At 66.6% G+C, this 57,671-nt stretch carries 44 protein-coding genes (2 of these 44 cut by a window edge); 11 read left to right on the plus strand and 33 right to left on the minus strand.

Going from position 1 to position 57,671, the window contains the following annotated elements:
* Positions 1 to 642, plus strand: partial view of an ABC transporter ATP-binding protein gene (locus BM372_RS00275; protein ID WP_090952791.1) — the final stretch only. The gene continues 1,194 nt to the left of window position 1, outside the view; the window shows 642 of its 1,836 coding nt (coding positions 1,195-1,836); its start codon lies beyond the left edge, outside the window; its stop codon occupies positions 640 to 642.
* Positions 643 to 688: 46 nt separating this feature from the next.
* On the opposite strand, the gene BM372_RS00280 is transcribed toward BM372_RS00275, so the two are convergent.
* Positions 689 to 1,687: a glycosyltransferase gene (locus tag BM372_RS00280; RefSeq protein WP_090950342.1), complete on the minus strand. Its 999-nt coding sequence runs from the start codon at positions 1,685 to 1,687 to the stop codon at positions 689 to 691.
* 132 nt (positions 1,688 to 1,819) lie between these two features.
* Between BM372_RS00280 and BM372_RS00285 the strand changes: the two genes are divergently transcribed.
* From BM372_RS00285 to wecB, 3 genes are all read left to right on the plus strand, one after another.
* Positions 1,820 to 2,977 (plus strand): glycosyltransferase, encoded by a 1,158-nt coding sequence (locus tag BM372_RS00285; RefSeq protein WP_090950345.1) that lies wholly within the window; start codon positions 1,820 to 1,822, stop codon positions 2,975 to 2,977.
* Positions 2,978 to 3,133: 156 nt separating this feature from the next.
* Positions 3,134 to 5,140, plus strand: coding sequence for a DUF6541 family protein (locus BM372_RS00290; protein ID WP_090950348.1), 2,007 nt, complete (start codon positions 3,134 to 3,136; stop codon positions 5,138 to 5,140).
* An 80-nt stretch (positions 5,141 to 5,220) separates the two neighbouring features.
* The gene (gene wecB, locus BM372_RS00295) at positions 5,221 to 6,297 is read left to right on the plus strand and encodes a non-hydrolyzing UDP-N-acetylglucosamine 2-epimerase (protein ID WP_090950350.1); all 1,077 of its coding nucleotides are present in this window, start codon (positions 5,221 to 5,223) and stop codon (positions 6,295 to 6,297) included.
* A gap of 65 nt (positions 6,298 to 6,362) precedes the next feature.
* Here the strand turns inward: wecB and BM372_RS00300 are convergent, their stop codons facing one another.
* The 11 genes from BM372_RS00300 to glf all read right to left on the minus strand — a co-directional run bounded on the left by BM372_RS00300 (position 6,363) and on the right by glf (position 18,642).
* The gene (locus tag BM372_RS00300; protein WP_143111402.1) at positions 6,363 to 7,463 is read right to left on the minus strand and encodes a glycosyltransferase; all 1,101 of its coding nucleotides are present in this window, start codon (positions 7,461 to 7,463) and stop codon (positions 6,363 to 6,365) included.
* Entirely contained in the window at positions 7,456 to 8,577 is a 1,122-nt protein-coding gene (locus BM372_RS00305) for a glycosyltransferase family 4 protein (protein WP_090950355.1), read from the minus strand. Before BM372_RS00305 ends, BM372_RS00300 begins: the two co-directional genes overlap by 8 nt.
* Positions 8,574 to 9,737: a glycosyltransferase family 4 protein gene (locus tag BM372_RS00310; RefSeq protein WP_090950359.1), complete on the minus strand. Its 1,164-nt coding sequence runs from the start codon at positions 9,735 to 9,737 to the stop codon at positions 8,574 to 8,576. The genes BM372_RS00305 and BM372_RS00310 overlap by 4 nt, the downstream gene beginning before the upstream one ends.
* On the minus strand, positions 9,734 to 10,729 hold the full coding sequence (locus BM372_RS00315) for a Gfo/Idh/MocA family protein (protein ID WP_090950362.1): 996 nt from the start codon (positions 10,727 to 10,729) through the stop codon (positions 9,734 to 9,736). Before BM372_RS00315 ends, BM372_RS00310 begins: the two co-directional genes overlap by 4 nt.
* A gap of 1 nt (position 10,730) precedes the next feature.
* Positions 10,731 to 11,822 carry a DegT/DnrJ/EryC1/StrS family aminotransferase gene (locus BM372_RS00320; protein WP_090950365.1) on the minus strand — a complete coding sequence of 364 codons (1,092 nt, stop codon included), beginning with the start codon at positions 11,820 to 11,822 and terminating at the stop codon, positions 10,731 to 10,733.
* Positions 11,819 to 12,415 (minus strand): acyltransferase, encoded by a 597-nt coding sequence (locus BM372_RS00325; protein WP_090950368.1) that lies wholly within the window; start codon positions 12,413 to 12,415, stop codon positions 11,819 to 11,821. The genes BM372_RS00320 and BM372_RS00325 overlap by 4 nt, the downstream gene beginning before the upstream one ends.
* A gap of 46 nt (positions 12,416 to 12,461) precedes the next feature.
* Positions 12,462 to 13,751 (minus strand): nucleotide sugar dehydrogenase, encoded by a 1,290-nt coding sequence (locus tag BM372_RS00330; RefSeq protein WP_090950371.1) that lies wholly within the window; start codon positions 13,749 to 13,751, stop codon positions 12,462 to 12,464.
* Between the two features lie 100 nt (positions 13,752 to 13,851).
* On the minus strand, positions 13,852 to 14,577 hold the full coding sequence (locus tag BM372_RS00335; protein WP_090950372.1) for an ABC transporter ATP-binding protein: 726 nt from the start codon (positions 14,575 to 14,577) through the stop codon (positions 13,852 to 13,854).
* Positions 14,578 to 15,459 carry an ABC transporter permease gene (locus BM372_RS00340; RefSeq protein ID WP_090950375.1) on the minus strand — a complete coding sequence of 294 codons (882 nt, stop codon included), beginning with the start codon at positions 15,457 to 15,459 and terminating at the stop codon, positions 14,578 to 14,580.
* 1 nt (position 15,460) lies between these two features.
* Positions 15,461 to 17,458, minus strand: a complete 1,998-nt coding sequence (locus BM372_RS00345) for a glycosyltransferase (RefSeq protein ID WP_090950377.1) — start codon at positions 17,456 to 17,458, stop codon at positions 15,461 to 15,463.
* Complete coding sequence (glf, locus tag BM372_RS00350) at positions 17,455 to 18,642, minus strand: UDP-galactopyranose mutase (protein ID WP_090950380.1); 1,188 nt, start codon at positions 18,640 to 18,642, stop codon at positions 17,455 to 17,457. Before glf ends, BM372_RS00345 begins: the two co-directional genes overlap by 4 nt.
* A gap of 258 nt (positions 18,643 to 18,900) precedes the next feature.
* Here glf and BM372_RS00355 point away from each other — a divergent pair, with 258 nt between their 5' ends.
* The gene (locus BM372_RS00355) at positions 18,901 to 23,118 is read left to right on the plus strand and encodes an FtsK/SpoIIIE domain-containing protein (RefSeq protein ID WP_143111403.1); all 4,218 of its coding nucleotides are present in this window, start codon (positions 18,901 to 18,903) and stop codon (positions 23,116 to 23,118) included.
* 61 nt (positions 23,119 to 23,179) lie between these two features.
* On the opposite strand, the gene BM372_RS00360 is transcribed toward BM372_RS00355, so the two are convergent.
* Positions 23,180 to 23,761: a hypothetical protein gene (locus tag BM372_RS00360; protein ID WP_371261680.1), complete on the minus strand. Its 582-nt coding sequence runs from the start codon at positions 23,759 to 23,761 to the stop codon at positions 23,180 to 23,182.
* Positions 23,762 to 24,003: 242 nt separating this feature from the next.
* Between BM372_RS00360 and BM372_RS00365 the strand changes: the two genes are divergently transcribed.
* Complete coding sequence (locus BM372_RS00365; RefSeq protein WP_003804966.1) at positions 24,004 to 24,252, plus strand: WhiB family transcriptional regulator; 249 nt, start codon at positions 24,004 to 24,006, stop codon at positions 24,250 to 24,252.
* Positions 24,253 to 24,340: 88 nt separating this feature from the next.
* Here the strand turns inward: BM372_RS00365 and BM372_RS00370 are convergent, their stop codons facing one another.
* Genes BM372_RS00370 through BM372_RS00385 form a run of 4 tightly spaced genes read right to left on the minus strand, consistent with a single transcriptional unit; the run spans position 24,341 to position 32,762 of the window.
* Positions 24,341 to 25,810 (minus strand): sensor histidine kinase, encoded by a 1,470-nt coding sequence (locus BM372_RS00370; RefSeq protein ID WP_090950384.1) that lies wholly within the window; start codon positions 25,808 to 25,810, stop codon positions 24,341 to 24,343.
* A gap of 35 nt (positions 25,811 to 25,845) precedes the next feature.
* The gene (locus BM372_RS00375) at positions 25,846 to 30,723 is read right to left on the minus strand and encodes an NAD-glutamate dehydrogenase (protein ID WP_090950387.1); all 4,878 of its coding nucleotides are present in this window, start codon (positions 30,721 to 30,723) and stop codon (positions 25,846 to 25,848) included.
* A gap of 57 nt (positions 30,724 to 30,780) precedes the next feature.
* Positions 30,781 to 32,121, minus strand: a complete 1,341-nt coding sequence (locus BM372_RS00380) for a CpaE/TadZ family protein (RefSeq protein ID WP_090950389.1) — start codon at positions 32,119 to 32,121, stop codon at positions 30,781 to 30,783.
* Positions 32,118 to 32,762, minus strand: a complete 645-nt coding sequence (locus BM372_RS00385; RefSeq protein ID WP_090950392.1) for a CpaB family protein — start codon at positions 32,760 to 32,762, stop codon at positions 32,118 to 32,120. Before BM372_RS00385 ends, BM372_RS00380 begins: the two co-directional genes overlap by 4 nt.
* A gap of 149 nt (positions 32,763 to 32,911) precedes the next feature.
* On the opposite strand from BM372_RS00385, the gene BM372_RS00390 reads away from it, so the two are divergent.
* The gene (locus tag BM372_RS00390; protein WP_090950396.1) at positions 32,912 to 33,133 is read left to right on the plus strand and encodes a helix-turn-helix domain-containing protein; all 222 of its coding nucleotides are present in this window, start codon (positions 32,912 to 32,914) and stop codon (positions 33,131 to 33,133) included.
* A 29-nt stretch (positions 33,134 to 33,162) separates the two neighbouring features.
* Here BM372_RS00390 and BM372_RS00395 read toward each other — a convergent pair whose 3' ends face one another.
* Entirely contained in the window at positions 33,163 to 33,732 is a 570-nt protein-coding gene (locus BM372_RS00395; RefSeq protein WP_090950399.1) for a hypothetical protein, read from the minus strand.
* Between the two features lie 197 nt (positions 33,733 to 33,929).
* Here BM372_RS00395 and BM372_RS00400 point away from each other — a divergent pair, with 197 nt between their 5' ends.
* The gene (locus BM372_RS00400; protein ID WP_177235841.1) at positions 33,930 to 34,736 is read left to right on the plus strand and encodes a LysM peptidoglycan-binding domain-containing protein; all 807 of its coding nucleotides are present in this window, start codon (positions 33,930 to 33,932) and stop codon (positions 34,734 to 34,736) included.
* 89 nt (positions 34,737 to 34,825) lie between these two features.
* Positions 34,826 to 35,305, plus strand: a complete 480-nt coding sequence (locus tag BM372_RS00405) for an Rv3235 family protein (protein WP_090950404.1) — start codon at positions 34,826 to 34,828, stop codon at positions 35,303 to 35,305.
* Positions 35,306 to 35,422: 117 nt separating this feature from the next.
* On the opposite strand, the gene secA is transcribed toward BM372_RS00405, so the two are convergent.
* From secA to mtrA, 7 genes are all read right to left on the minus strand, one after another.
* Entirely contained in the window at positions 35,423 to 38,161 is a 2,739-nt protein-coding gene (gene secA / locus BM372_RS00410; RefSeq protein ID WP_090950407.1) for a preprotein translocase subunit SecA, read from the minus strand.
* Between the two features lie 103 nt (positions 38,162 to 38,264).
* Entirely contained in the window at positions 38,265 to 39,482 is a 1,218-nt protein-coding gene (locus tag BM372_RS00415; protein ID WP_090950411.1) for a winged helix-turn-helix domain-containing protein, read from the minus strand.
* Positions 39,483 to 39,514: 32 nt separating this feature from the next.
* Positions 39,515 to 40,240, minus strand: coding sequence for a ribosome hibernation-promoting factor, HPF/YfiA family (gene hpf / locus BM372_RS00420; protein WP_090950414.1), 726 nt, complete (start codon positions 40,238 to 40,240; stop codon positions 39,515 to 39,517).
* A 143-nt stretch (positions 40,241 to 40,383) separates the two neighbouring features.
* Positions 40,384 to 41,349, minus strand: coding sequence for a ComF family protein (locus tag BM372_RS00425; protein ID WP_090950415.1), 966 nt, complete (start codon positions 41,347 to 41,349; stop codon positions 40,384 to 40,386).
* 71 nt (positions 41,350 to 41,420) lie between these two features.
* Positions 41,421 to 43,139, minus strand: coding sequence for an LpqB family beta-propeller domain-containing protein (locus BM372_RS00430; protein WP_090950417.1), 1,719 nt, complete (start codon positions 43,137 to 43,139; stop codon positions 41,421 to 41,423).
* A complete protein-coding gene (gene mtrB / locus BM372_RS00435; protein ID WP_090952795.1) occupies positions 43,136 to 44,974 on the minus strand; it encodes an MtrAB system histidine kinase MtrB in 1,839 nt (612 codons plus the stop codon). Before mtrB ends, BM372_RS00430 begins: the two co-directional genes overlap by 4 nt.
* A 187-nt stretch (positions 44,975 to 45,161) precedes the next feature.
* A complete protein-coding gene (mtrA, locus tag BM372_RS00440; RefSeq protein ID WP_090950419.1) occupies positions 45,162 to 45,836 on the minus strand; it encodes an MtrAB system response regulator MtrA in 675 nt (224 codons plus the stop codon).
* A 180-nt stretch (positions 45,837 to 46,016) separates the two neighbouring features.
* Between mtrA and BM372_RS00445 the strand changes: the two genes are divergently transcribed.
* The gene (locus BM372_RS00445) at positions 46,017 to 46,724 is read left to right on the plus strand and encodes a DUF4166 domain-containing protein (protein ID WP_090950422.1); all 708 of its coding nucleotides are present in this window, start codon (positions 46,017 to 46,019) and stop codon (positions 46,722 to 46,724) included.
* 22 nt (positions 46,725 to 46,746) lie between these two features.
* Here BM372_RS00445 and BM372_RS00450 read toward each other — a convergent pair whose 3' ends face one another.
* The 8 genes from BM372_RS00450 to BM372_RS00485 all read right to left on the minus strand — a co-directional run bounded on the left by BM372_RS00450 (position 46,747) and on the right by BM372_RS00485 (position 56,734).
* Positions 46,747 to 47,790 (minus strand): uroporphyrinogen decarboxylase/cobalamine-independent methonine synthase family protein, encoded by a 1,044-nt coding sequence (locus BM372_RS00450; RefSeq protein WP_090950425.1) that lies wholly within the window; start codon positions 47,788 to 47,790, stop codon positions 46,747 to 46,749.
* 2 nt (positions 47,791 to 47,792) lie between these two features.
* The gene (locus tag BM372_RS00455) at positions 47,793 to 48,209 is read right to left on the minus strand and encodes a chorismate mutase (RefSeq protein WP_090950427.1); all 417 of its coding nucleotides are present in this window, start codon (positions 48,207 to 48,209) and stop codon (positions 47,793 to 47,795) included.
* A 117-nt stretch (positions 48,210 to 48,326) separates the two neighbouring features.
* Positions 48,327 to 50,027 carry an ABC transporter ATP-binding protein gene (locus tag BM372_RS00460; protein ID WP_090950430.1) on the minus strand — a complete coding sequence of 567 codons (1,701 nt, stop codon included), beginning with the start codon at positions 50,025 to 50,027 and terminating at the stop codon, positions 48,327 to 48,329.
* Complete coding sequence (locus BM372_RS00465; RefSeq protein ID WP_090950433.1) at positions 50,024 to 51,052, minus strand: ABC transporter permease; 1,029 nt, start codon at positions 51,050 to 51,052, stop codon at positions 50,024 to 50,026. Before BM372_RS00465 ends, BM372_RS00460 begins: the two co-directional genes overlap by 4 nt.
* A gap of 2 nt (positions 51,053 to 51,054) precedes the next feature.
* A complete protein-coding gene (locus BM372_RS00470) occupies positions 51,055 to 52,146 on the minus strand; it encodes an ABC transporter permease (RefSeq protein ID WP_090950436.1) in 1,092 nt (363 codons plus the stop codon).
* A gap of 135 nt (positions 52,147 to 52,281) precedes the next feature.
* Positions 52,282 to 53,910 carry an ABC transporter substrate-binding protein gene (locus BM372_RS00475; protein ID WP_090950439.1) on the minus strand — a complete coding sequence of 543 codons (1,629 nt, stop codon included), beginning with the start codon at positions 53,908 to 53,910 and terminating at the stop codon, positions 52,282 to 52,284.
* A 296-nt stretch (positions 53,911 to 54,206) separates the two neighbouring features.
* Entirely contained in the window at positions 54,207 to 55,319 is a 1,113-nt protein-coding gene (mnmA, locus tag BM372_RS00480) for a tRNA 2-thiouridine(34) synthase MnmA (protein ID WP_090950442.1), read from the minus strand.
* Positions 55,320 to 55,504: 185 nt separating this feature from the next.
* Positions 55,505 to 56,734, minus strand: a complete 1,230-nt coding sequence (locus BM372_RS00485; RefSeq protein WP_090950445.1) for a cysteine desulfurase family protein — start codon at positions 56,732 to 56,734, stop codon at positions 55,505 to 55,507.
* Between the two features lie 83 nt (positions 56,735 to 56,817).
* Between BM372_RS00485 and BM372_RS00490 the strand changes: the two genes are divergently transcribed.
* Positions 56,818 to 57,671 carry the 5' portion of a DMT family transporter gene (locus BM372_RS00490; RefSeq protein WP_090950448.1) on the plus strand. The gene runs 55 nt beyond the window's last position, so only the first 854 of its 909 coding nucleotides appear in the window; the start codon lies at positions 56,818 to 56,820; the stop codon falls past the right edge of the window.

Raw genomic sequence — 57,671 nt, forward strand, 5'->3', positions numbered from 1 at the left:
ATCTTCCTGGGCTTGTTGACCCCGTCGAAAGGCACCATGACCCTGGACGGCGTGCCGCTCGAGGACGTGCTGTCCGATTGGCGCAAGCGCGTGGGCTATGTGCCCCAGGACGTGGCAATCTTCGACGGCACAGTCGCCCAGAATGTGGCCCTGAGCTGGGGCGGCGACATTGACGAGGACAAAGTTCGAACGGCGCTGGAACGCTCCCAGCTCCTCGACACCATCAATACCCGCGCCGGCGGAATCCATGGCCGGGTCGGCGAACGGGGCCTGGCCCTCTCAGGCGGACAACGCCAGCGTCTGGGCATTGCACGTGCCTTGTACATGGACCCCTTGGTCCTGGTGCTCGACGAGGCCACCAGTGCGCTGGACACGTCCACGGAAGCCGCAGTCGCCAATGCCATCAGCGAGCTGCACGGCGAGATCACCGTAATCTCCGTGGCTCACCGTCTCTCCACGATCCGGCATAACGACCAGATCTGTTTCATGAAGGAGGGCACCATCGTTTCGCAGGGAATTTTCGACGAGGTCGTTCGCGACAATCCGGATTTCGCCCAGCAGGCTGCCCTCGCGGGCCTCTACCACCCGGACGGCGCCCCAGCCGCAGGAGAGGTGGCGCGCCCGGAGGCACGCGCGCTGTAAGCAATCGCCGGCGCCGCCGGCCCGTCACGGGCTGGCGGCCAGTTCCCTAGCGGCCGGCGATTCCCCGGTAGAGATCCGCCAGACGGTCCACGTATGCTGCCGCGTCGTATCTGGGCAGCGCCCACGTTGACCCGCCCAATGCGCACGCAGCAGCCTGCGGGTCCTTAAGCGCTTCGAGGACCTGTTCCACGACTTGGTCCTCCGTTCCCTCCAAGACCGGGGGCGTCGAGCCGTCGTCCGGCCGCGCCAGCCGCGTCCCCAGGGCGGCCAGCGGCACGCCCATGCACAGGGCTTCGAACTCGCTGGTGGCAAAATTGTTGGTGGCCTGGCCGACGCCGACATGGGCCCCGGACATGACGCGGTGGTATTCCTCCTGCGACATGCGGTCCAACAGCGTCACACCGGCCTCCGCCGCCCGCCCGGCCCCCGGCCCCCAGTTCAGTCCGAGAATCCGCACTTCGGGACCGACTGCGCGTCGGAGCCGGCGAGCCAGGCTCAACTGCCGCTCCACCCCCTTGTCTTCGTCCCAGCGCGAGACAAAGAGGATGGTCGGCCGGGCGTCCGGCCGCCAGTCAGGGAGGCTGGCAGCGTCAACTAGGGCGGGCAGGAATTCGGCGTCCGGCCGTGCCGCCAGGGCGTTTTCAGCGGTGTCGTTGTTCGCGAAGAAGACGTGCGCGGCGCCGTCGATGGCACGCTGGATCTCATCGTGGAAGGCAGGATCTCTCCACTGTTTGCGGATGTCGGTACCGTGCAAGGTCAGGGCGTAGGGACGGCTCGGCATACCACGTTCGCGCAGCAGCCGCGCGCTGGTGGCGTAGTGGACATGGACGACGTCCGCCTTCCACAGCTTCGCGGACCTGCGGGCGACATACGGAACGAAGCGCGCCCGGGCCAGGACCGGATTGGCCGGTGCAGGAGTCAGGGGGCGCACCAGTTCGGGCGGCAGGTAGTCCCACTTCTTGCCTGCCCGGCTGGCGGCCCGGACCATGGTTCGGGCCACGAAAGCGCAATCGTTGAATTGCAGTACATGAGGATCGGCCTTCATCCCTGCCGCCTTGCCTCGGCGGCTGCGGGGGACGTTCCCCGGGCGGCGCGGACGGAATCCCGAGTTTCGTTTGGCACCCAGTAAGGTTATCGCGGGACTCCCCAAATAACCTCGTTCAGGAGTGCTTAGTCCATGCGCCAAAGCATCGAAGTCGTCATACCGGTCCATGATCCCGCACGGCCGGTAGCGCGCGGGATAGCATCCGCCCTAGACCAGCGCTCCGCGCTGGCCGTCCGCGGCGTCGACCTGCACGTGACTGTGGTGCTGCACAACCTTGCAGCGGACAGCCTGCCTCAGCCCGGATCCGCGGCTGAACTTCCGGCTAGCGGCGACGGCGTCACGTATCTCACCCACGCCGACGGCGTGGCGTCACCGGCCGGCCCCCGCAACTACGCCCTGAGCCGCAGCGATGCGACCTACCTGAGCTTCCTTGATTCAGACGATTACCTGGAACCTGGTTCGCTGCTGTCCTGGTGGCAAGTGGCCGAAAAGCGCTCTGCCGCCGCGGTGATCGCACCGTTACGGACACCCTCGGGCCACATCCTCGGGTCCCCGCGAATTCGACCGTCCAAGCCCCGGGTCCTCCACCCGCTCCGGGACGGGCTGGCATACCGCAGCGTGCCCTACGGCCTGTTACGCCGGGAGAGTTTGCTCGCCCTGGGTTTTGGCTACACCGAGGGCATCCTGACCGGCGAAGACATTGAACCCACGTTGCGGCTCTGGTTCCGCTCCGGAGCCATTTGCTATCCGTACGGCGCGCCCGCGTATCGCCAGACGGACGACTCAGGGCCAGACCGCGTAACGAGCTCTATCCGGCCGCTAAGACAGGAGTTCGCGTGGCTGGAACACCTGCTTGACACGGACTGGCTGCGGCGGGCATCGACGTCGGAAAGGCGCGCCATCGCGCACAAGGTCCTGCGGGTGCACGGCGTCGGGGCCCTGCTCAGACGCGCCGACGCCCCCGACTCCCCCGGCCGGCCACCATTGTGGGATCCCGAGGAGAGCCGGTATTGGCGCGAAGTGGCCGACAGGGTCCTGTCCCTCGCCGGCGGTTCCATTCCAAGTATCAGCAGGCGCGACCGGGCACTCATCGGGGCCGCGGGCTCGGCCGGCGAGCTTCAGCAACTGCGCACCCTGGCGGCCGATTACCGAGGCTCCGGACGGATGGGGGCATTGCTCACTCCACGGCTGCGGGACTCACTGTCCCGCGACTCGACGCTTCGCCACTACCTCACCGAGAGAGTGCGGGCCACGACCGGCGTTTTCACAGCACCGCCCGCCGCACCCTAAAAGAGAACCGGCGACAAAAAGAGCTCCGGCGACAAGGAACCCCGCGATAAGGGAACCCGCGCCACCGTCCCTCCGCCGCCGCAGGCTTCCGCGCGCAAGGGTACCCGCCCGGCTTGCTAGACTCGAGTCGGTAATTTCGGACGGGCAGGAGCATTAATGAACTGGGGGCAGGCGTTTCCCGCTATCGCCGTGGCCGCACTCTTGATGTTCCTTCCCGGATTAGTGCTGGCCAGGGCATTGGGCGCCAAGGGCTTCGCCTCCGCGGCAATGTCCCCTTTGGCATCCTGCGGCCTCATCGGGCTCGCGGGCGTGGTGGGAGGACTGCTCCGGCTGGGCTGGGGACTTTTCAGCTATCTGCTCGTGACAGCTGTCTGCACCGGCTTGGCTTTCCTGCTCCGGAGATTTTTAAGAGGACGGGTTGCCCCCGTCGCGCCGGCCTCGGCGGCGCCTGCCGTCCAGTGGGCGGCCATCCTGGGCGGCATGGTGGCAGGTTCGGTCCTGATACTCACGCGCCTCCTCCCGGCCATCGGCAAGCCGGGAAACTTCGGCCAAGTGTACGACAACATTTTTCACCTCAATGCGATCCGGTACATCCTCGAGACCGGCAACGCCTCGTCACTGACGTTAGGCCGGATGCTCAGCCCGGATGCCGGGATCGCGATCTATCCGTCCGTGTGGCATTCCCTGGCGGCCCTCGTTGCCCAGTTGACCAGCAGCGACGTCTTTGTCAGCGAGAACGCCGTGATCGTAGCTGTGAGCGCCCTCCTGTGGCCCTTCGCCTGCATCATGTTGGTCCGGGGCATCACCGGTCCCCGCGTCTTGCCGCTGGTGGTTGCCGGCGCCCTGAGCGGCGGCTTCTGGATGTTCCCCTTCCAATTGCTCCAGTGGGGCCCGCTCTACCCCAACACCCTTGCCTACAGCTTGCTGCCGCTGGCGCTGCTCGTCCTTGTGGGGTTGTTCAGGGCCGGGCGCGAACGATTCCTGGACGACGTCAGCCTCTGGTCCTTCCTGCTCATTGCAGTTGCGGCGTTGTTCCTTTCGCAGCCCAACGGTGTCACGGCACTCTTGGCCTTCTCCGTCCCCCTCATCGCAGCCGCGTGGTTCTCGCAGCTGCGGGTCCGCGTCCGCACCAAAGCCGGCTTCCGGCCAATCGCGCTCGTAGTCCTGTGGGGTTTTGCCTCGGCCGCGGCCTTCCTCCTCGTCTGGCAGGCCCTGCTCCTGAACTTTGACAGCTGGAAACCCAGCCGGACCCTGGACCAGGCTGTGGGTGACGTCGCGACCGGCACGCTGCTTGGCGGCGGAGAGACGATGGTCGCCTCGGTGGCAGCCCTGTTGGGCATAATCACGATCATCTGGCGGCGCAGGGGTGGCTGGATTATTGCCTGCGGACTCATTGCCGCTGCCCTCTACGTCGTCGCCGTCGTCATGTATCAGGGTCGCTTCCGGCACTTTACGATCGGCTCCTGGTACCAGGACCCCTACCGGCTCGCGGCCTTGGTGCCGTTGTTCATGATTGTTCTTGGCAGCGTGGGTGCTGACGGCCTAGTGACCGCGGTCAGGGGATGGCTTCGGCGCATCGCTTCGAAACGCTCCACGGGCCGGCGGCTCGGGCTCCCTGAATTCAGGGGATCCGGGAGCCTGTACGCCATCGCAGCAGCCGCGATCCTGGCGCTCGCTCTCTCCACCCTGGTGAGTAGCGTCCATAGCCCCGGACTGGACGCAATATCTACCAAGATCAAGAACTCCTATTCCTATTACCCGGGCTGGGCGGTATCCAGTGATGAATTCGCCCTGATGTCCCGGCTCGATGCGACCGTTCCGAAAGACGCCGTTATCGGCGTCAACCCGTTCAACGGCGGAACGCTGGCCTACGCCATTTCTGGTCGCCACGTCACCCAGTACCATCTTTCGCCGGGGCCCGACGAAGATCTTCGCAAGATTGCAATGGACGTAACGACGTCGCAGACCGGGGCTGAAACCTGTCGACTCGCGGAGCAAGAACACGTGCACTATATTCTCGACTTCGGCCGCTTCTACATCCTCAACTTCGTGGAGGCCCAGGCCTATCCAGCGTTCGACAACGTGGCAGCCACGCCGGGCGCAAAGGTCGAACTCGTGGACCATCAGGGCGCGGCCAAACTGTACAAAATCACGGCGTGCTGACCATGCTGCGTCCGGTTTGGACCCGTGCGCAGGATCACAGCCCGCCATGGCCGGGCACCGCAATCGCCTAAGCTGGGGGCATGCGTATTCTCAGCGTCGTCGGCGCAAGACCACAATTTGTAAAGCTCGCACCGATCGCGTCAGCCCTCTCCGGCCGGGCAGAGCACTTGATTGCCCACACCGGCCAGCACTATGACGAACTCATGAGTGATGTTTTTTTCCGTGACCTGGGGATCCCGGCGCCCGATTTCAACCTGGGTGTGGGGTCCGGCAAGCACGGCGCACAAACAGGGGCCATGCTCGGCGGCCTGGAAGAGATCCTCGAAGAGGCCAAACCGGACTGCGTTCTGGTGTATGGCGACACCAATTCCACCCTCGCCGCGGCGATAGCCGCGGTCAAGATGCACATACCGCTGGCCCACCTGGAGGCCGGGCTGCGTTCTTTCAATCGGCGCATGCCTGAAGAACATAACCGTGTCCTCACTGACCACGCGGCGGACCTGTTGCTGGCCCCCACCCAGGTGGCCGTTGACCACTTGGCCAACGAGGGCCTCGCCACCAAAACGGTCCTCGTCGGCGACGTCATGACCGACGTCCTGTTCCAGGTCCGCGCCCTGCTGGAAAGAAGGAAGGAGCCGCTCCCCCTCGACGTGGCCCCGCAGGGATACTACGTCAGCACCATCCACCGTCCGGACAATACGGACTCGCCGGCCCGCCTCAAATCCATCCTTGCCTCCTTGGCCTCCCTGGACCGCCCGGTCCTCCTGCTGGCCCACCCGCGCCTGGTCAGTTTCGCCCAACGTCACGGACTGGCCCTCGAGCAGGGAAGCATCCGGGTCTGCCCGCCGCTGGCCTATCCGCAGCTGGTCAACGCCGTGGTCAACAGTGCAGGTGTCATCACCGACTCGGGAGGCCTGCAGAAGGAAGCCTTCCTGCTGCGGGTCCCGTGCACGACGATCCGTCCCGAGACGGAGTGGGTTGAGACCCTCGAAGCGCGGTGGAACGTCCTGGTGAGCGAAGACCTCTCCGTCCTTGCCGACACGGTGAAGCGGCCCGCTCCCGAGCCTACGGACGCGGCTCCGTACGGCGACGGACACGCCGCCGAGAAGATCGTGGACACGCTCCTGAACTTCAACGCGGAGTTCGGCAGGCAGTAGGAGGCGCAGGCGCCTCCGCGGGGCGGGAACGGCCGGACAAACAAGTCCGTTCCCGCCCCGCTGCGTTAGAGCAACGCGGAGGCCGCCATGAACCGCAGCGGCGCTTCCGGGTGCAGCTGGGCTGCCAGGCTCGAGGCAATCAGGGTTTGCGGCCGTCCGAACTTGCGGCGCGCTGCTGCTGCCGCCAGCATCTCAGCCGACGGGCTAAGGGTGAGAATGCTGCGCAGCAGCCGGGCGTCGGCCCGGGACAGGGGCCGCTCCGCCCCCGGCGCCGCGGCCAGAAGTGCACGGACCACGCGGGCGAGTTCTTCGCGCTCCGCCTCCGTCCAGCCGCCTTGGTCCGCGCGGGGCAGGATCACGCCAAATACGTGAACCCGGAGCAACTTGGTCACCAGGGCCTGGCGCTGGGCCTGCGGAAGCGCAACGAACCAAGGGTCGGCGACGAGTTCCAGGGCGAAGGCGAACAACTCGCCAATTTCCCGTCGCTGACCTGTGACGCGGTCCTCCGCGTCGGCCCCAACGACGTATTTCCCTGTCCCCCGGGCGTAGTCGATCCGCCCGCCGCCGAACCATAGTTTGGCCGAGAATATCTGGTCCTCCCCCGTCCGCAGATCGCCGCTGAATTCGAGGCCGAGCCGTTGGATTTCGCTGCGTCGCAGGAGGCCCAGGGGCGCGGTCCGGTAGCTCAGGCGGTCCTTGACCGCATCAAGGTTGAACCGCCTGCCAACCCGGACCGGCGGTGTCCGCACCAGCGCTCCGCCGGCATGGCGTTGTGGGGCGATGACCATCGCGGAAGAGTGGCTGCGAGCGAGCTCCAGCCACTGGCGAAGGGCGCCGGGCTCAAGATAATCGTCGCTGCCAAGAATGCACACGAATTCGGCCGTAGCCTGCTGCAGCCCATAGTTGAAGGGGCCGGCAGGGCTGGGAATCCCGTCGCGGAGTTCCAGGAACCTGGTGGCTGCAGCCAGCTCAGGTGGAACGTTCCTCGAAATCTCGTCCCTGGAGATGTTGTGGCACACGACGGTGACCCGGACTCCTTCTGGAGCGTTCAGCGCCAGGCCGGCCGACGCAATGGAAGCGAGCGCCCTTGCTGCCGGTCGGGTGCTGCTGTGCACGGCGATGACGACGTCTACCGCAGGGACCACATCGGTTGGACCATTATCCACGCCGGCTCCGTTCTGTTTGTCCTGTGGTGGCGACTACCCGGCCGTAGACGTCCTCGAAGAGCCGGCCGACGCTGGTTCGGCTGAACCTGGCCCGGATGGGCTCGGCAATGGTGGAGGGTTCGACCCCCGCAAAGGTTCCCCGGGCCGCCACGATCGCGGCGGCCAGGGACTCCGGCGAGGCGTTGTCCACCAGGACGCCGTTCGCGGCGGTCACGTAGTCGGTGAATCCCCCCACTCGCGGAACGACGACGGCCCGTCCGGCGGAGAGGGCCTCGGCCGCGGACGTGAAGAAGTTCTCGTGCGCCGTGGGGAGGAAGAACAGATGGGCCTGTTCGAAATACGCGAAGACGTCGGCCGGTGGGACCGTGCCGACCAGTGTGACGTTCCCGCCGAGCTTCAACCCGTCGATTAGTTCTTCGGCCTCGCCGCGAAGGGGTCCGTCCCCCACCCAGCTGAGGTGCACGTCGTGGCCTGATTCCTTGAGCGCTGCTATGGTCCGAATGGCCAGCAGCGGCCGCTTTCCCGGAACCAGCCCGCCAACAGCGGCCAGGCGCAGCTGTTCACCTGCGGGCAGCGGCTGCAGGGGACGGTCGTTGGCGACTACACAGGGAACCAGCACCGCAGCCTGCGGCCGTGCGAAGGCCTGCAATTTCTCCACGAGTTCAGAGGTCACTCCCGTCACGGCGTGCGGAAGACGAAGAACCCAGCGCAACCAGGCGAAATGTGGCCACATCCCCGCGACGTTCCGCGGGTTCGTGACACCGCTCCAGTGCTCTGAGTGAACCCACGGCGTCCGTCGCAAGACCGCTGGCAGGGCCGCCACAAGTGCCGAGGAAAAGGCCATCGTGTGCAGCACATCCGCCGTCGAGCTTTCCCGCAGCAGCAGGCGGAGCAGGGCCAGTGCCGTCCACGGCCGGCGCGGGTCGAGGGAGACCCGCTGGACGGGCAGGCCGGCATATGATTCCGCGGCCGGGGGTTGCCGGCTGCCCAGCCTCACATGCAGCACGCGCACGTCGTGCCGGAGTTGGATGGCCTTCGCGTGCTCCAGATTGAAGGGGGCCTGGGCCGGCGACCCCGGGCTCGGGAACCACGTGGTGACCACCAGGATTCTCATCGGGACGTCCTCGCCACCGTGGCAACGATCGCCGCCGCTGCCTGGCCCGCCGCCGCGAGGGAAGCATGGTCCGCCACCCACTGCGAGCGGACGCCACGGCCGGAGTCCTCGCCTTCGAGCGCGGCGATCATTGCAGCCGCCACGGCATGGGGGTCATGGTCCACCGCGTCGCCGAGTCCGTTGTCGGCCACCACTGCTGCCCCCTCGCCGGCACCGGCAAATATCACCCGGGTCCCGCATCCTGCGGCCGCATAGATTTTGGTCGGCTTGGCGAAGTCATAGCCCTGGTCTGGCTTGATGCTGACGAGTGCTGCCGCGGCTCCCCGCAGCCAGGCCGCAGCCTGCCGGGGCGGAACGACTCCGCCGAAAACAACGCTCCCGGGAGCGATCTGGGCCGCCAGCGCGCGGAGGGCCGGCTCGTCGGTGCCCTGCCCGAAAAAGCGGATCTCCGCGTCCGGACATTTCCGCTGCACGATCGGCAGTGCGCGGACAAAAACGTCGGCTCCCTGCCATTCCGAAATGGTTCCGGTGTAGGCGAAATAGGGCCGCTCACTGACCGCGGCCTCGCCTTGGGGGTTGAAGACCGAGGTGTCGACCCCGTTGGCCACCACCCGGAGCCGGTCCGCCGGCACGTCGAACTTCGAGACTTGCTCGGCCACGGCATCAGAAATGGCGATGACGCAGGCGGCACGTCGCAACACGAACCCTTCCACGCGCCGCATTATGGCAATGACGACGCCGGGCACGTCGGTTGCCGACAGTGCTTCACTCCACACGTCCGCTGCGTAGTACACGAAAGGCCGGCGACGCAGCCAGCTGCTGAGGGCCACCACCAGTCCGGTGGTGGGCGGCGGCTCGGAGACAACAACATCCGCGCCCTGAACCAGCAGGCGGAAGAAGGCCGGTATGTCGAAGCTCAGGTACTGCAGATAGCCGCGGACGTTGCCGCCCGGGTCCCGTAAGACGGGCCAGCGGCTGATTCTGAACGGGACGCTGCCGGCCGAGGCTCCGCCGGGGGCGCGGGTGGTCACGACCTGAACCTCCGCGCCCGCGGCCACCAGGCCGTCTACAAGAGCCTGGAGACGAAAGGCAGCGGCTCCCACTTCGGGCGTGAAAAGCCGGGTGGCGACCGCGACCCTCAATCCGGGACGGGCCCTCACGAGGCGACGACTTTGACCATCTGCCCGGTGCGCGCGGACTCCAGCACGGCCTCGGCAACGGCGAGCGTGTCCAGGCCCTCGCGCATGGTCACGACGTCGTTGCGCAGCCCCAGGACGGCGTCGCGGAAGGCTTCGTGCTCGGTACGCAGCGGTTCTGGTTTGGCGATTGCAAGCCGGGTCATGTTGCCCTCGGAGACCCCCCGGAAAGCTGCCATGGACTCCCACTCCGTGGCGACGGTGCCGTTTTCGAAGAACGTCAGGTCCGCCGTGACCGTGTCGGCCACGAAAGCGCCCTTTTCGCCGGTGACGATTGTCAGGCGTTCCTTCATCGGGGAGAGCCAGTTCACCAGGTGATTCGTGATGACGCCGCTTTCCAGCTGCCCCGTCGCCGCCACCATGTCTTCGTGTGGACGGCCGCTGCGCGTGGTGACATGGGCGAAGATCGACTCGAAGCGGCTCCGGGCGAGCCAGGCGGTGAGGTCGATGTCGTGCGTGCCCAGGTCCTTCACGACGCCGACGTCGGCGATGCGCGACGGGAAGGGACCCTGCCGGCGGGTGGCAATCTGGTAAACCTCGCCGAGTTCGCCCGCTTCAATCCTCTTCCGCAGGGACTGCAGGGCCGGATTGAAGCGCTCGATGTGACCCACCGCGCCTACGAGGTTCCTGGCCTCGAAAGCATCCACGAGGCGTTGGCCGGCCGCGGCGCTTTCGGCAATCGGCTTCTCCACGAGGGTGTGGACGCCGGCCTCGGCCAGTGCCAGGCCGACTTCCTCGTGCATCCCCGTGGGGACGGCGGCGACCGCCATGTCCAGGCCCTGGGCAATGAGTTCCTCCACCGAGGACAGCACGTCCAGGCCGCCGGCCACGCCGTGCGGGTCGCCATAGGCGTCCGCCACAGCCACCAGGTCGACGCCGGGCAGCTCGCGAAGGACCCTGGCATGGTGCCGGCCCATCATCCCCAGCCCGATCAGGCCTACGCGCAGATTCGCCATCTCAGGCACCGGCCTTTGCGACGGCGTTGACGGCAGTGACGATCCGGTCGAGGTCGTCCTGGCTCAGGGACGGGTGAACCGGCAGGGAGAGCACTTCCTTGGCGGCCGTCTCCGTGTTGGGCAGGTCTTCTGTCCGGTTGAAGGACGGCAGCCGGTGGTTCGGGACCGGATAGTACACGCCGGTTCCGATGTTGTACTCGTCCCGCAGCGCCTTGGCCATCCCGTCGCGGTCCTCGGTCACCCGGATGGTGTACTGGTGGTAGACGTGTCCCGCCCCCTCCTTGACTGCCGGGATCCCGACGTTCTCCAGGTTGGCGTCGAGGAATGCCGCATTCTGCTGCCGCTGCGCGGTCCAGCCGAGCACCTTGGTGAGCTGGACGCGGCCGATGGCGGCGTGCAGGTCGGTCATGCGGGCGTTGAAGCCGACGATCTCGTTCTCGTACTGCTTCTGCATGCCCTGGTTGCGCAGCAGCCGGAGCTTGTGCTCGACGGCGGGGTCCGACGTCGTGACCATGCCGCCCTCGCCGGAGGTCATGTTCTTCGTCGGGTACAGGCTGAACATGGCGAAGGTGCCGAAGCTGCCCACCTTCTTACCGTTGAAGCTTGCTCCGTGGGCCTGGGCTGCGTCCTCGTAAAGATCGATGCCCCGCTCCGCGGCAAGCCTGCCGAGGCCCTCGACGTCGAAGGGGTGGCCGTATAGGTGGACCGGCATGATGCCCTTGGTCTTCTCCGTGATCAGCGAAGCGACGTGGTCCGTGTCCAGGGTGTAGTGGTCCAGTTCGATGTCAGCGAAGACCGGGGTCGCGCCGGTCAGTGCAACGGCGTTGCCGGTGGCGGCGAAGGTGAAGGACGGCACGATCACTTCGTCGCCGGGGCCAACGCCGGCGGCGAGGAGACCGAGGTGGAGACCGGAGGTGCCGGAGTTCACGGCGACGGCCGCGCGGCCGTCGACGAGCACGGACGAGAACTCCGTTTCAAATTCCGCTACCTGCTTGCCTTGGGCCAGCATCCCGGAGGCGAGCACGGCGTCAACGGCCGCCCGCTCTTCATCGCCGATGATCGGCCTGGCTGCGGGGATAAAGTCCGGGCTCATGCGTTGTCCTCTGCCTCTTTCAGGAAATTTTCTTCTTCAACATATTTGGCACCCGTCTCGGGGCACACCCAAAACCCCTCCGCCTCACGCAGCGGGAAGCCAGCCTTGCCGACCCAGCCGAGCCGTTTGGCCGGCACGCCGGCCATCAAGGCGAAGGCGGGTACATCCTTCGTGACCACGGCGCCCGCGGCGATGGTGGCCCAGCGACCGATCGTCACCGGCGCCACGCAGACGGCTCGAGCACCGATTGACGCTCCATCCTCGATGGTGACGCCCACCGGGGTCCAGTCGTGCGCACTCTTCAAGGATCCGTCGGGACTGACGGAGCGGGGGTAAGTGTCGTTCGTGAGGACCACTGCGGGTCCGATGAAGACGCCATTTCCCAGCTTGGCCGGCTCGTAGACCAGCGCGTAATTCTGGATCTTGGTGTTGTCGCCGATGTGGACACCGGTGCCTACGTAGGCGCCGCGGCCGACGATGCAGTTTTCTCCCAGGGTGGCGTCCTCACGCACCTGGGCCAGGTGCCAGATCTTGGTACCGGCGCCCAGCACTGCGCGGTCCGAAACATCAGCGCTCGGGGCAATGTTATTCATCGTGGATCTCCTGTCAAAGGGAAGAAGTGCGGCGCGCCTGCCGAGGTCATGCCTTGCCGATGACCCGGTACTGGACGCCGTCCCACGCCTCAGGGCTGCTTACCCTGCGGCCGTCGATGAACACCCGGACGCCCGGGAGGTCCTGCGGTCCCAGCGTGCGGTACTCAGCATGGTCTGCCTGGACCACGGCCGCGTCCGCGGGCTCCCCCAGGTGGTAGGGCTGGAAGCCCAGCTTCTGGAGTTCCTCGTCGGTGTACAGCGGGTCATGGACCAGCGCGGCCGCGCCGCGCAGTTCGAGTGCCTTGACGGCGTCGAAGACACCGGAAAAGGCCGTTTCCTTGACGCCGCCGCGGTACGCAGCGCCGAGAACCACCACACGGGCGTCTGTCAGGTCGCCATAGGCTCCCTCGAGCAGGCCGATGGTGTAGGCGGGCATGTCGGCGTTGGCCGCGCGGGCCGCGCGCACCACCGTGGCCTCCGGATCGTTCCAGAGGTACAGCCGCGGATAAACGGGGATGCAATGTCCGCCGACGGCGATTCCCGGTGTGTGGATGTGGCTGTAGGGCTGGGAGTTGGCGGCCTCGATGACCTGGTAGATGTCGATGCCCGCAGTGGCGGCATAGCGGGCAAACTGATTGGCGAGCCCAATGTTCACGTCGCGGTAGGTGGTCTCCGCCAGTTTCGCCATCTCCGATGCCTCCGCGGATCCCAGGTCCCAGACGCCATTCGGGCGGACCAGATCAGTCCGCTCGTCGAAGTCCAGCACGGCCTGATAAAACTCGACTGCTTGGGCTGCCCCTTCTTCCGAAAGGCCGCCTACCAGCTTCGGGTATTTGCGCAGGTCCTCGAACACCCGGCCGGTGAGCACGCGCTCGGGAGAGAACACAAGGTGGAAGTCCTTGCCCTCTACCAGGCCCGAGGCGGCTTCCAGGGCCGGTTTCCACCGGGTCCGGGTGGTGCCGACGGGAAGGGTGGTCTCGTAGGACACCAGGGTGCCAGGGGTCAGGTGCTTCGCCAGTTCGGCGGTCGCCGCGTCCATCCAGCCGAAATCAGGATTCGCCTCGGCGTCCACAAACAGCGGCACGACGAGAACTACAGCGTCCGCTTCGGGGACCGCGTCCGCGTATTCGGTCGTCGCCCGGAGCTTCCCTGCCGGCACCAGCTCGGAAAGTTTTTCCTGCAGCCTGGCTTCGCCGGGGAAGGGTTCAATTCCGGCGTTGATGAGGTCGACAACCTGCCGGTTAACGTCGACGCCGACGACCTCATGGCCCTTGGACGCGAACTGGACGGCCAAGGGCAGGCCGATCTTACCCAACGCAATTACAGCAATCTTCACGATTTTCGTGCCTTTTCTCTCATGCCTGATGGCGGGGCCGAAGGACCAGTATCCACACTAGCGGCTGCCGCACCGCGAGGGCCGCGGCGGGGTCTGCCGACTAGTTGCGGAGCCTGCTTACCGCCTCGCTGATCGGCCCGTCAAACAATACATTTCCGTGCTCAAGCAGGACACCGCGGGCACAGATCCGGGAGACCAGGTCCAGATCGTGGCTGACGACCACGAGGGTCTTGCCACGCTCTGCCAGTTCCTGAATCTTAGCTATGCACTTGCGCTGGAACGGCTCATCTCCGACGGCGAGAATTTCGTCGATCAGAAACACCTCGGGGTCGGTGTGTACTGCTACGGAGAAAGCCAGGCGCAGGTACATGCCGGATGAATAGAACTTGACCTCGGTGTCGATGAATTCGCCGATCTCGGAGAATTCCACGATCGCGTCGAACCGCTCATTGATCTGCTTCTCCGTCATCCCCAGGATCGCTCCATTGAGGTACACGTTGTCGCGGCCGGACAGGTCAGGATGAAAGCCCGCCCCGACTTCGATCAGGCCTGCCACGCGGCCGCGGGTGTACACACTTCCCGAATCGGGAAGCATGACGCCGGAGATGTGCTTGAGCAGGGTGGACTTGCCGGATCCGTTGAGGCCCAGCAGGGCCACGGTCTCCCCCGTCTCGACCATCAGGGAGACGTCCTTCAGGGCATGGAACTTCTTGGAAAGATCTCCCTTGCGGCCCTTGACCAGCCACACAACCGCCTCCTTGATGGAACGGGTGTGCCGGAGCACGAACTCCTTGCTGATGCTGGAAACTTCGATCGCGTTCGCCATTTACAGCTCCTGGGCGAAGCGGCCCTCAAGCCGCCGGAAAGTTAGTTGCCCCAATGCCAGGACCACGAGGGAAATGGCGAGTCCGATCGGCAGCCACAGGCTGAACAGGTTCGGCGGCATCGCGGCAGAGCCGTCAGTTGTGGGGTACCAGAAGGCGTAATGGAACAACTCGACGCCCACCGTGATGGGGTTGGCCTGGTAAACGGCGAAGAATGCCGGGCCCAGCTTTGACTCCACCATCGTCCACGAGTACATGACGGGCGAGGCCCAGGTCGCCACCATCAGCAGCATGTCCACGAGATTTTCCGAATCACGGAAATATACGTTGGCGGCACCGAACAACAGCCCGAGTCCGGTGGCCAGGAAACCCACGATGGCGAATCCGCCGACCGCGGCCAACAGCTGGAACACGTCCGGATGCCACCCCGCGAAGAGGCAACCGATCACGAGGACAACGAGCTGGGGGAAGAAATGGACCGCCGACACCCAGACCGACGCCACCGGAAACAGCTCCCGGGGAAGATAGATCTTCTTGATCAGGTTGCCGTTATTGACGATTGACCGTGCGGCGTTCCCGAGGGCTTCGGAGAAGAAGTTGATCAGCACGATTCCGGAGAAGAGATACACGGCATAGTTCGAGAGGCCGTCCGGGTTTTTTGCGCTGCGTTCGAGGCCGAGAAAGACTCCCAGGGCCACGTAGAACACGACAAACTGCACACCGGGCTTCACATAGGACCAGAGCAGGCCCAGCACGGATCCTCGGTAGCGGACTTTCAGCTCCTTGCGGACCAGCAGTTTCAGCAGAAAACTGGACTGGCGGAGATCCCGAAATCCACCACCGAGGCCCGGGCGGGTCAATTCCCCGGAAATCGTGGTTGTCACGCTACTTCACTTCGCTCTGGGTGTGCTCTTCGAAAATCTTCTTCCAGGAATCCAGGGACGTGAGCTCCGGCAGCGCCGCCTTGTACTGCTTGCTCAGCGACTTCCAGTCCTTGAGCAGGGCGGCGTGCAGCCGGCTGCTCTCGGTGAGCATTTCCCGCACGCGCTTGGGGTCCCGCCGGTACCACGAGGCACCCGTACCTTCGGCGTTGGAGACGATGGCGCTGTCGAACTGCGCGATCCTCCACCAGCGGTTGTCCTGATGCGCAATGTTGGTCTGCGGACGTTCCGCACTCGTCTTGGTGACCGGGCGGAAGAGCTGGCGTGCAACCGTCTTGGCGGCCCAGGGCAGGAGGGTGACCTTGGACGGCTGCGACACGCCGTGGCCGTGGCGCGGCGGCTTGGCCATCTTCGGCGTCGGGAATTCGTCGGCATTGGCCCGGAAAATGGAGTCAGAGTAGCCGGACATCATCTTCCGGATCTCGGGCAGTTTCGTGGGAAGCAGCTCCGCCAAACCGGACGGGCCCTTGAGGACATCCTCGAGCGCCCAGCCGCGGCCGTGCGCGGTCGCGTACTGCATTGACACAAGGTGCTTGATGTCCGCATACTGCGATTCGCGCACCACGCGGCCGCCGAATTCGTAGGGGCTGTGGAGCAGGGCCGCCGTGATCCGGTTGCGGGCGTGGAAGTAAGCCTGCCAGCCGACCAGGTCGTCCTTGTCGATCCAGGACACATGCCACACGGCCGAACCCGGCAAGGAGACTGTCGGGAAGCCGTGCGCCTTGGCGCGCAGCCCGTACTCCGAGTCGTCCCACTTGATGAAGAGTGGCAGCGAAAGGCCGATCTCCCGGATAACCGCGGTCGGGATCAGGCACATCCACCAGCCGTTGTAGTCCACGTCGCAGCGGCGGTGCAGCCAGGAGGTCTGGCGCAGGTTGGAGGACAGGAAATCGTGCCCCAGGACCATATCCTCGCTGGGCAAGGACGGCTGGAAGCGGTAAGGGTTGACCACCTCGCCGAACGTGTGCAGGACCGTCCGGTTGTAGAGATCGAACATGTGGCCGCCGACAATCGTAGGCGACTTGCAGCGGTCCGCGAAGGTGAGCAGGCGGATGATGCTCTCCGGCTCAACCACGATGTCGTCGTCCATCAGCAGGACGTAGTCACTGCCGTTTTCGACGGCCTCGAACATGCCCCGGGCAAAGCCGCCGGATCCGCCGAGGTTTGACTGGTTGATGATGCGCAGCTTGCCGCCAAGCGAATCCCGGACGTCAGAGAAACCGTCTGCGTCCTCGACCTTTTGGGTGCCCTGGTCGACCAGCAGGATTTCCTGGACATGCTTCAGGGCATCGGGGTTCTCGGCAAGCAGCCGGAGGTTGTTCAGGCAGAAGTCGGTCTTGTTCAGTGTCGTGATCTGCAAAGTGACTGAACCGGGGGTGCTGTCAACAGCGACGCCCTGCCACTCGGCGTCGACCATCACCAGCGGTTCGGAGCCTGCCACAAGGTCAAACCAGTACCAGCCGCCGTCGCCGAAGGGAGCCAGGGACAGCTCAAAGGTGTTCTCCGCCGTACCCTCCACACGCCGCGTGTCGACGCGCTGCAGGGACCCGCGGGCGTTCGACTTATAGACGATGACGGATCCTGCGCCCTCGGTGCGCACCTGCAGCCGGACAGAGTCCACAGTCGTCCACCGGCGCCAGTAACTGGCCGGGAAGGCGTTGAAATAGCTGCCGAATGAAACGCGTTCCCCGGACCTGACCTTGGTGGAGCTTCGGGACAGGAAGTCCTCAACGTGGGCTTCCTTGGTGGTGCTGCTGAAGGTCTGCGGCTTGGCCCTTTTTCCGTCGCGGTCACCGACCGTGGGCAGCTGGATGCCGGTCGCGGTGCCCATGTCCATATACAGGGGAACCGTGTCCATCTGGCTGGCACTGGGCAGGATGACCCGCTGCAGGGTGTCCCACTGCTGGGCGGACTCTACCTGGGTGTCTGTTGCAACGCTCATGCGTCCACTCCTCCGCTTTCAATCGTGGCGCCAGCCTCGAAATGCGGGCGGATCTTGTTCTCGAACATGGTCAGGGCCGAGCCGATCGCCATGTGCATGTCCAGGTATTTGTAGGTGCCCAGGCGTCCGCCAAAGAGGACGTCCTTCTCGGCTGCCGCGAGGTCCCGGTACTTGAGCAGGCGTTCGCGGTCAGTGGGCGTGTTGATCGGGTAGTAGGGTTCGTCACCCTTCTCGGCGGCACGGGAAAACTCGCGCATGATGACGGTCTTCTCCGTCTGGTAGTCGCGCTCCGGGTGGAAATGGCGGGGCTCGATAATGCGGGTGTACGCGACGTCCTCGTCGTTGTAGTTCACCACGGACGTGCCCTGGAAGTCTCCGACGTCGAGCACCTCTTCTTCGAAGTCGATGGTGCGCCAGGACAGATCGCCTTCGGCGTAGTCGAAGTAGCGGTCAACGGGTCCGGTGTAAACGACCGGGATGCTGCCGACGACCTTGCCCTTGCTGTACTCGTGGGAGTCATCGAAGAAGTCCGTGTTGAGCCGGACCTCAATGTTGGGGTGTTCGGCCATCTTTTCAATCCACGCCGTGTAGCCGTTGGTCGGCAGGCCCTCGTACTTGTCGTTGAAGTACCGGTTGTCGTAGTTGTAGCGCACTGGAAGCCGGGAAATGATGCCAGCGGGCAGGTCCTTCGGATCCGTCTGCCACTGCTTGCCGGTGTAGTGCTTGATGAACGCCTCGTAGAGCGGCCGGCCGATCAGCTGGATGCCCTTGTCGTTCAGGTTCTGCGGATCGGTGCCCGCGAGTTCGCCGGCTTGTTCCTTGATCAGTTCCTGTGCCTGCCCGGGGGTGAGGTTGGCCCGGAAGAACTGGTTGATCGTGGCCAGGTTGATGGGCAGAGAGTAGACCTCGCCCTTGTGCACGCCGTAGACCTTGTGGACGTAGTTCGTGAAGGTCGTGAATCGGTTCACGTACTCCCAAACACGGTCGTTTGACGTGTGGAAGAGGTGGGCACCGTAGCGGTGCACCTCGATGCCCGTCTGCTCTTCCTTTTCACTGTAGGCGTTGCCGCCGATGTGGTGGCGGCGGTCGATGACGACCACCTTCAAGCCCAGCTCAGTGGCGGCCTGTTCTGCGATGGTCAGGCCGAAAAAGCCCGACCCTACGATGACGAGGTCAGCGGTCACAAACTCTCCTGGTTCGAATGCGGGCAGCCCAATGTGGTGCATTGTCTGCTGGTCTAGCCTACCTGAGACGGGACGGGTACAAGCGAATCGCGGTCCGCCCCACCATCGGACGCCATGGCAATTACCGACCCGGGGACTGCGCATGCCGGGGGCGGCCACGTCGCTCCGACGCGCTTTCCACATGGCACAATTTCCCGGCCCAACCGGGCCGACGCATCCCTAACGTGGAACCCGGGCACACGGGAAAGGACGCCCCCGATGATCTTCCACTGCACCCTCGTCGCTGGCCCTCTAGGGCAGGGCACCCTAGGGCCAGGTTCGACGCCGGGCGGCCGGCTCATCGAGCTGGCCACCGAGGTGCCGGACGCGTGCCCGGGAGCAGACCTGGAAGCCGCCATCGCCCGGTGCTACGGGACGGGCCACCTGTTCGTCCGGGGCGCCCGGGTCGCCGCCATGACGGTCGGCGCCGCTCCCCTGGTCCACGGCGCTGTGCTCGTTGAGAATTCTGTGCTTGGTGACGGTTCTGCGCTTGGTAGCGCTTCCGGGGTAACTTCGCGGTCCGGGCCCGGCAGCGCGGAGACTGCCACGTTGTTGTTGGCCGTTCACGGCGGCCCGGGCGCGGGAACCCTCGTCGCGTTGCGGCGGGGCCGGTTCCGGATCGGGCGCGGCGGAGCCGGGATCGTGATCCCGGATCCCGCACTCTCCCGTGAGCATGCGCAACTGGACGTATCGGACGCGGACGTCACGATCGCGGACCTCGGCAGTGCGAACGGAACCAGCGTCGACGCCCGGATGGTACGCACGGTCCCGGTGACCACGGCGTCATGGATCCGTTGCGGGGACTCCACCATGTCACTCCGGCTCGGCACGCCGGCCATGCCGGATGTTGCCGAGCCGGTGACAGCGCGGGCAGGTTCCAGCGTCGCCGAGCCGCTGGTTGTCCGCAGCACCGCCGCCCCAAGCCACCGGGCCGCCGTGGCCGTGGCCGCGGTGTTGCCGATCCTGGTCGGCGTCGGCCTCGCGCTCCTCACCGGCACGTGGATGTTCCTGGCCTTCACCGCCGTTTCGGCCGTGTCCGTGCTCGTGCCGCTCTTGACTGGCCGCCGTCAGCGCCGCGAGCTTGCCGCCGCCATCGCGGGGGCTGCCCTGCAGGACCTGGAACGACGCCGGCAGGCCGCTCCCTCGGCCGCGGACCTGGTGCTCAGCCTCGCAGCCGGCTCGCCCGCGCCAGAGGCTACAGGTCATGGGGAGCCGCGGGAAATCTGGCTCCGGCTCGGGCTGGCGGACCAGCGGGCCAATATCCGGCTGGACCCGCCCGACCCCGGCTTCCTGCCTCCCCCGCTCGGCCAGGTCCCGGTGACCTTGGATCCGGCGTCGGCGGTGGTGACCGTCCACGGCCCCGCATCCGCGGCAGTCGGTCTGGTTCGCTCCTTCATCCTGCAACTGGCCGCCTTTCCGCTCACCGGCAGCACCGGCCTGCTGGTGCACGGCCCGGTGGACACCGTGCCGCTGGCCGCGCGTTTCCTGCCCGGCGTGACGCTCTCCGCCGATGAGGCCACCACGGCAGGGCTGTTGGCCGCGGGGCCCGGCGGAACAGCCGACTGCGGGATCCTCATCCTGTGGGCCGCTCCCGAGCGGTCGGGGGCGGCCGCCGGAGCGGAAGCCGCGGCTGCCGTGCCGGCCCTGCGGTCCCTGGCCACAGCCCACGGGTGGCGGGTCATTGAATGCTCCCCTGAGCCGCACCCCCGGCCTCCGCAAACTCACCCGGGCATTGTCCTTGGCAGGCGCGCAGCCCTCGTCAGAGCCGGGGCGCCGCCCCTGGAGTTTGTCCCGGACCTGGTCCCGCCGGCGGTCTTTGACCGCTTCTGCCGCGGATTCCAGGGCGGCGGGCGCACCCTGGCGGTTCCCCGGCCGGCCATCCCGCGCCGCTGCAGCCTGGCCGATGTCCTGCCCCTCGGGCCCCTGGACATCTCCCGGCGCTGGTCCCGGTCCGGTCCCGCGGCCGGATTGGGTGTGGCGGTTGGGGCGGGCAGTTCGGGTTCCGTGTATCTCGATCTGCGGGCGGACGGTCCGCACTTCCTGGTTGCCGGGACCACGGGTTCCGGCAAATCGGAGTTCCTGCGGACTCTCGCCGGCGGTCTCGCGGCCAGCCATCCTCCGGACCGCGTCAACCTGCTTTTCATAGATTTCAAGGGCGGCTCGGGCCTGGGCCCGCTGACCGGTCTCCCGCACTGCGTGGGGATGCTCACGGATCTGGGCGCAGCGGAAGTGGACCGCACCCTCGTTTCGTTGCGAGCGGAAGTGCGGCGGCGGGAGGAGTTGCTGGCCCGGGCGGGTGTCCCGGACCTCGCGGGCTACGAAGCGTCCCCGGCCCCGGGCCCGCCGGTGCCGTATCTGGTCATTGTCATTGACGAGTTCAGGATCCTGGTGGACGAAGCTCCGGCCGCGCTCGCCGAGCTCATGAGGATTGCCGCCATCGGCCGGTCGCTGGGCATCCATCTCATCATGGCTACCCAGCGCCCGCAGGGAGCCGTGAACGCCGACATCCGGGCCAACGTCACCACCTGCATCGCCCTCCGCGTCCAGACCGGCCCCGAATCAGTGGACATCATGGGCTCCGGGCTGGCGGCGGCCATCCCTATCGCACGCCCGGGGCGCGCGTTTCTAGTCCGCGGCAGCCAGGCCCCGGAGGAATTCCAGACGGCCACGCTCGCTCCCGGGACCACCATGTGGACGACGGGTGCCGTCACCGTGCGCACCGTCGCGGACGCCCTGACCCGGCCGAACGCCGCAGCCGGCGCCGGGGCGGCCGGTGCCACGACCGGTGACTCCCCCGGTGGCCAGGATCACGCCTGCAGCGCCGCGCCCGCTCGGGCACAGGGACCGGGGTCACTCATCGACGTCGTTGCCGGCCTGTGGCACAAAAGCGGCGGCCGGCCTCTCCGCCGCCCGGTCGCGGACCCCCTGCCGGCGCTATTGCAGCCATTGGACCCCGCGCCCCACGACCCGGACACTGCCCCAGACACTGACCCGGGCACTGACCCCGGCCTGGTCCGGCTGGGGCGGGTGGACCTGCCCGAACTCCAACGCGTCACCGAACTTGTCTGGAACTCCGCCGCGCACGGGCATCTGGGCCTGATCGGCACCGGCGCCGGCGGCCGCGACACGGCCGTGGCGCTCACCGTCAATCAACTCCTGACCGGCCGGGTGGAGTCGCACCTGTACATTCTCGACGCCACCGGCACCTTCGGCACGGCCTCGGCGGCGTCCCGGGTCGGAGCGGTGGTTGGCCTGCATGAGCTCCGCCGTGCAGCCAGGGTCCTGCAACGGGTCGCCGAAGAAGTCACCGCGCGGCTCGGCGTGCCTGCGTCCACGCCGCGTCCGCCGCTGGTGCTGGTACTCAGCGGCTGGGGTGCCTGGGTTTCGGGGTTCCGCTCCGGGCCGCTGGCATGGGCTGAAGACCTCGTCCATGACATCGTGAGGGACGGCCCCAGGGCCGGGATAACAGTCCTCGTCGCCGGCGAACGCGAGCTTGTGACTGCACGGTTCTTCGCCGCCGTGCCCAACCGGATCTACTTTCCCGCGGGCTCTACCGAAGAGGGACGCCTGGCGTGGCCACGGCTTCCAACCTTGGAGCCCACCCCCGGCCGCGTTGCCGTGTTTGGCCCCCTTGTGCCGGCTTCCTTGGCGACCGGCCATGCGGCCCAGCTGTTCGAGCCGCAGTTCACGACAGGGCGCTGCCCGGCGGATGGACCCGTCTCGACGGCGCCCTTTCGAGTTGACGCACTGCCGGCCGTGGTGACCGTGGGCGAGGTCCTGGCCCGGTGCGGCGTCCGTGGGCGGGACCGGGGACAGGGCCAGGGGAAGTCGCCGCCCGATGCCCAGATCACTCGCCTCCCGGGCGAAACGGGTACCCCGGTCCCGGCTGCGGCGCTGCTCATCGGAGTCGCGGGAGATGAGCTCGCGCCGCAGAGACTGCTTCTGCCGGCCGGCGGCGTTCTGGCGGTCCTCGGTGGCCCGGGGTCTGGGAAGAGCACACTGCTCGCGGCACTGCCGGCAATGAATACGGCCGAAACGTGGCTGGCGCCGCCGGCGGGGGCAGATCCCGTCAGGTACTGGTCAGGGGCCCACGCCAGCGCGCTGGCAGGAACGCTGGAACGGGCGGCGATAGCGCTGGCAGACGACTGCGATCTGCTCCCGCACGAGGCCAACAGCAGCCTGGCCGTCCTCAACAGCCTGGGCTGGCGGGTGATCGTGGCGGCGGGTTTCGGGCCTGCCTTTGGGGAACGGGTGGCCCTCGCTTCCACTGCGCGCAGCCAGGGACGGGCGGTCCTGATTCGTCCGCGGGGACTTCTCGATGGCGAGTTGTTCGGCGTCCGGTTCGAACCGGAACAGAATCCTCCGGCGGGACGCGCCGTCGTGCTTTTCGACGGCCGCGCCACGCCCGTCCAGCTGGCTGCGCTTCCGGACGGGTAGCGGCAGGACGGCCAACGACAAGACAGGCAGTGCCTGTCTGGGATTCGACTGAAGTGCGGTATTACAGTGCGGGCGGGGAGCCGGCGGCGCGCGACGCGAAAGCTATGACCCTCTTGTCGAAGAGCAACACGATGGTGGTCACAGCCGGGACCAGCATGGCCAGTCCCGCCAGCGGAAAGCCGCCGGTCAGGGTGGGAAAGCCAATGGTCAGCACGAACAGCTGGGCCACCAGAGCGCCGGCCCTCGGCCAGCGAAAACCGCGCATCAGGAAGCGTGCCACCGCGAAAAGCCAAACGGAGAACGCCAGCAGCAGCCCCAGCGTGAAGACGGCACCCCAGAAAGAGAGCACGGGCGCTCCGGTCAGGAGCTGCGTGCCGTACCAGCCGGCCGCAACCAGCAAGGCCGCCGCCTCGAGGGCGACGACGACAGCGATCACCACGATCGCCTTGGGCCGCCCGGTTGCGGCAGGGTCTCCCGCCGTGCTCCGGAGGGGACCACCCGCGGGATGTCCGCCGGAGTTTCCGCCGGCGTTGCCGTCCGCATTTCCGCCGGCGTTGCCGTCCGCATTTCCGCCGGCGTTGGCGTCCGCATTGTCGTCGGCATTTGCAGGAAGATCTTCAGGGTTTACAGGGGGCCTTGACACACTGGCACACTACCGGACATAGTCGTCTAGGTGTGAGGACGCCGCCACTGAATGTGATGCATCGCTCACGGCCTCAAGCCATTTTGGCCTCTATTACCCCTTGTTTACACAGCGTTAACATGACACGCTTAATCCAGATGACCGAGGGGCCCCGAGTGGGGCCTTTTCTTATGGAGCCTCTAGTGAATAATTTCACAAAGGCATTTTAACGAGATTTCCCAGGAATGGAGTGACTGATCAGCATGGATTGGCGTAACCGCGCAGCCTGCCTTGACAAGGACCCGGAGCTGTTCTTCCCCGTCGGCAACACCGGCCCTGCCCTCCTGCAAATCGAGGAAGCGAAAAGCGTCTGCCGGCGCTGCCCCGTTGTCGACACCTGCCTGCAATGGGCGCTGGAGTCCGGTCAGGACGCCGGCGTCTGGGGCGGCATGAGCGAGGACGAGCGCCGCGCCCTCAAGCGCCGTGCGGCACGGGCCCGGCGCGCTTCTTAGTTGCGTTGCCGGAGCACCGGCAGCTCCTGCTAGAGCCTTGCGGCAGTGGCCGCGGACCGAGAGGTCCGCGGCCACTGCCCTTTAACGGCTACTGCGTCGCAAGGTTCAAGACAATCTGGACCGCGGTTCCCCCGCCGGTGCGGGCCTGCCACTGGATGGTGCCGGCCAGTTCGCTGGTGACCAGTGTCCGGACGATCTGCAGGCCAAGGCCCTCGGTGTACGGCTTGTCCGGAAGCCCGACGCCGTCGTCCTCCACAGTCACTGTCAGGAGTTCATGCCCGTCCTCGGTCTCGGAGCGGTCGGCAATCAGCCAGACAGTGCCGGTGCGTCCCTCCAGCCCGTGCTCGACGGCGTTGGTGACCAGCTCATTGATGACGAGGGCCAGCGGGGTGGCGAAATCACTCGGCAGGTCGCCAAAGAGGCCCGAGCGCTGTGTCTTCACCTGCTGGGAGGGCGAGGCGACCTCGGCCGAGAGGCGGAACTGGCGGCCGATAAGTTCGTCAAAATCAACGCTCTGGGTCAGGCCCTGGGACAGCGTCTCATGCACCAAGGCAATGGTCGCCACCCGCCGCATGGCCTGCTCGAGCCCCTGCTTGGCCTCGTCGCTGACCATTCGCCGGGACTGCATCCGCAAGAGGGCCGCGACGGTTTGCAGATTGTTCTTCACCCGGTGATGGATTTCCCGGATGGTGGCGTCCTTGGTGACCAGTTCCATCTCCCGGCGACGCAGTTCCGAGACGTCGCGGCACAGGACCAGGGCGCCGAACCGCTGCTGCTCGTCGCGCAGCGGGATGGCACGCAGCGAAAGGCTCACGCCGCGTGACTCGATTTCGCTGCGCCACGGCATGCGCCCCGTGACGACGAGCGGCAGTGTTTCATCGACCAGGCGCCGGTCCTTCAGGAGCCCGGCGGTCACCTCGGCAAGTGAGCGGCCCTCGAGGGACTCTCCGTCGCCGAGGCGACGGAATGCGGAAACGCCGTTGGGGCTGGCGTACTGCACTATCCCCTCAGCGTCGAGCCTGATCAGACCGTCGCCCACGCGCGGGGCGCCGCGGCGTGAGCCCGTGGGCGAGGCAAAGTCCGGCCACAAGCCCAGGGTCCCCATGCGGAGCAGATCGTAGGCGCACTGCCGGTAGGTGAGTTCGAGCCGGGACGGCATCCGCGAGCTGGAGAGATCCATGTGGGACGTCACGATGGCCAGCGTGCGGCCGTTGCGCACCATGGGGACGGCTTCCACCCGCAGCGCCATGTCGCTGCTCCAGTTGGTCTCGTTGGAGCGCTCGATCACGCGGCTTTCCCACGCCTTGTCGACCAGCGGCTGCAGGTCCGACCTGATCCCCTCCCCCACGAAGTCGGTGTGGAACACCGTGTGCGTGGTGGAGGGGCGGACGTGGGCGAGTGCCACGTAGCCGAACTCAGGATGCGGGAACCACAGGGCGAGGTCGGCGAACGCGAGGTCGGCGACCATCTGCCAGTCGCCGACCAAGAGGTGCAGCCACTCGGCATCCCCCGGGCCAAAATCAGCATGCTCCCTGATAGGGTCCGTAAAGATTGCCACTACACCTCCATTTGCGACACCGGGACAGCACAGCCCTAGCGTCGGACGATTGACCTCAAGAGCCTCAATGCTACCGACAGCGAGGCCATGTCATCTGCTTCAAGCGCATTGACCTCGTCGAACATGGACTCCGCCCGGCCAAGCTGCTCCGCGTTCTGGCTCTCCCAGGCCGCCAGCCGTTCCTCGGCGGGAGTCCCGGCCGGGGTGCTGCCCAGCACCGCCGTCGTCATGTCCGAGACGGTCGAATAGAGGTCGTCACGCAGGGCCGCGCGGGCGAGGGCCTGCCACCGGTCCTTCCTCGGCAGCTTCGTGATGCGTTCTAGGAGGGAATCGACATGGAAGCGATTGAAGACCGCGTAGTACACGTGGGCGATCTCGGCCACGGGTTCCGGGCTCGCATGGACGATCTTGGCGATATCCAGCAGGACGAAGCTTTCGAACAGTTCCGCCCAGCGGTGCGCGAGGTCTTCCGGCAGCTCCCACCCGCGTGCCTTCTCCAGCCATGCGACCACCCGGGCACGGTCCTCGCCGCGCAGGTAGTCCAGCAGCCGGGCCCGCATGGGATCCATGAGCGGCTTGAATTCCGCCACGATGTCGGCGATCGGACGGGACGCGCCGCCCTGGCCCAGGAGCCAGCGGACCGCCCGGTCCAGTAGCCGCCGGATGTCCAGATGGACGGTGCACCAGTGTTCGGTCGGGAACGACGCCGGCAGCTCGTTGAGCTCCTTGACCATGATGTCCAGTTCGTAGACCTCGCGGAGGGCCACGAACGCCTTGGCGAGGGCCGATTCCGTGGCCGACGTTTCCTCAATGGCACGGAACGCGAACGTGATGCCGCCGAGGTTGATCATGTCGTTGGCCACGACGGTTGCGATGATTTCGCGGCGCAGCGGGTGGGTGTCCAGTTCGGCGTCGAACCTCTCCCGCAGCTGCTCCGGGAAGTAGGCCCGCAGCGTCGAGCGGAACCATGGATCATCGGCGAGATCGCTGTCACGCAGAGCGGAAGCAAGTTCGATCTTGGCGTAGGCAGCCAGGACTGAAAGTTCCGGAGAGGTCAGTCCCTGGCCCTGCTCCAGCCGCTCCCGCAGCTCGAGAGTCGTGGGCAGGGCCTCCAGGTCGCGTTTGAGGTCTGCCGACTTCTCCAGCCAGTCCATAAGCCGTTCGTAGCTCGGGCTCCATTCGGCCACCCGCATCCGGTCGTTGAGGAGCAGGATGTTCTGGTCGATGTTGTCCTCCAGCACCAGCCGGCCGACCTCATCTGTCATCGACGCCAGGAACGGTGCCCGTTCCCCGCTGTCCAGTTTGCCGGCCGCGACCATCCGGTCCACGAAGATCTTGATGTTGACCTCGTGGTCGGAGCAGTCCACGCCAGCGGAGTTGTCGATCGCGTCGGTGTTGAGGATGACACCCTGCAGCGCCGCTTCAATGCGTCCGCGCTGGGTCATCCCCAGGTTTCCGCCTTCGCCGACCACCTTCACGCGCAGCTCGCGGCCGTCGACGCGGATGGCGTCATTAGCCTTGTCGCCGACCTCGGCATTGGATTCCGTGCTCGCCTTGACGTAGGTGCCGATGCCGCCGTTGTAGAGCAGATCCGCCGGGGCCAGGAGGATCGCCCGCAACAGCTCCGGCGGACTGAGCTCCGTGGTGCCGTCCGGGAGGCCGAGCGCCGCGCGGACCTGGGCGGACACCGGGATGACCTTGGCCTGCCGGGCAAAGATACCGCCGCCTTCGCTGATGAGTGCCCTGTTGTAGTCGTCCCAGGAGGAACGGGGCAGTTCGAAGAGCCGCTGGCGCTCCGCGTAGGACGTCGCCGCATCGGGGGTGGGGTCCAGGAAGATGTGCCTGTGGTCGAAGGCGGCCAACAGGCGGATCTGCTTGGAGAGCAGCATCCCGTTGCCGAACACGTCGCCGGACATATCGCCGACGCCCACCACTGTGAAGGGCTCGGACTGGGTATCGAGGTCCAGTTCGCTGAAGTGCCGCTTGACCGATTCCCAGGCGCCGCGGGCGGTGATGCCCATGGCCTTGTGGTCGTAGCCCACGGAGCCGCCGGAGGCGAACGCATCGCCGAGCCAGAAGCCGTATTCGGCGGCCAGCCCGTTGGCGATGTCGGAGAAGGAGGCCGTGCCCTTGTCGGCCGCGACCACGAGGTAGGAGTCGTCGTCGTCGTGGCGGACGACGTCGGCGGGCGGCGTGACGGTCTGGCCCTCCGGCGTCACGATGAGGTTGTCCGTGATGTCCAGGAGCCCGCGGATGAACGTCTTGTAGCTCTCGATGCCCTCGGCCATCCAGGCACTGCGGTCGCTCGCTGGGTCCGGGAGCTGCTTGGCGTAGAACCCGCCCTTCGCGCCGGTGGGGACGATGACGGCGTTCTTGACGGTCTGTGCCTTGACGAGCCCCAGGATTTCGGTGCGGAAGTCTTCGCGCCGGTCCGACCAGCGCAGCCCGCCGCGGGCCACCTTCCCGAAGCGCAGGTGTACGCCTTCCACGCGGGGCGAGTAGACCCAGATTTCGAACATCGGACGCGGGAACGGCAGTCCGTCGACGGCCGCCGGGCTCAGCTTGAAGCTGACGTGCGTCTTGTTCTGGAAGTAGTTGGTTCGCACGGTGGCCCGGATCAGGTTGGCGAAGGTCCGCAGCACGCGGTCGGCGTCCAGGGTGGCGACGTTTTCGATGGCGGCGTCCAGTTCGGCGCCGACTTGCTCCTGCTTAAGCTGGCGTTCGGCGTCGCTCAGCGCGGGATCGAATCGTGCGGCAAAGAGTCCGGTCAGCGCCCGGGCCACGTCCGGGTTTCCCAGTAGGGTGTCGGAGATGAACCCAAAGGAGTTGGTGTTGCCCATTTGCCGCATGTACTTGGCGTAGGCCCGCAGCACCACCACCTTGCGCCAGTGTATGCCCTCCCGCAGGACCAGCCGGTCGAAGCTGTCCGATTCCACGGCGCCGGTGACGGCAGCGCCGAAGGACTCGCCCAGCAGCTGGCCTGTGGCCTGGGGGTCCACACCTGCCGGGTACTTCAGGCCGAGGTCGTAGAGGAAGTAGTCGCGGTGATCCGCGGTCTCGATTTCAAACGGGCGTTCGTCCAGGACCTCAAGGCCGAGGTTGTGGAAATACGGCAGGATCTGGCTCAGGCTCTTCGGCTCCAGCATGTACAGCTTGACGCGGGCGTCCTCTTCCAGGGTGGCTCCGGCGCCTTCGGGCAGGTACACGTGGACGCCGGGCTGTTCCCGGACGGCTTCGCCGGCCCGTTCGGCCGCGGCGCCGTACTTTTCGAAGCGGTCGATGTCCGTCAGCGCGTCTTCGATCTCGTAATCCACCCGGTAGCCGGCCGGGAACGCTTCGGCCCAGTTGGCTGCCAGTTCTTTGGCATCGTTCTCCCCGAGGCCGGCACCGCCGCCGTCGCCGCGGGCGCGCAGGACCTCGGCAATGCCCTCACCCCAAGAGCGGGCGGCCCGGACCAGGCGCTTCTCCAGCTCATCGCTGTTGATGTTGCTGACGTCGGAGTCCTTCGGCAGCCGGATCCTGAAGAAGAGTCGGGCGAGGGCGGATTCGGTCATCCGCGCCTCAAAGTCGATCGACACGGCGTTGAAGGTCTCCCGCAGTTCCTGCTCGATGCGGAGCCGGACGTTCGTCGTGTAGCGGTCGCGGGGGAGGTAGACGAGGGCGGACATAAACCGGCCGTAGATGTCCGGGCGGAGGAACAAACGCGTGCGACGTCGTTCCTGCAGCCGCTGGATTCCGTTGGCGATGGCGGCAAGGTCCGGGATTTCGATCTGGAAAAGCTCGTCCCGGGGGTAGGTTTCGAGGATGCCCAGCAGGTCTTTGCCCGAGTGCGAGTCCGGCGGGAAACCGGCGTCTTTGAGGACGGCGGCCACCTTTTCCCGGACCACGGGGATCTCCCGGACGGAGCCGGCGTAGGCGGTGGTGGCGAAGAGACCGATGAAGCGGCGTTCGCCGTTGACGTTTCCGGCGGCGTCGAAGCTCTTGACGCCGATGTAGTCCAGGTACGCCGAGCGGTGCACGGTGGAGCGCGAGTTCGCCTTCGTGATCACAAGGGCGCGCTTCTCGCGAGCCTTCCTCCTGCCCGCCTCGGTGAGGTGCTGGACCTGGCGGGTGTCGGCGCCGCCGCGCAGCAATCCGAGTCCGCTCTCCTCACGCAGTTCCAGGACGTCCTCGCCGGATTCGTTCACGAGGTCGTATTCGCGGTAGCCCAGGAAAGTGAAGTTCCCGTCGTCGAGCCAGCGGAGCAGTTCCTGGGCCTGCCGCAACTCGGCAATCTGGGCACGGTCGACCGTCCGGTCCAGGTCCGCGGCGATTTCCAGCGCCTTTGTGCGCATCTTCGGCCAGTCTTCGACGGCGGCGCGGACGTCGCCGAGCACGCGGGTGATTCCCTTGATCAGATCCGCGCGCTTCTCCTCGCCGACCGGGTCGATTTCGACGGCGATCCACGACTCCATGTGGGAGGCGTTGTCCCCCTGGGCGATCAAGTGGGAGAGGTTCGGCATGGCCGCGGTATCGCCGCTGGAAATGCCCAGGTGGGAGGGAACGCGCTCGACCTTGACCAGTTGGCCGGTCTCGCGGTTGCGGGAGACCACGAAGAGTGGGTGCAGGACCAGGTGGATGGGCGCTTTCTGGCGGACCAGCTCGGCGTTCACGGAGTCCACGAGGAAAGGCATGTCATCGGTGACGATAAACACGACGCTGCAGTCGGCCTCGTTCCGCACTTCGATGTTCGCGATCCCCGGCCGGCGCTTTGCCGCGAGCTGGCGGTGGGCGTCCGCCCTTTCCGTCAGGATTTCCTCGGAATAGGCCCCGCGGTCCTCCTCCGCAAGATGTTCGTAGTAATCCCCGAGGTAGCTTGCGCCCCTGCTACCGATCGAAACGGGCTGATCCTCCACGCTGGACCCAGACGACATCGAAACGCCTCCATAAAAGAAGTTCACGGCCGCCTCTTTGCGGCTCTTACGATGACCCTAACCCTTTGCCAGACGCCGTGCTGTAGAAGAAAAGCCAAAGGAATCCGCTTTTCGCTGGGCAGGTGCACAAGCCAATTTTGCGATGGCCCGGCGCAGCTCTGATTCGGGGGCGGATTCGAGCAAAAGAGCTCCAGCCAGCAGGGCGGCATCGCTCGCCGCAGGGTCGGAGGGCAGGAACGCCGAGAGCGACGCCGCCGGGCCGTACCGCTCCCACGCGGCCCGGAGCTGGCGCTCCGGGGACCGGCCCACGGCGGCGGCCCGGACCTTGTTCAGCACCACTTGGGGCGCTGCCTGCGGAACGGCTGCCTGCAGCTCAGCCAGACCCCGGACCAGCCGGGGCACTCCGATGGAGTCGGCGGCCCCCACGGCAAAGACTGTGTCGGCCGACTCCAGGCTCTTCAGGGTCGCCGCGTTCCTGCGCGGCGCGCCGGTGTCGAAGCTGAGCTCCTCATCGGCCTCCAGGCAAAAGCCGGTGTCAATTACGGTGACGTCCGCGACCTCCCGTGCCCGCTCCAGCACCAGCGTGAGCGCCGCGGCGCGCAATTCCGTCCAGCGGTCGGCCCGCGTGATCCCGGTGAGCACGCGAAACGTCCCCGCCTTGGTCGCCACGGGAGTGGCGATCCGAAGCAGGGCGTCGGCGTCGAGCAGACCCTGATCTGCCAGCCGGCAGGCCTGGGCCAGCCCCGCGGCCTCGTCGAGTAGTCCCAGCAGGGCGGCCACGCTGGCACCATAGCTGTCGGCATCGACCAGCAGCACGGATTGTCCTTCCGCGGCGAGCTCGCCTGCGATGTTGGCAGCAACCAGCGTCCGGCCCGGCGCGCCGGCCGGTCCCCAGACCGCAATGATCCGCCCCTTCCCGGTAGGTCCCCGGGACGCCGTCGCGTGCCCTCCGGACGTCCGGGTGGCATGCCCAGGCTCCATGGAGTCGGTGGCGTACCCGCCGCCTTGAACGCCATCCGTCGCGGTAAGCCCCGGCCGGGCGACGGGGCCGCTGAGCTTTGCCACCGCAGCAGAAATCCGTGCCGCCAAAGCCGCAGCGTCAACACCGCGGGCTTCTGTTGCCACGCCGATGGTCCACAGGCGGGCGGTTTCCTCGGGGTTGTCGCTCAATGCGACCACAACGACGCCGACGGCGGACAGACGGTCCACCAGTGAGGCCGTCAACTCCTCGCTACCAGCCGCGACGACGGCGGCCCGGGCGAGGCCACTCTGGCAGGCGGCCAGTAATTCGGCCAGCTCACTGCACCGCCGGACAACGGAGACGGGCCCGTGGAGTCGTTCCAGACCGCCCACCAGGTCATCGCGCGAGTCCCCTACCGTCACCACGGGAATGCTCATCGCGCGGTACCGCCGGGGTTCCAGACAACTGCGATCTTTGCCTTGTTCGCCTGTGCGCCCAGCAGTTTCGGCATCTGGGCATCCGGGACAAGGATCATGACCACCGTGGAACGGGAGGACCCCAAGGCGGTACTCCCCGCGGTGATTTGGGCGATTTCGGCGCCGGACAGGAGCAGGGTGGGTTCGCTGAAGCCGTTGCGGGCGTCCGGCAGGGCCACCCAGACGTCCACGCGGGAGCCCGCCACGGCCTGGCTGGGGAGGCTTTCCTCGACAGTGACGGCGACGGGCTTGCGGTTCAGGACATCGAGCTGCCCCACGCTTTCACGCGGCAACAGCTGATCCTTGCCTATTCGTTGCACGGCCACGAGTCCGGTATCCAGGCCGGACTCCGGGGTCAGGTAGCCCTGTTCAACATCACCTAGCCGAACCTTGACCCGATGCAGCTTGTCTGCGGTCAGTGTCTCCCCGACGGCGATCGGCTCTCGTGCGGCATACGCTTCCGTGGTCTGGTCCGCGGCACCGACCAGTGAGACCACTCCTGCCACGGACGCCAGGACCAGCAGGATTCCGACGAGGAGCCTCGGGTCTTTCCAGGAAGGCTTCTTCAAACGGGCTCCCCCGGCTGCCGCGCTTCCACTCATGCGTCCGTCCCCCTGTCGTCGCCGTCCTTCCCGGATGCCGGCCACCCCTATTGTTACGCCCCCGCGGTCCGGGCGGAAGATGCAGGAACAAACAAGGACAAACTGTGGATAAGGGCGCCACCTGGCGCCAACGGTGGCAAAATGGGCATATGCCCCGATTCCTGACGCTCGCAGACGTTGCCGAACAGCTCCAGATCAATTCACCGGCCGCCTATGCACTTGTTCGCAGCGGAGAGTTGAAGGCGATCCAGGTCGGCGGGCGCGGCCAGTGGCGTGTTGAGGAAACGATGCTCGAGCAGTACATCCAGGAGCGCTACGCTGAGGCCAGCCGCATGATCGAAGAGGCCAAGGCGAAGTCTGCCGGGCGCTGAACCTAAGCGGCGGGCTAACTGTCTGCGGCCTAATTGCCCGCGGGGCTGGCAGACCTGATGCCCGCGAGGGCCGCAAAGGGAATGGTCACCACCTGGCGGACGCCCGCCGCACGCCGGTCTTCCCCCTCCCGCATCACCGCAAGGTCCAGGAAATCCCGGCCCACCGTGTCGATGACGCCATACTGCTCCGCCTCTGCCCGCCCGCGTGCAACAACAATTGTCACCGGTGCGCGACTCCCGGCGAGTCCCCGGAGGGCGCTGCCAAGGCCTAGCCGCTGGCGGACCCTTGACGGTTCGGGGACCGCCAGCCGCGATAGACCCGCAAACTGCGCGGCCGCGGCGTAGGGAATGAGTACCTGGTGCATGGACTCATCGAGGACCAGGGCTTCGCTGCCCGCGTGGCTCAGCGCCCCCTCGAAGGCGGCCCCGGACGACACGTGAACCCGGATGCTCAGTCCCAGGGATCCGCGGAGCCGGTCGGCTAACTCCACCTTGGCCGCGTCCACCAGCGCCCGTTCCGCTACTTCCGCCTCAAAGTCCAGCCGCTGGCGCGCGGCCAGTTGTGCCTCCATGTCGTTGAACAGCGCGTCCCACCGCATTGCGCCAGCGTAGGCGCGCCTCCTGCACCGGTCAATACATGCGGGGCAACCTCCCGGGTCAGTCCGATGGCGTTATCCACAGGCGTCCTGCTGCCTCTGGACATACCTATCCCGCCGGATCAAACTGAATCGAAACATACCAAAGAGCATCTAAATGCATCGAACTGTATTAAACAATAATGGAAGGGAGCGGGAGGATGGACCGGAGAGCAGCACGCCCACCCCAGGCCCAGCGGCAGGCACTCCGGGCCGATGCGGCAATGGCCGCCGTGATCCTGGTTCTGGGTGTTGTCCTCGCCCTCACGGGAAGCTTCCTCATTCAGCGCTGGCACACGGCCTCGGCCCACCAGCAGTCAATGTCCTTTGAGGACCAGCTGGGGGTCGCGGCAAATACCGCGGGACTGATCGTCATCGTCTGGTGGGTCATGTCCTTCGCCATTGCCGCTACGGCGGCCCTCCTTGACCGTGTCGGCAGGACCCGGGCGGCGGCGGCCACAGGGCGGTTCAGCCCGGCGTTCATGCGCCGGCTGGTTCTCGCCGCCGTCGGACTTCAGCTGGCCGCCGCACCGCTCGCCAACGCCGCCGTCCCGCACGACGTGCCGGGTCCCGGCCGCCCTGCCCCGACGGCGGTGTCGGCCTGGACGCCCTCCCGCGTCACGCTATCCGCCCACTCTGCCTCGTCACCGCCACCGCAGCCTGAAGGTCCCGCCGCAAGTTCCGCGGTGGATCCGCGGTGGAAGCCAGTGCGTCCGACGGTGGAGGCCGGTCCCCTGACCGCACGGCACGTCCGGGACCAGGACACCGCGGACGCCAGGAGAGAGGTCACTGTCCGCTCCGGTGATTCGCTGTGGAGCATCGCTGCGGCCGCGCTGGGACCGTTCGCGACCGACGCCGACATCGCCAGGGAGTGGCCCCGGCTGTATGCGGGCAACCGGGACGTCATCGGGGCCAATCCGCACTTCTTGCGGCCGGGACAGGTCCTGCTCCTGCCGCCGGGAATGTAAAGAACACCGCCACACCGCACCAGCACCAGCACCAGCACCAGCACCAGCCGGATGATGATCCGGCATCCGCCACCAACCGAGGAAGTGTCATGAATGCAGCCACCGGGATCGGCACCGCGTCGATCCCAGCCCGTTCCGCCCCCGCCCTCCGCGTTGTCTCCGGCACGGCAACCCCGGCCGTGCGCCCCGCGCAGGACCGTCCGGCCCTGCACGCGGTTGACGAGGCCCGTGAGATTTGCGCGATTTCCCGCGCCACCGTGCAGGCGGCCATCGAAGTGCTGGCCGGAACGCGGCCCGCACAGCAGCTCTCCCGCCGGCTGGACCCGCGGTGCCTGGCGGCCCTGCAGCACCGTGCCGCGCTCACCCGGCGGGTTGCCTCTGGCGCCTCGCCTACCGCAGGCCGGCTGCACCGCAACCCGTCGGTCCGCTCCGTCCGGGCGTGCCGGGTATCCGAGGACGTCTACGAGGCCAGCGCGGTGGTGGCCGAGGAGTCGCGGGTCCGAGCGGTCGCCTTGAGGCTCGAGCGCGGTACCGCGGCCTGGCGTGTCACGGTCCTGGAAATCGGCTGAAAGCCGGCCGGGGCCGGATTCGCGCCCAGAGAGAAGCCGGATTTGCGAGGGAAGGGAGGCGCAACGGCAGGAGGACCGGAACAGTTGTTCCGGTCCTCCTGCCGAGTGCGGTAGCTCCTAGCGCCGCTTCTTCTTCGCGGTGCGGCGGCCGATATCCTGCGCGGCTGCCTTGGCCGGGTTCCCTGAGCGCCCGGAGCTCTTGGCTTCGATCCGCGTCTGGGCAGCGCCGTCCTCGCCGGGGGCGGTGTACTGCAGCTGGGCGGGCTTCTCCGGGGCTTCGAGGCCTGCGGCATGGATCTGCGGCTCGTGGTGTTCCGTGTGCTCGCCCGCGGTGTCCGCCACCACAACATCCTCGGCAGGGGTCACCTCGACGTCGAGGTTGAACAGGAAGCCGACGCTCTCCTCACGGATTGCTTCCATCATGGCCTGGAACATGATGAAGCCTTCGCGCTGGTACTCCACCAGAGGATCGCGCTGGGCCATGGCGCGCAGCCCGATGCCCTCCTTGAGGTAGTCCATCTCGTACAGGTGTTCCTGCCACTTCCGCCCGATCACGGACAGAACCACCCGGCGCTCGAGTTCGCGCATGCTTTCGGCGCCGATGGCCTGCTCCCTTGCCTGGTAGACCAGGCGGGCGTCGGAAAGGATCTCCTCCCTTAGGAAGTCAACCGTGACGCGCGACTTGCCGCCGGCCTCGTCGATGAGGTCGCGCGGCGTGAAGCTGACCGGGTACAGCGTCTTGAGGTTGGACCACAGGAGGTTGAAGTCCCAGTCGTCGCCGGTGCCCTCGACCGTGGCCTCGTCAATGAAGGCGTTAATGGTGTCTTCCAGGAAGTACTGGACCTTCTCGTGGAGGTCATCGCCCTCCAGAATGCGGCGCCGGTCACCGTAAATGGCTTCACGCTGGCGGTTCAGGACGTCGTCGTACTTCAGCACGTTCTTGCGCTGTTCGGCGTTGCGGCTTTCCACCTGGCCCTGGGCCGAGGCGATGGCGCGCGAGACGAGCTTGGACTCAAGCGCGACGTCGTCTGGAACCGAGCTGTTCATGAGCCGTTCGGCAGCGCCGGAATTGAACAGGCGCATCAGGTCGTCGGTCAGCGACAGGTAGAACCGGGACTCACCGGGGTCGCCCTGGCGTCCGGACCGGCCGCGGAGCTGGTTGTCGATGCGGCGTGACTCGTGCCGCTCCGTGCCGAGGACGTAGAGGCCACCCAGGTCGAGGACTTCCTCGTGTTCGTCCTTGACGGCCTGCTTGGCGGATTCGAAAGCTTCGGGCCAGGCGCTCTCGTATTCCTCGGAATTGTCCTCCGGGTCCAGTCCGCGCTTGGCCAGTTCGGCGACGGCGGTGAATTCGGCGTTGCCGCCAAGCATGATGTCGGTACCGCGGCCGGCCATGTTGGTGGCAACTGTCACGGCGCCCTTGCGGCCGGCCTGGGCCACGATGGAGGCTTCCCGGGCATGGTTCTTGGCGTTCAGGACCTCATGCCGGATGCCTTCCTTGGCCAGCAGCCGGGAGAGGTATTCGCTCTTCTCAACGCTGGTGGTGCCGACGAGCACCGGCTGGCCCTTTTCGTGCCGTTCGGCGATGTCCCTGACGACGGCGTCAAACTTGACGGTCTCGTTCTTGTAAACCAGGTCGGCCTGGTCCATCCGCTGCATGTCGCGGTTGGTGGGGATGGCCACGACACCGAGCTTGTAGGTGCTCATGAATTCGGCGGCCTCGGTCTCGGCCGTGCCGGTCATGCCGGACAGCTTGTCATACATGCGGAAGTAGTTCTGCAGCGTGACGGTGGCCAGCGTCTGGTTCTCGGCCTTGATCTCGACGCCTTCCTTGGCTTCGATGGCCTGGTGCATGCCCTCGTTGTAACGGCGTCCGGCAAGGATGCGGCCGGTGTGCTCATCGACAATCAGCACCTCCCCGTCGAGGATGACGTAGTCCTTGTCCCGCTTGAACAGTTCCTTGGCCTTGATGGCGTTGTTCAGGAAGCCGATCAGCGGGGTGTTGGCGGACTCGTACAGGTTGTGGATGCCGAGGTAGTCCTCGATCTTCTCAATGCCGGCCTCGAGGACGCCGACGGTGCGCTTCTTCTCATCGACCTCGTAGTCGGTCTCTGGCTGCAGTCGCGTGACGACCTTGGCGAACTCGCTGTACCAGCGGTTGGTGTCCCCCTGCGCCGGGCCGGAGATGATGAGCGGGGTGCGGGCCTCGTCGATCAGGATCGAGTCCACTTCGTCGACGATGGCAAAGTGGTGGCCGCGCTGGACGAGTTCAGACTTGTCCCACGCCATGTTGTCGCGGAGGTAGTCGAACCCGAATTCGTTGTTGGTGCCGTAGGTGATATCCGCGGCGTACTGTTCGCGCCGCACAGCAGGGTCTTGGTTGGACAGGATGCAACCGCTGGTCAGGCCAAGGAAGCGGTAGACGCGGCCCATGAGGTCCGACTGGTATTCGGCGAGGTAGTCGTTCACGGTCACCACGTGCACGCCATTGCCGGCGAGGGCGTTGAGGTAGGCCGGAGCGGTGGCCACCAGGGTCTTGCCTTCACCGGTCTTCATCTCGGCGATGTTGCCCAGGTGCAAAGCGGCGCCGCCCATGAGCTGGACGTCGAAGTGGCGCATGCCGAGGGTACGGGACGAGGCCTCGCGTACGGCGGCGAAGGCCTCGGGCAGCAGATCGTCCAGTTTTTCACCGTCCCGGTGGCGTTCGCGCAGACGGTCGGTCTCTTCACGGAGCTCAGCGTCCGTGAAGGTCTGGAAGGAGCTCTCCAGGGCGTTAATGGAATCGGCATAGTTCCGCAGTTGCCGTAGGGTTTTTTTATCACCCGTGCGGAGAAGTTTTTCGATAAGTGATGCCACGTGAAGTTGCTCCCAGTCTCAAGCTGCCGAATTCTGGCGTGTTTAGTCTACGGGAGAGACACAGTGCCGGTGGCGCCTGTTCCCTCATAGCGGATACTGCGATTTACCGGGCAACCACTGCTTCGGCGAGCGCGGGCGCGAAGTCTCCCGCCGGGGAAACAACCACCTCGTCCAGTCCCAGCCACTCTGCCATGAGCTGCAGTTCCGCGGCGAGTTCGACGGCGGTGTCATCCGGTGCGCCGGCTTCGGCGTGGGCGGCCCGCACCAGGAGCCGGCCGCCAGCCCTGTCGGCCTTGAGGTCCACCCGCGCGACGATCGCGTCGCGCAGCAGGAACGGCAGGACGTAGTAGCCGTAGCGCCGCTTCGGTTCAGGGGTGTAGATCTCGATCCGGTAGCGGAACCCGAACAGTTCCTCGAGCCGCCGCCGTTCGAACACCAGGGAGTCGAAGGGGCTCAGGAGCGCACGTCCCGTGGTGGCGCGCGGAAGTTTCGCCTCCGCGTGACGGTACAGGGGCCGGTCCCAGCCGGCCACCGTGACCGGCAGGAGCCGGCCCGTGTCCACAAGGTTCCGCACCGCCGCGGCTGCGGCCTTCTGCGGGGTCCGGAAGTAGTCCGCGAAACACCGGACGGTGCCGATACCGTGGGCCTGTGCGGCGGCGTCGATCAGCCGGTCCATCGCGGCGGCGGCGTCCACTTCAGGAGCCGGCATTCCTCCGGCCGTTGCGGGAAGCACCTTGGCGGTGAGGGTATAGCGCCGTTCGAAGGATTCGGTCCGCGAGAATGCCGAGACGAGGCCTTCCTCGAACAGATCTTCCAGGACCCTTTTGACGGCATTCCAGTTCCAGCCCCAGTTGTCCCGCTGCCGGTCCTCGACATGGCCAAGCCGGGCCGTCAGTTCGGCGGCCGTCATCGGCTTGCCGGCCGCCAGGGTTTCCAGCACCTGGGCCGCCACGCCGTTGCGCAGTTCAGGGTCCATGGCGTGCGCGCCGACCCATTTGCGGTTCTGCCACTGCACGAGGTCGTGGAAGTGGTCCGGCCGGATGAAGCAGGCCTCGTGCGCCCAGTACTCCATCATCCGGCGCGGGTGGGTCCCCGCCATCCGTTGCAGGATTGTGCGGTCGTAGTTGCCCAGCCTGGAAAAGAACGGCAGGAAGTGGCTGCGGGACACAACATTGACGGAGTCAATCTGGACCAGGTGCAGCCGGGCAAAGGTACGGCCCACCGCCCGTGCTGTCACGGGTCCGGTAGGCCGTTCCTTGTCCAATCCTTGGGCTGCCAATGCGATCCGCCGTGCCTGTGCCAGGCTCAGCGATGCGTGCACGTCAGTCCCTTCGTCGGATGTCCTGCCCCAGCTTATGCGCTGGCGGGCTCATCCTCCGACCGGTAGGCAAGGATTTTCTCTTCCACGGTCGAATGTCCGGGCTCACACGTCTGGTCGAGGGAGATGACCCCATAGGTCCAGCCGTCCCGGCGGTACACGACCGACGGCGCCTTGGTCTCCTTGTCGACGAACAGGTAGAAGTCGTGGCCCACAAGTTCCATGTTGTCGACTGCGTCGTCCAGCGTGAGCTGGGAGGCAGGGAACACCTTCCGGCGGATCAGCACGGGCGAATCGCCAGCCGGAATGTCATTCTCGACGTCGTACGGCGATTTCTCTGCCGCCGGAACCGTCGCCTCCTGCTGGTGGGCCGCCTCCACGAAGAGCGGTTCGCTGGGGCTTGCCGGCTCCAGGGTTGCCGTCGCCTCAGTGACGGACTTCGGGGTGTGCCTGCCGTGGTGGACCTTCCTGCGGTCCCTGGCCCTGCGCAGGCGTTCAAGAAGCTTGTTGTAAGCGAGATCGAACGCAGCGAACTTGTCGGCGGCACTCGCTTCTGCGCGGATTACTGGGCCGCGTCCCAGGACTGTCAACTCAACCGTGAGCGATTCGGCGGTCTGGCGGGCTTTGGTCTCCTTGGTGACCTTCGCGTCTACCCTCTGGACCTTGTCTCCCAACGAGGCGATCTTCGAGATCTTGTCGTCGGCATATTCGCGGAACCGGTCGGAGACCGTCAAGTTGCGTCCGCTGATCATGAACTCCATGGTGCCCTCCAAATGACTTCGGTGACACGACGGCGGCACTTCGGGGGCACGATCTGCATGACAGTCGAGCCCCTTTCCGAGCCGCTATCGACAGGTACATCTGTTCTTGGTACCCATCTTCGACGTTAGTTCATAGCCATCTGTTATTCATCCTTTTCCGGTTTATTTTTTTCCTTCCGGCCACCCACCACTGCCACCGCAGGGGTGCGCGCGGCCAGGCCGGCATTGACCGGCGGGCGTGTCGCGGCGACCACAACGGCGCCCCCGACGACGGCGCCTGCTGCCCGCAGGGCACGGGATGCCTCGGCGAGTGTTGCTCCGGTGGTCAGCACGTCATCGACAATGATGCAGATGCGTCCCTCGACCCTGGGTGACCACGGCCCGGCCCGCACCCGCATGGATCCCCGAACGCGCCGGGCCCGGGCGCCCCGGTCCAGTCCCTTCTGCCCGTTGGTCCCCCTGCCGGGCGGGTAGCGGACCCCGTCCCGGACCGCCCGTGCACGGCTCTCCCGGCGACGGGTTTTTCGCAATGCGTCTGCAAGCGTGAACTCCTCCATGTCATGGCTTCGAATGAGCCGGCGGAGCAGGAGATGGACCGGACTGAAGCCGCGCTTGCGGAAGGCGGCGGCGCTGGTGGGCACCGGGACGAGGATGACTCCCGGCGCTGGCCCGGCGGCGGCATGGAGTGCGCGCGCCAGGCTCCGCGCCAGCTCACCGCCAAGCCTGGCCTGGCCGTGGCGCTTGAAGGACAGCAGGCATTGCGCCAGTTCGGCCCGGTAAGTCCCGGCGGCCACCACGGGAAGCAGGACGGAACCGTCCATGTCCATCAGCGCCGGTGCCTGGGCCTCGGCCCGGAACGGCTTCAGGGTCAGCGCGCGCACCTGCCGGGAACAGGCTGCGCACAGTGCCGAGTCCTCCGCGCCGCAGCACACGCAATCCACGGGCAGCGCGAGGGCGAGCAGCTCGGCCCCTGCTGCCGCCGCCCGGTCGAACAACCGTGCCAGCGGCCGCGCGTACAGGCCACGGTGCCTCGCCGCCGTCGGGGCGGCCGGGGAGAGGTCCGGGTCCGCCGCTCGATTCCAGGCGTCCTGGCGGGTACTACTGCTCATCCTCCGATGGTGGACCCGGGTTGCGCCCGGCGGTAGCGTCGGGGACGGCTATGTGGACAACGCGGCGACGGTCAGCCGGGGAAAGCCGGGTCGACGGGGCCTTTGAGCTGGGGTGACCAACCGTTGCCCAGCCGCTGGAAGATCCCTTCGGCGGATTGGCCGTAGATTTCCGCAGTCCCGTTGCCTGCGCTGAGGCCGGTCAGCCCGGGCCACGGCGCCAGCTGCTGCGGCTGTGCCGAGGTCAGCGACAACAGCTCGGGGGTCACGGCGCCGCTGGCGGAGGCCTTCATGACCGCCACAGTGGTGTCATCCACCCAGACCCCCTGGTCCGGGTTCCGGGGGGTCAGGAGTGTCAGGGGCTCGGTGAGGTCCCGTGGCGTGCCGTCCACGGTTCGGATGACCCCCGTGATCTGGACCCGGCTCTTGCCGTTCTGCTCGGAAATGACCAGCGCGCGCGTGCCGTCACGGGACATCCGGAAGTCCTTGACGGTTCGCCCCGCCAGCCACGGCGGCGACAGGGTGACGGTGGGTACGCTGGCCTTCAAAGCCACGCCCACCGGCCGGTAGGCAACTACCTCGGTGGCTCCGGACGCGCCGGGCCCTGCGGTCCAGACCCAGTCGTACCGGCCGAACGAGGGCGGGGAAAGGGTGGCCCGCGTGGTCAGGGCCCGGGCCGGCTGTCCCGGAACGATCGAGTACAACGTGGAGCGGGCCGCGTTGAGGAAGGCGACGGCTTGCGACTCGGTCGATTCGGCCGGCGCCCGCGGCGACAGCGACGCGACGGACTGGATGTCCGGCACGGGCGACAGTCGGTTGTTCTCGTACCGGACCAGGTCATTGTTGCTGACGGCGATCTGGTAGGCGGGGACGTTTTCATCGCGGATCGGGGGCAGGACGGTGCCGTTGTCCTCGACCCGCAGCAGGTCCTGGTTGGCCCGAAGCTCGACGTTGATGACATCCGGCTGGCTGCGGAAGGTCAGGGCCAGCTGGGTCTGCATTCGCAGCCGGTCCTCGTTGGAGGCGTCGACCAGGTCCTTGGCGGTGAGATCCACCTGGGCGGCGCCCGAGACGACGGGAACGGACTCGCGTGCCAGCTTGATGCCGGAAGGGAAAGCACTGACGACTGCGCCCTTGAGGTAGGGTGCGGGTCCGCCGAGGAGGGCACTCGTCATCGCTTTGACGGTTTTCTTGCGGATGAACCAGCGGACGTCGGGCACGGCGTAGGTGAACGTTGGGTCGTAGAAGTAGATCGGGTAGGCGCCATAGATGACCTTGAAGGTCTCTTCCGGAATGGCGGTGCCGTCGGGGAGGTCTGAGATTCTCCACTCGCCGTCCACCTGGGTCACCGTGACGGGCACGTTCTCGGTGGTGCCCTCGGGAAGTTGCGTGGCCACCCCGTCGGCGTCGACCGAGTAGGCGACGTCCAGCTGGTAATTGAAGACGTTTTCGACGCCGGTGGCCACCACCGTGGCCTTCCGGAAGACGAGCGCTCGCTGGTCCGGCTTCCACGTCACTGACGACGCTTGGGTGAGGTATTGCCGGGCTACTGCGTAGTCGTCTTCATAGCCGCTCCCGGCCAGGTAGAAGTCTTCGATGACGGCCTCGGGTCCTGCACCGGGGCGCGGCGCGGCCGGGAAGAAGACCGGTGCGTTGGGGTTTCCAGCGCTCTCGTCGGTGCTCTTGCCCACCGGTCCCGAGCGCGGAATCTGGGCGCACGAGGTCAGCATGAGAAGGACGACAGCAAGCAGCGCGGCCACCGTCCGGGTGAGTGCGCGCGAAGGGCGGCTCATTTCCCGTCCCCCGTTCCGGTGACCCCGGGACCGGCGGGGCCGCGGCCCGGGATCGCCCCGGCGACGCCTGCCGCGCCAGCCGGTGCGTCGGCGGTTCCCGCAGTCGCCGCCCCGGTCCGCGGCGGGTCAAGCAGCAGCACGGTCTGCTGGCTGCCCCGCTCCGGAAGCCCGACGTTGACCGGTTCCAGCTGCAGTGGCGACCGGGTGATCGGCTCGTCGCGGCGCAGCGGGAGGGTCAGTCGGAAGTTCGACCCCTCGCCCTTGCTCCCCCACGCCTGCAGCCACCCGTTGTGAAGCTTGGTGTCTTCGGCGGCGATGGACAGCCCCAGCCCGCTGCCGCCGGTGGTGCGGGCCCGTGCGGGATCGGCCCGCCAAAAGCGGTCGAAGACGCGGGCCGCTTCCGCCGGTGTCATGCCGATTCCGTGATCCCGAACGGCCACGGCAACGGCGGAGTCGTTGGCGGCAACGGAAATGTTTACTGGCCTGCCCTCGCCGTGCTCGAGGGCATTCAGGATCAGGTTGCGCAGGATCCGGTCGATCCTGCGGTCGTCCATTTCCACGATGATGCTGCCGGCCGGGGCGTTGAGGGTGAGGCCGGATCCGTATTCGGCGGCGACAGGGGCCACCCCCTCCATCACGTGGGAGACGAGCTGGACGATGTCCGCGGGTTCGGCGTCCAGAGTGGCGGCCCCGGCATCAAACCGGGAAATTTCCAGCAGGTCCGCCAGGAGTGATTGGAACCGTTCCACCTGGTTGTAGAGCAACTCCGCTGACCGCCTGTTGATGGGGTCAAAGTCCTCGCGGGCGTCGTAGAGGACCTCCGCGGCCATGCGCACCGTGGTGAGCGGGGTCCGGAGCTCGTGCGACACATCGGAGACGAACCGCTGCTGCATTTGCGAGAGCGTGGCCAGCTGCGTGATTTGTTCCTGAAGGCTCGCGGCCATGTGGTTGAACGAGGCGCCTAGTCTGGCAACCTCGTCCTCGCCCTTGACCACCATGCGCTCCTGCAGCTGGCCGGCGGCGAGCTTTTCGGAGACGACGGCGGCATGGCTGACCGGGCTGACCACGTTGCGGGTGACGTACCAGGCGACCCCACCGATCATGAGAACCAGAAGGGCCCCGCCGGCCAGCAGGACGTTCTGGATCTCGTCGAGCGTCTTCTGCGCAGTGTTGAGGTCATAGATCAGGTAAAGCTCGTAGACGGTGCCGTTGAAGGTCACCTTGTTGCCGACCGCGATGCCGGGCCGGTCTTCAGTCCCGACCGGGAACTGCGTGGACGCCCAGTACTGGTCCTTGCCCGAGTCCTGCACGGCCTTGCGCAGTTCCGGTGGAATGACGCCGATGGTGAGCTGGTCAGATGCCCGGGATTCAACCCAGCGGTTGCGCGGCTTCGTCTGCTCCGGCATCGCCTCGAAGACGTAGCGCCGCTGGATCACCGAGCCGCGGCCCTCGACGGCGTTCAGGGTGTCGTAGACCAGGGTAATGACGCTGGACTGGTCCGTGACCTGGGCGCCGTCGAACGTGTCCTGGACCTGCTTGACGTTGTAGCGCGTCTCGGACTCGGCCTGTGCGAGCCGTTCCTGGAACAGGTTGTTGGCGATCTGGTTGGACAGGTAAGCGCCCACAACGGCGAACGAGCCGATGGCCAGCAGCAGTGTGGTCAGCACGGTCCTGAACTGCAGGGAACGCCGCCACTTCCGCTGCACCTCGCGGAGCAGGTAACGGATGCCGGGCAGGAAGCGCCCGGCCCCGGTTCGGACCAGCCTGGCAACCCGGACGCCGACGATCCTGGCGCGTTTGGCCCACAGGCGGGTCCGGAAGACGAGCCCGTTCATGGGGCCCCGGGCGCCGGGGGAACTCACTGCAGGCTGTTCCTCCCCGGACAGTTCCTCCCCGGACAGTTCCGGCTCGGTCGCTGCGGACCCGCGCTGGGCGGATCCGCGCGGTTCCCCGGACACAGCCGGCGGCGTGTCAGAGGTCGGGTGCGGCGTCCGGTCCTGCGGGACGCTGCCGTCCGCCGGTTCAGGAACCTGCTTTGTAACCGACACCACGGACCGTCAATACAACTTCGGGGGCCTCGGGGTCACGTTCAATCTTGGACCTCAGCCGCTGGACATGGACATTAACCAGCCGTGTGTCAGCGGCGTGCCGGTAGCCCCAGACCTGTTCGAGGAGCAGTTCACGCGTGAACACCTGCCACGGCTTGCGGGCCAGGGCGACCAAGAGATCGAACTCGAGCGGGGTCAGCGAGATCCGGTCGTTGCCCCGGCTTACCAGGTGGCCGGCCACGTCGATCGTGACGTCGGCGATCCGCAGGGTCTCCGGAGCCTTCTGGTCACCCGGGCGTAGCCGCGCCCGGACCCGGGCCACGAGCTCTGCGGGCTTGAACGGCTTCGGCACATAGTCATCGGCCCCGGACTCGAGGCCGCGGACCACGTCCGAGGTATCCGCTTTGGCGGTCAGCATCACAATCGGCACGTCAGACTCAGCACGGATCTGGCGGCAGACCTCGATGCCGTCCACTCCCGGCAGCATCAGGTCGAGCAGGACGAGGTCCGGCTTGGAGGAGCGGAACACGTCCAGCGCCTGTCCGCCGTCGGCGCAGAAGACGGGTTCAAAGCCGTCATTGCGCAACACAATACCGATCATCTCGGCGAGCGCCTCGTCATCGTCCACTACCAGAATGCGTGCCTTCATAGTTATATATTCCCCCATTGAATTGGCTTTGTCGTATCGGGCGGCGCACCGGCATGGCGCAGAAGCACGGGCCACGGCCGCCCGGACCGCGTTGGTGTGCGGGAACGTTGTGACATTTTCCGCATTGTCCTGCATGCTGTGGACAGGCCAGTGAACCGGCCCGGACCGCAGGAGGACCCCGTGAACACCCCCATCTACGAGCGCGCCCTGGCCAGTGACTTTGCCCGGCTGCAGCCGGAGCTTCAAGAATACTTCTCATTGGCGCCCGGTTCGGGCCACTACGGCGTTGGGGAGGGGGTGTTCGACGTCGTCGGCTGCCGTCAGGGGTGGCTGCGTCCGCTGCTGCGGCTCACCACCGGTGAGCAGGCCTTCTTCCCGGACTACGGCGAGGGAGTGCGTTTCCGGATCGAGAACCACGCCCATCTGGATCCGTTCGGCCGGTCAAGCCTGACGGCCCGGCGGGAAATCTTCTTCCCGGATACCACCCGGCTGTTCCATGACACCACCAGCCTTGACGACTCCCGGGGCAGGCCCGGGCTTGTGGACTACGTCGGCCGGTACCGCCGGATCGTCACCGACCTGTTCCTCAGCGTCACACCGGAGGGCCGGTTGCGGGGGGTGTCGGAGGCGTCACGGCTGTTCCTGGGGCCGCTGCGCATTCCGTTGCCGGCGGCCCTCGACGCCAAGGCGTATGCCGAACAGTGGTGGGAGCCGCAGGACGGCGGCCGGCACCGGATCCAGGTCAAGGTGATCCAGCCCCAGCTCGGCCTGGTCCTGGTGTACGCCGGGCGGTTCGATTATCGGCTGGAGCCCTACCCGGGCGGCGTGACCACGCCCGGGTACCTGCCCGGATATGCCGGGCCGGACGCCTGGGAGGGCAGGGTCTGAGCCCTGTTCGCGCCGGCTGCTGCTAGCCGAGCGCGAGCTGGTTGAGCCCGTCTGCCACCTGGGTCAGCCGGGTGAGGACGTTCCTCGCCGCCGCGGGCGACTGGCTTGCCAGCCCCTCGGACGGGGTGACCCTGAGCGCGCCCAGCGTGGAGGCGGGCAGGCCCAGTTGCCGCCACGGCCGCCACACGTTCTCGACGACGTCGCCAACCTTCGGCAACGCCGCGGCGGGATCGGCCACGTCCAGCGCTCCAGCCCAGAGCCGCTTTCCGGCCTCCACCGCGCCGGCAAGCTGTTCCCACTGGCGGGAGGTCAATGCCCGGAGCGGCACGGCGATGCCGTCCGCGCCCGCCGCCAGGATCCGCTCGAACGGCGCCTCAACCTCCGGGACGGCCACGACGGTCTCGACGGAGCCGGCGGCGCGGAGCGCGTCGATGACCAGCTGCCAGGACTCGGTGGCTTCCCGGCCCGGCACGGAGCGCAGCGTCCGGTAGCCGCTGGCCGTGGGGATGGTGCCGGCCAGGACGGCGGCGATGTCCGGCTCGTCGATCTGGACCATGATCCGGGCGCCCGGGGCGGCCGCAGCCACCTGTTTGAGGTAGCCTTCGACGCCCGCTGCGAGCGAGGCGGCAATGTCCCGTCGGGCGCCGTAGTCGATCAGGGCCCGTTCTCCGTTGTGCAGGTGGAGGCCTGCGGCGAGGCTGAGCGGGCCGCGCAGCTGGATCTTGATATCTTCCGAGGGCGCCTCCTCAGCGCCGATCACGTCCGCCAGAATATTGATGTCGGTGGACAAGGCTGATTTTGCCCGCTGCAGGTCTTTCCCGGGACGGTCCACGAACCGCCAGCCATGCGGCTGGACGTCGACGGCGAGTTCCACGAGCAGGGACGCGGTCCGGCCCAGGGCATCGGAGCCGACCCCGCGGTCCGGCAGTTCGGCAAGGAAGGGCAGGTGCGGGCTGCCCAGTTCCCCGCGGATGGTGCGTGCGGCCTCCGCCGGGTCCTCCCCCGGCCATGTACCGAGGCCGGTTGCAGTGACCTGGCCGGCGGCGGACGATGTTGTTCCGGCCATGCTTAGGCGTCTGCGGCGCGGACGGCGTCGGCCGAGCCGGAGGCCTGCGCGGCTTGATGGTCCTCGGCGATGGCCTCGTGGTGGCGGATAACTTCGCCGATGATGAAGTTCAAGAACTTTTCCGCGAAGGCCGGATCCAGATGGGCCTCGGCGGCAAGGCGCCGTAGCCGGGCGATCTGCGCCGTTTCACGGCCCGGGTCGCCGGCGGGAAGCTGGTGCGCGGCTTTGAGGAAGCCGACCTTCTGGGTGGCCTTGAAGCGCTCAGCGAGGAGGAAGACGAGGGTGGCATCGATGTTGTCGATGCTGGAGCGGATCGACAACAGCTCCGCCATCACCGCGGGATCCACGGAACCGGCCAGCGAACTTGCCGCCGGGTCGTAGGAATCGGCATCAGGAAGATTGAGGTTCTGCTCGGTCATTGACCCAGTCTAGGGCCACGGCGGTTAATGCTTTCTGCTGTTAAGCATGCACAAAAGGGGACATGCCCACCGTTCGGGACGAACGGCGGGCATGTCCGGTGGCAGTGTTCCCGAAAGTCAGCTGTGCAGCACGGCGCGGAAAGCCTCGCGCCGTCGTGCCTGTTCGTCGGGGTCGGGAACGGGCAGCGAGGCGATGAGTTTGCGGGTGTAGTCGTGCTGCGGGTTGCCCATCACCTGGTTGCCGAGGCCCTGCTCCACCATCTTGCCCTTGTAGAGTACGCCGACCCAGTGGGAAAGCATGTCCACCACGGCGAGGTCATGGCTGATGAACAGGGCCGCGAAACCGAACTCCTGCTGGATCTCCTTGAACAGCTCCAGCACAACGGCCTGCACGGACACGTCCAGCGCCGACGTCGGCTCATCGGCGATAAGCAGTTTCGGGTTCAGGATAAGCGCCCGCGCCAGTGAGGCGCGCTGCCGCTGTCCGCCGGAGAGTTCGTGCGGGAACCGGTCAGCGTACGACGCCGGCAGCTGCACCGACTCGAGCAGCTCGCCGACGCGCTTGCGCGCCTCGGCGGCGCTCGGGTTGGCGTGGATGATCAGCGGTTCGGCCACGCAGTCGCCGATGGTCAGCTGCGGGTTGAACGAGGCCGCCGGGTCCTGGAACACGAAGCCGATCTCCTTGCGGAGCGGTTTGAAGGTGCGCTCCTTGTAGTTCAGCATTTCGTAGCCGAGCACCTTGAGGCTGCCGCCCGTGGTCCGGTTGAGGCCGGCGATAGCCCGGCCGATGGTGGTCTTGCCGGACCCCGACTCCCCCACCAGACCGAAGACTTCGCCTTCGGACACGGTGAAGCTGACGCCGTCGACGGCCTTGAACGCCGGGCTGCCCAGCCGCCCCGGGTACTCGATGGTCAGGTTCTTCGCCTCGACCAGCACTTTGCCGCCCTGGTGCGCGCGTTCCACCATGCCGGCGGACGCGGAGTTGCGGCCCAGGTGCGGGACGGCGGCGAGGAGCTTCTTGGTGTAGTCCTCCTTGGGCTGGGCGAACAGCGCCCGCGCGGGTGCCTCCTCCACGACGTCGCCCTGGTACATGACCACCACGCGGTCGGCGAGGTCGGCGACGACGCCCATGTTGTGCGTGATCAGCACGATGGAGGTCCCGTAGTTGTCGCGCAGGTCCCGCAGCAGTTCCAGGATCTCCGCCTGGACGGTGACGTCCAGGGCGGTGGTCGGCTCGTCGGCCACGATGAGGCCCGGGTTCAGGGCCAGCGCGGCGGCAATGACGACGCGCTGCTTCTGGCCGCCGGAGAACTGGTGCGGGTAGTAGTTGACCCGCGTTTCTGGGTCCGGGATGCCCACCTTGCGGAGGGCTTCGATTGCACGTACCTTGGCGTCCTTGGCCGAGACCTTGCCGCCGCCGGAGCCGGCGTGCGCGCGGATGCCCTCGGCAATCTGCCAGCCGACGGTGTAGACGGGGTTGAGCGCCGTGGACGGTTCCTGGAACACCATGGCCACGTCGCGGCCCCGGATCTCCCGAAGCTTGGCCTCGCTGACGCTGATGACATTGTTGCCGTTGATCAGCACGGCGCCCTGGCTGGTGGCTGTCTCCGGCAGGAGTCCCAGGATGGTCTTGGCCGTCACCGTCTTGCCGGATCCCGATTCGCCAACGATGGCGACGACCTCGCCGGGGTTGACCTCGAGGCTGACGTCCTTGACGGCGTACACATCCCCGGCATCGGTGGCGAAGGTGACCTTGAGGCGGTCGATGTCCAGGACCGGGCCTGCGCCCGTGCCGGGCGTGTCGATGTTGGTGGTCATGGAAGTCTCGCTTCTATTTCGGGTGCGGCGGTGTCCGGTGCGGTCCGGGCGGCGCCGGTGGAGTCGGGTCCGCCCTTGCCTGCGACAGCCTTTTTGCGGCCCCGCAGGCGGGGATCGTTGAGGTCGTTGATGCTCTCACCGACGAGGGTCAGGCCGAGCACGGTCAGGACAATCGCCGTACCGGGGTAGACACCTGTCCACCAGATGCCCGAGGAGGCGTCCGCGATGGCCTTGTTGAGGTCGAAGCCCCACTCGGCCGCGGAAGACGGTTCGATGCCGAACCCCAGGAAGCCCAGGCCTGCCAGGGTCAGGATGGCCTCCGACGCATTCAGCGTGAAAATCAGCGGCAGGGTGCGGGTTGCGTTCTTGAAAATGTGGCGGCCCATGATGCGGGCGCTTGAGGCGCCCACCACCTTGGCCGATTCGACGTATGGCTCCGCCTTCAGCCGGATGGTCTCGGCACGGATCACGCGGAAGTACTGCGGGACGAACACCACGGAGATGGCGATGGAGCAGGCGACGATGCCGCCCCAGAAACTGGACTGGCCGTGGCTAATGACGATTGACATCACGATGGCCAGCAGCAGCGACGGGAAGGCGTAGATCGCATCGGCGATCACCACCAGCGTCCGGTCCAGCCAGCCGCCGAAGTAGCCGCTGAGCAGGCCGAGTGCGACACCGAGGAAAATCGACATCACGACGGCGACGACGATCACGACGAACGCTGTCTGGGCTCCCCAGATCACGCGGGAAAAGACGTCATACCCGCCCACTGTGGTGCCCCAGATGTGGGCCGGGCTGGGGGGCTGCTGGGCCGGGAAGGTGCCCGCCGCATCGCTGAGCTGGGCAAAGCCGTAGGGGGCGATCAGCGGCGCAAAGGCCGCTGTCAGCAGGAAGGCGAGAGTCAGCACCAGACCGGTGACGAGCATGCCGCGCTGCAGTCCGACGCTCGTCCGGAAGTGCGAGATCACCGGCAGGCGGTACATGAGCGGCTGCTTGCGCCCGCTTACTGTGGTTTTAGTCATGGCTAGTACCTCACTCGCGGGTCGATCAGGGCTGCGACGACGTCAACGATGAAGTTCGTGACGGCCACGATGACTGCCAGCAGCACGACGATGCCCTGGACGGCGACGAAGTCGCGGGAGTTCAGGTATTGCACCAGCTGGTAGCCGAGTCCCTTCCACTCGAACGTGGACTCGGTGAGGACGGCGCCGCCCAGCAGAAGGGCAATCTGGAGCCCCATGACCGTGATGATCGGGATGAGCGCCGGCTTGTAGGCATGCTTGGTCACGAGCCGGTAATTACTGACGCCGCGGGACCTGCCGGCCTCGACGTAGTCCTTGCCCAGCGTGCCGATGACGTTGGTGCGGACCAGCCGGAGGAAGACCCCTGCCGTCAGGAGGCCCAGGGTGACCGCGGGGAGGATCGAATGGGACACGACGTCACCGTAGGCGCTCATGTTGCCGCTGCGCAGCGCGTCCAGCCAGTAGATGCCGCTGGGTGCGGCCAGGCTTCCCATGGCCAGTTCGGTCCTGGTGGAGGCCCGTCCCGCGACCGGCAGCCAGCCGAGCCAGACCGAGAAGGTCAGCTTCATCAGCAGGCCGGCGAAGAACACGGGGGTCGCGTAGCAGAGGATGGCGAAGAACCGCAGGACCGCGTCCGGCGCCTTGTCGCGCCGGTAGGCGGCGATGAGTCCAAGCGGGATGCCGACCAGCAGCGCCACGATGAGCGCATTGATGGCCAGTTCAAGGGTTGCCGCACCGAAGGTTGCGAGCATTTCAACGACGGGCCGGCGGTCGGTGATGGTGGTGCCGAAGTTGCCGGTCGCCACCTGGCCAACGTATTCGAAGTACTGCACGAGGATGGGGCGGTCGTACCCGGCTTCGTGGATGCGCTGCGCCAGCGCCTCCGGGGGAAGCCTGCCGCCCTGGGCGGCGGTGATGGGATCGCCAATGACCCGCATCAGGAAGAACACCAAAGTCACGAGGATGAAAATGGTCGGAATGATCAGGAAGAACCGGACCAGGATGTAGGTCCCCAGTCCCCCACCCGTGGATTTTTTCTTTGACGGAAGGAGTCCGTCGGCGTCGCTGGGCGGCGCCTCTATCAATGTTGTCATTGGTACCTAAAGGTCGTGCCTTCGCGGCCAGGGGCCGGCCGGCGTGAACTGCTGGGTGCGGCAATGACCAGCAAAGGCGGGGCGCCTGGAGGACGCCCCGCCTCGCAGGCTGGTCACAACTGCAGGGATGCAGCCTTACTTGGAAACGGTTCCCAAACGGAACTTGAAGGACGCATCAAGGGTGGAGTCGACACCCTTGACGCTGCTGCCCGAAATGGCAACCTGCGCGCCCTGGAGCAACGGAAGCGTGGAGATGTCCTTGGCGAGGGCATTCTGGGCATCCTTGATCGTGGACTCGCGTGCGCTCTTGTCGACGGTGGTCAACTGCTTGCTGATGAGGTCGTTGACAGTGGCGTTGTTGTAGTGGTTCTTCAGGAAGCCGCCCTCCGGGAAGAACGGGGTCAGGTAGTTGTCGGCGTCGCTGAAGTCCGGGAACCAGCCAAACTGGAACAGGGGGTATTCATCGGCGCGGCTGGCCTTGCTGTAGGTGACCCATTCCGTGGACTGCAGGTTGACTTTGAACAAGCCGGACTTCTCCAGCTGGTCCTTGATCATGGCGTATTCGTCGCCGGAGGACTTGCCGTAGTGGTCCGGGTTGTACTGGAGGTTCAGGGTCACCGGGGTGGTCACGCCCGCGTCGGTCAGGACCTTCTTGGCCTTGTCGAGGCTGGGCTTGCCGGCATCGCCGTAAGCGTCCTTGAACGACTCGTTGGCGCCGAGGAAGCCGTTGGGGACGTTGGAGTACAGGGGCAGGTAGGTGCCCTTGTAGACCTGGTCCGCGAGGGCCTGGCGGTCCACGAGGTTGGCGATGGCCTGGCGGACGGCGGTCGCCTTGGCCGGATCGGCGTCCGCGGCCTTGGCGCCGTACGGCATGGTGTCGAAGTTGAACGTGATGTAGCGGATTTCTCCACCGGGGCCCACATTGACCTTGACCTTGGAGTCCTTCTTCAGGTCATCGATGTCGGTGGCGCTCAGGCTGCGGTTTGCGACGTCGATGTTGCCCTGCTGGACATCCAGCTTCATGTTCGTGGCATCGGCGTAGTACTTGATGGTGGCGGCGTCGTTGGCCGGCTTGCCCAGGACTCCCTTGTAGTCGGGGAAGGCCTTGAAGCTGATCAGCTCGTTCTTTTTGTACGTGTCGATCGTGTACTGGCCGTAGAAGGCCTTGGCCTTGACGATCGAGTCGTCATCCAGCAGCTTGTCGGCCGGGAAGACCTCATCGTCCACGATCGGGGCGGCGGGGCTGCTGAGGATCTGCGCGAAAGTCTGGTCGTTGGCCAGCTTCAGTTTGAAGACCACGGTGGTGGCATCGGGGGCGGTGACGCTTTCCACGTTGGTCAGCAGGCTGGCCGGGCCGGCAGGATCATTGATCTTGGTCTGCCGGTCGAAGGAGAACTTGACGTCCTTGGAGTCCAGGGGGTGCCCGTTGGCCCACGTCAGTCCCGGCTTGAGCTTGACCGTGTATTCGGTCGGGGAGGTGAAGGAGGCCGACTCGGCCAGGTCCCGCACGGGATCCGCACTGCCCGGCTTCGAGTTCAGCAGGAAGGAGTAGACCTGGTTCATCACCATGAACGAACCGTTGTCGTACGAACCCGCCGGATCCAAGGCGGTGACCTTATCCGTGGTGCCGTAGGCGATTGGACCGCTTGCGGCCGCTGATGACCCGCCAGCGCCGCCGGACGGCCCCGTGCAGGCCGTCAGTGCAAAGGCGGAAACCCCGGCGAGCGCGATGACGCTCTGCAAGGCCTTTTTGTTCATTGCCATCTGTGAACTTTCTGTTCGATGCGTTCTAGCGCAACCCAAAGAAACGAGGGACTCGTGGGCGGCACGCTTTGCTGATTTCTAGATTCAACCAGACAACCGTCGGCCGAACCGTCGCATTTTGTGAGTTGAGACACAAAATTTATACGAACCGAACGATACTCTCATTTTTCTTCAGCGTGGCACTCGCTTCTTCGGCGGGGAGCCCGAAGGGCGCACGCGACGAGGCCCGAAGGGCGCACACAACGAAGGGTCCCGCCGGCTGGCGGGACCCTTCGTTGGACTCTATTGGTCGGGGCCTAAAGCTCGGCCCGCTGCAGCGAGCGCGCGGCATCGATCGTGGCCTGGCCCAGCACGCGGCTGCCCTGGTAGAGCACCACAGTCTGGCCGGGGGCGACACCGCGCAGCGGCTCGGCGAGGGTGACAACGAGCCCGTCCCCGGCCATCCGGGCGCTGGCGGGAACCGGGTCGCCGTGGGCACGGACCTGGGCATAGCAGTCGAAGTCCTCGCCCGTGGCCACTTCGGCAATGGGCAACCCAGCCCAGGAAACCTTGATGCCCCGGATTTCATCGATGGCCAGCAGTCCCTCCGGGCCCACCACCACCTTGTTTTCCTTCGGCCTGATTTCCAGCACGAAGCGGGGCTTGCCGTCCGCGGCGGGCGTGCCGAGTTTGAGGCCGCGGCGCTGGCCGACGGTGAAGGCGTTGGCGCCGGGATGCTCGCCGACCTTCGCGCCGGACTCGTCCACGATGTCCCCCGTGGTCATTTGGATCTTCTCAGCCAGCCAACCGGCGGTGTCGCCATCGGGAATGAAGCAGATGTCATGGCTGTCGGGCTTGTTTGCCACCGACAGGCCGCGGCGCTGGGCCTCCGCCCGCACCTCGGCCTTGGACGGCGTGTCGGCAAGCGGGAACATCGAGTGCTTGAGCTGCTCGTGAGTCAGCACACCAAGGACATAGCTCTGGTCCTTGGCCCAGTCCGCGGCGCGGTGCAGTTCCGGGTTGCCGTCAGAGTCGGTGATGACCTTGGCATAGTGGCCGGTGCAGACGGCGTCGAAGCCCAGCGCGATGGCCTTCTCCAGCAGGGCGGCGAACTTGATGCGCTCGTTGCAGCGCATGCACGGGTTGGGCGTGCGTCCGGCGGCGTATTCATCAATGAAGTCCTGGACAACGTCTTCCTTGAACCGCTCGGAGAAATCCCACACGTAGTAAGGGATTCCAAGGATGTCGCAGGCGCGCCAGGCGTCACGAGAGTCCTCGATGGTGCAGCAGCCGCGGCTGCCGGTTCGCAGGGTGCCCGGCATCCGGGACAGCGCGAGGTGGACCCCGACGACGTCGTGCCCCGCCTCGACGGCGCGGGCGGCGGCGACGGCGGAATCAACGCCGCCGCTCATGGCTGCAAGAACTCGCATACTGGCTTTCTCTAGTTTTCGGGGTGTTCGCCGGCGTTTGCCGATCGGGACGAGCCATGGCTGGCCGCAACTGGTCAGGGCTTAGTTGTTCAGGGCCCGGATCGAGATCGTCTAGCACAAAGCCTGCCGCCCCATTCTATCGCCGCGCCGATTTCTGCCCAAAACCCCTTAACCGGCTCGGTCGATCAACTCCTGCCGGACGCCTGACGGGCGAGCGTTCCGGCGGTCTGGATGCTGGATTCGTGCCCCGCCATGCCGGCCTGGCGTGCCTGGGCGCAGGCGCCCGGCAAGGCGGCGAGGAGGGCGTCGACGTCCGCGTCGGTCGAGGAATGCCCCAGCGTGAAACGCTGCGCGCCCCTCGCCGTGTCCTCGTCCAGGCCCATGGCCAGCAGCACGTGGGAGGGCCTCGGGACCCCTGCAGTGCACGCCGATCCGGTGGAGGATTCCACCCCGGCCAGGTCCAGCAGGAAGAGCAGGGAGTCGCCCTCGCAGCCCGGGAAGGTAAAGTGCGCGTTGCCCGGCAGCCGCCCGGCTCCGGGTGCGCCGCGCAGCACCGCCTCGGGCACGGCCGCCATGACGCCGTCGACGAGCCGGTCACGGAGCGCGGCGATCCGCGCGGACTCCTCCGGGAGCCTGGCCGCCACAGCTTCCGCGGCCGCAGCGAAGGCCGCGATCGACGCGGTGTCCAAGGTCCCGGAGCGGACGTCGCGTTCCTGTCCCCCGCCGTGCTGGACCGGGGTCAGCTTAACCCCGCGGCCCAGGATGAGCGCACCGACGCCGACCGGTCCGCCGATCTTGTGGCCCGAGACGGACATGGCATCCAGACCGGAGCCGCGGAAGTCCACCGGCACGGAACCGAAGGCCTGGACGGCGTCCGAATGCACCGGAACGCCGGCGGCGTGGGCCAGTTCAACCATCCGGGCAACCGGCTGGATGGTGCCGACTTCGTTGTTGGCCCACATGACGGTGACCAGGGCGATCGAGGCCGGATCCCGGGACAGTTCGGCCTCCAGCACCGCGAGGTCCACCAGCCCTTGGGCATCGACCGGCAGCCAGCACACCTCGGCATCCTCGTGCCGCTCGAGCCATTCCACGGTGTCCAGCACAGCATGGTGTTCGACGGCGGAGCACAGTATGCGGGTGCGGGCCGGATCTGCGGCGCGCCGGGCCCAGTACAGGCCCTTGACGGCGAGATTGTCGGCCTCGGTCCCGCCGGAAGTGAAGATGACTTCCGAAGGATGCGCCCCGGCTGCCGCGGCCAACGTCTCACGGGCGTCCTCGACGGACCGCCGGGCCCGGCGGCCGGAGCCGTGCAGCGAGGAGGGGTTGCCGGTCCGGGCGAGTTCGCGCGTCAGGGCGGCCAGCGCCTCCGGGGCGAGGGTGGTGGTGGCGGCATGATCGAGGTATACAGGCACAGGCCAATTCTACCCGCGCCGGCCCTCTGGGCGGCCGCGGGGAAGGAGCGGGCAGGAACCCGCCGCTGGTGTAGATTCGAGCGGTGAAAGCGCCCATCTTCCTCGTTCTGGCGACCCTGTTCTGGTCCGGAAACTTCGTCGTCGGCCAGGCCGCGGTCGCCTCCATGACACCGCTGGAGCTGACGTTCTGGCGCTGGACCCTTGCCGCCGTACCGCTGCTGCTCCTGGCCCACTTCTTCGAGAAGCCCGATTGGCGGGCCGTGCTTCGCCGCTGGCCGGCGCTCCTGCTCCTGAGTGTGCTGGGCATGAGCGCCTACACCCTGCTGTTGTATGGGGCCCTGGGCTACACCTCGGCAATGAACGCTTCCCTGATCACGGCCGCCAATCCGGCCCTCATCGTGGTGATGGCAATCGTCCTGCTGGGCGAGAAGACCACGCGGCTGGGCTGGCTCGGCATAGGGCTTGGCCTGCTGGGGGTGCTGCTGGTGCTGACCCGGGGTGAGCTTCATCGTGTGTTCAGCCTGTCCATCAACACCGGAGAGCTGATGATGATCGGCGCGATCGTGATCTGGGGCCTTTATACGATCATCGGCCGCCGGCTGGATGTTCCGGCCACTGCCGCCACCGCCCTGCAGGTGGTGATTGCGACCGTGACCCTGGCGCCGTTCGCGCTCGCCATGCACGTGCAGTTTCCGGACACGCCGGCCGAGGGCTGGTCGCTGGCCTACATAGCCCTGTTCCCGTCTCTGGGCGCCTTCCTCTTCTGGAACCTTGCCCTGAAGACCACCCCGTCCGGGACCGCGGGGAACTACCTGAACCTGATGGTTGTCTTCACGGCCATCATCACTGTGGCGTTGGGGACGCCGCTCACCCTCGCCCAGATGGCCGGTGGCCTGATGGTGATCGGTGGCGTCCTGCTGACCGGCATCAAGGGCCG

It is taken from the genome of Arthrobacter sp. ov118 (assembly GCF_900116495.1).
GTDB lineage: Bacteria > Actinomycetota > Actinomycetes > Actinomycetales > Micrococcaceae > Arthrobacter.

Excerpts from the sequence above, each read along its gene's own strand:
- BM372_RS00280 (WP_090950342.1), bottom strand. The coding sequence starts at position 1,687 with ATGAAGGCCGATCCTCATGTACTGCAATTCAACGATTGCGCTTTCGTG.
- BM372_RS00285 (WP_090950345.1), top strand. The coding sequence starts at position 1,820 with ATGCGCCAAAGCATCGAAGTCGTCATACCGGTCCATGATCCCGCACGG.
- BM372_RS00290 (WP_090950348.1), top strand. The coding sequence starts at position 3,134 with ATGAACTGGGGGCAGGCGTTTCCCGCTATCGCCGTGGCCGCACTCTTG.
- wecB (WP_090950350.1), top strand. The coding sequence starts at position 5,221 with ATGCGTATTCTCAGCGTCGTCGGCGCAAGACCACAATTTGTAAAGCTC.
- BM372_RS00305 (WP_090950355.1), bottom strand. The coding sequence starts at position 8,577 with ATGAGAATCCTGGTGGTCACCACGTGGTTCCCGAGCCCGGGGTCGCCG.
- BM372_RS00315 (WP_090950362.1), bottom strand. The coding sequence starts at position 10,729 with ATGGCGAATCTGCGCGTAGGCCTGATCGGGCTGGGGATGATGGGCCGG.
- BM372_RS00320 (WP_090950365.1), bottom strand. The coding sequence starts at position 11,822 with ATGAGCCCGGACTTTATCCCCGCAGCCAGGCCGATCATCGGCGATGAA.
- BM372_RS00325 (WP_090950368.1), bottom strand. The coding sequence starts at position 12,415 with ATGAATAACATTGCCCCGAGCGCTGATGTTTCGGACCGCGCAGTGCTG.
- BM372_RS00335 (WP_090950372.1), bottom strand. The coding sequence starts at position 14,577 with ATGGCGAACGCGATCGAAGTTTCCAGCATCAGCAAGGAGTTCGTGCTC.
- BM372_RS00345 (WP_090950377.1), bottom strand. The coding sequence starts at position 17,458 with ATGAGCGTTGCAACAGACACCCAGGTAGAGTCCGCCCAGCAGTGGGAC.
- BM372_RS00355 (WP_143111403.1), top strand. The coding sequence starts at position 18,901 with ATGATCTTCCACTGCACCCTCGTCGCTGGCCCTCTAGGGCAGGGCACC.
- BM372_RS00365 (WP_003804966.1), top strand. The coding sequence starts at position 24,004 with ATGGATTGGCGTAACCGCGCAGCCTGCCTTGACAAGGACCCGGAGCTG.
- BM372_RS00375 (WP_090950387.1), bottom strand. The coding sequence starts at position 30,723 with ATGTCGTCTGGGTCCAGCGTGGAGGATCAGCCCGTTTCGATCGGTAGC.
- BM372_RS00380 (WP_090950389.1), bottom strand. The coding sequence starts at position 32,121 with ATGAGCATTCCCGTGGTGACGGTAGGGGACTCGCGCGATGACCTGGTG.
- BM372_RS00385 (WP_090950392.1), bottom strand. The coding sequence starts at position 32,762 with ATGAGTGGAAGCGCGGCAGCCGGGGGAGCCCGTTTGAAGAAGCCTTCC.
- BM372_RS00390 (WP_090950396.1), top strand. The coding sequence starts at position 32,912 with ATGCCCCGATTCCTGACGCTCGCAGACGTTGCCGAACAGCTCCAGATC.
- BM372_RS00395 (WP_090950399.1), bottom strand. The coding sequence starts at position 33,732 with ATGCGGTGGGACGCGCTGTTCAACGACATGGAGGCACAACTGGCCGCG.
- BM372_RS00400 (WP_177235841.1), top strand. The coding sequence starts at position 33,930 with ATGGACCGGAGAGCAGCACGCCCACCCCAGGCCCAGCGGCAGGCACTC.
- BM372_RS00405 (WP_090950404.1), top strand. The coding sequence starts at position 34,826 with ATGAATGCAGCCACCGGGATCGGCACCGCGTCGATCCCAGCCCGTTCC.
- hpf (WP_090950414.1), bottom strand. The coding sequence starts at position 40,240 with ATGGAGTTCATGATCAGCGGACGCAACTTGACGGTCTCCGACCGGTTC.
- BM372_RS00425 (WP_090950415.1), bottom strand. The coding sequence starts at position 41,349 with ATGAGCAGTAGTACCCGCCAGGACGCCTGGAATCGAGCGGCGGACCCG.
- BM372_RS00430 (WP_090950417.1), bottom strand. The coding sequence starts at position 43,139 with ATGAGCCGCCCTTCGCGCGCACTCACCCGGACGGTGGCCGCGCTGCTT.
- mtrB (WP_090952795.1), bottom strand. The coding sequence starts at position 44,974 with ATGAACGGGCTCGTCTTCCGGACCCGCCTGTGGGCCAAACGCGCCAGG.
- mtrA (WP_090950419.1), bottom strand. The coding sequence starts at position 45,836 with ATGAAGGCACGCATTCTGGTAGTGGACGATGACGAGGCGCTCGCCGAG.
- BM372_RS00450 (WP_090950425.1), bottom strand. The coding sequence starts at position 47,790 with ATGGCCGGAACAACATCGTCCGCCGCCGGCCAGGTCACTGCAACCGGC.
- BM372_RS00455 (WP_090950427.1), bottom strand. The coding sequence starts at position 48,209 with ATGACCGAGCAGAACCTCAATCTTCCTGATGCCGATTCCTACGACCCG.
- BM372_RS00460 (WP_090950430.1), bottom strand. The coding sequence starts at position 50,027 with ATGACCACCAACATCGACACGCCCGGCACGGGCGCAGGCCCGGTCCTG.
- BM372_RS00465 (WP_090950433.1), bottom strand. The coding sequence starts at position 51,052 with ATGACTAAAACCACAGTAAGCGGGCGCAAGCAGCCGCTCATGTACCGC.
- BM372_RS00470 (WP_090950436.1), bottom strand. The coding sequence starts at position 52,146 with ATGACAACATTGATAGAGGCGCCGCCCAGCGACGCCGACGGACTCCTT.
- BM372_RS00475 (WP_090950439.1), bottom strand. The coding sequence starts at position 53,910 with ATGGCAATGAACAAAAAGGCCTTGCAGAGCGTCATCGCGCTCGCCGGG.
- mnmA (WP_090950442.1), bottom strand. The coding sequence starts at position 55,319 with ATGCGAGTTCTTGCAGCCATGAGCGGCGGCGTTGATTCCGCCGTCGCC.